General features: G+C 71.9%; 54 protein-coding genes (1 of these 54 only partly in view). 29 read left to right on the top strand and 25 right to left on the bottom strand.

Going from position 1 to position 56,223, the window contains the following annotated elements; all coding sequences use genetic code 11:
* From BLW43_RS18210 to BLW43_RS18200, 3 genes are all read right to left on the bottom strand, one after another.
* A protein-coding gene (locus BLW43_RS18210; protein ID WP_093255636.1) for a metal-dependent hydrolase family protein crosses the window boundary here: on the bottom strand, positions 1–649 show its beginning. 734 nt of this gene lie to the left of the window's left edge; only the first 649 of its 1,383 coding nucleotides appear in the window; the start codon lies at positions 647–649; its stop codon lies off the left edge, out of view.
* A 116-nt stretch (positions 650–765) separates the two neighbouring features.
* Positions 766–1,107: an amidohydrolase family protein gene (locus BLW43_RS18205; RefSeq protein WP_093255634.1), complete on the bottom strand. Its 342-nt coding sequence runs from the start codon at positions 1,105–1,107 to the stop codon at positions 766–768.
* Between the two features lie 273 nt (positions 1,108–1,380).
* Positions 1,381–3,483, bottom strand: a complete 2,103-nt coding sequence (locus BLW43_RS18200; RefSeq protein WP_093255632.1) for an amidohydrolase family protein — start codon at positions 3,481–3,483, stop codon at positions 1,381–1,383.
* A 159-nt stretch (positions 3,484–3,642) separates the two neighbouring features.
* Between BLW43_RS18200 and BLW43_RS23085 the strand changes: the two genes are divergently transcribed.
* From BLW43_RS23085 to BLW43_RS18170, 6 genes are all read left to right on the top strand, one after another.
* Positions 3,643–4,653, top strand: coding sequence for a helix-turn-helix transcriptional regulator (locus tag BLW43_RS23085; RefSeq protein ID WP_175478989.1), 1,011 nt, complete (start codon positions 3,643–3,645; stop codon positions 4,651–4,653).
* 374 nt (positions 4,654–5,027) lie between these two features.
* Positions 5,028–5,882 (top strand): PhnD/SsuA/transferrin family substrate-binding protein, encoded by an 855-nt coding sequence (locus BLW43_RS18190; protein WP_093255630.1) that lies wholly within the window; start codon positions 5,028–5,030, stop codon positions 5,880–5,882.
* Positions 5,879–7,300: a sensor histidine kinase gene (locus tag BLW43_RS18185; protein WP_245731121.1), complete on the top strand. Its 1,422-nt coding sequence runs from the start codon at positions 5,879–5,881 to the stop codon at positions 7,298–7,300. Before BLW43_RS18190 ends, BLW43_RS18185 begins: the two co-directional genes overlap by 4 nt.
* Positions 7,297–8,514, top strand: coding sequence for a sigma-54-dependent transcriptional regulator (locus BLW43_RS18180; RefSeq protein ID WP_093255629.1), 1,218 nt, complete (start codon positions 7,297–7,299; stop codon positions 8,512–8,514). The genes BLW43_RS18185 and BLW43_RS18180 overlap by 4 nt, the downstream gene beginning before the upstream one ends.
* Positions 8,515–8,666: 152 nt before the next feature.
* Positions 8,667–9,188 carry an arsenate reductase (azurin) small subunit gene (locus BLW43_RS18175; protein ID WP_093255627.1) on the top strand — a complete coding sequence of 174 codons (522 nt, stop codon included), beginning with the start codon at positions 8,667–8,669 and terminating at the stop codon, positions 9,186–9,188.
* 11 nt (positions 9,189–9,199) lie between these two features.
* Positions 9,200–11,665: an arsenate reductase (azurin) large subunit gene (locus BLW43_RS18170; RefSeq protein WP_093255626.1), complete on the top strand. Its 2,466-nt coding sequence runs from the start codon at positions 9,200–9,202 to the stop codon at positions 11,663–11,665.
* Positions 11,666–11,705: 40 nt separating this feature from the next.
* Here the strand turns inward: BLW43_RS18170 and BLW43_RS18165 are convergent, their stop codons facing one another.
* From BLW43_RS18165 to BLW43_RS18150, 4 genes are all read right to left on the bottom strand, one after another.
* Positions 11,706–12,557: a transglutaminase-like domain-containing protein gene (locus tag BLW43_RS18165; protein WP_245731120.1), complete on the bottom strand. Its 852-nt coding sequence runs from the start codon at positions 12,555–12,557 to the stop codon at positions 11,706–11,708.
* Positions 12,554–13,588 (bottom strand): permease, encoded by a 1,035-nt coding sequence (locus tag BLW43_RS18160; protein ID WP_093255624.1) that lies wholly within the window; start codon positions 13,586–13,588, stop codon positions 12,554–12,556. The genes BLW43_RS18165 and BLW43_RS18160 overlap by 4 nt, the downstream gene beginning before the upstream one ends.
* Before the next feature lie 52 nt (positions 13,589–13,640).
* Positions 13,641–13,952: an ArsR/SmtB family transcription factor gene (locus BLW43_RS18155; protein WP_093255623.1), complete on the bottom strand. Its 312-nt coding sequence runs from the start codon at positions 13,950–13,952 to the stop codon at positions 13,641–13,643.
* A gap of 653 nt (positions 13,953–14,605) precedes the next feature.
* The gene (locus BLW43_RS18150) at positions 14,606–16,228 is read right to left on the bottom strand and encodes a hypothetical protein (protein WP_093255621.1); all 1,623 of its coding nucleotides are present in this window, start codon (positions 16,226–16,228) and stop codon (positions 14,606–14,608) included.
* A 745-nt stretch (positions 16,229–16,973) separates the two neighbouring features.
* Between BLW43_RS18150 and BLW43_RS18145 the strand changes: the two genes are divergently transcribed.
* Together BLW43_RS18145 and BLW43_RS18140 are read left to right on the top strand one after the other, a co-directional pair.
* Positions 16,974–19,133 carry a TonB-dependent receptor gene (locus BLW43_RS18145; protein ID WP_217632229.1) on the top strand — a complete coding sequence of 720 codons (2,160 nt, stop codon included), beginning with the start codon at positions 16,974–16,976 and terminating at the stop codon, positions 19,131–19,133.
* 4 nt (positions 19,134–19,137) lie between these two features.
* Positions 19,138–20,253: a PepSY-associated TM helix domain-containing protein gene (locus BLW43_RS18140; RefSeq protein ID WP_093255618.1), complete on the top strand. Its 1,116-nt coding sequence runs from the start codon at positions 19,138–19,140 to the stop codon at positions 20,251–20,253.
* A gap of 197 nt (positions 20,254–20,450) precedes the next feature.
* On the opposite strand, the gene BLW43_RS18135 is transcribed toward BLW43_RS18140, so the two are convergent.
* The 3 genes from BLW43_RS18135 to BLW43_RS18125 are packed head-to-tail and all read right to left on the bottom strand — an operon-like array spanning position 20,451 to position 23,668.
* Entirely contained in the window at positions 20,451–21,296 is an 846-nt protein-coding gene (locus BLW43_RS18135; protein ID WP_217632228.1) for a heme/hemin ABC transporter substrate-binding protein, read from the bottom strand.
* A complete protein-coding gene (locus tag BLW43_RS18130) occupies positions 21,293–21,604 on the bottom strand; it encodes a DUF2218 domain-containing protein (protein ID WP_093255616.1) in 312 nt (103 codons plus the stop codon). Before BLW43_RS18130 ends, BLW43_RS18135 begins: the two co-directional genes overlap by 4 nt.
* Positions 21,605–21,607: 3 nt before the next feature.
* Complete coding sequence (locus BLW43_RS18125) at positions 21,608–23,668, bottom strand: TonB-dependent siderophore receptor (RefSeq protein WP_175478988.1); 2,061 nt, start codon at positions 23,666–23,668, stop codon at positions 21,608–21,610.
* A gap of 214 nt (positions 23,669–23,882) precedes the next feature.
* Here BLW43_RS18125 and BLW43_RS18120 point away from each other — a divergent pair, with 214 nt between their 5' ends.
* Complete coding sequence (locus BLW43_RS18120; RefSeq protein ID WP_139284136.1) at positions 23,883–24,776, top strand: helix-turn-helix transcriptional regulator; 894 nt, start codon at positions 23,883–23,885, stop codon at positions 24,774–24,776.
* 18 nt (positions 24,777–24,794) lie between these two features.
* Here the strand turns inward: BLW43_RS18120 and BLW43_RS18115 are convergent, their stop codons facing one another.
* Both BLW43_RS18115 and BLW43_RS18110 read right to left on the bottom strand, forming a co-directional pair.
* Positions 24,795–26,411 carry a PepSY-associated TM helix domain-containing protein gene (locus tag BLW43_RS18115; RefSeq protein WP_093255612.1) on the bottom strand — a complete coding sequence of 539 codons (1,617 nt, stop codon included), beginning with the start codon at positions 26,409–26,411 and terminating at the stop codon, positions 24,795–24,797.
* 15 nt (positions 26,412–26,426) lie between these two features.
* A complete protein-coding gene (locus BLW43_RS18110; RefSeq protein ID WP_093255610.1) occupies positions 26,427–26,735 on the bottom strand; it encodes a hypothetical protein in 309 nt (102 codons plus the stop codon).
* A 158-nt stretch (positions 26,736–26,893) separates the two neighbouring features.
* Here BLW43_RS18110 and BLW43_RS18105 point away from each other — a divergent pair, with 158 nt between their 5' ends.
* The 13 genes from BLW43_RS18105 (at position 26,894) to BLW43_RS18045 (ending at position 39,551) form a co-directional block, all read left to right on the top strand.
* Positions 26,894–29,026 (top strand): TonB-dependent receptor, encoded by a 2,133-nt coding sequence (locus BLW43_RS18105; RefSeq protein WP_093255609.1) that lies wholly within the window; start codon positions 26,894–26,896, stop codon positions 29,024–29,026.
* Between the two features lie 3 nt (positions 29,027–29,029).
* Positions 29,030–29,392, top strand: coding sequence for a hypothetical protein (locus tag BLW43_RS18100; protein WP_093255608.1), 363 nt, complete (start codon positions 29,030–29,032; stop codon positions 29,390–29,392).
* A 136-nt stretch (positions 29,393–29,528) separates the two neighbouring features.
* Entirely contained in the window at positions 29,529–30,455 is a 927-nt protein-coding gene (locus tag BLW43_RS18095; RefSeq protein ID WP_093255606.1) for a sigma factor-like helix-turn-helix DNA-binding protein, read from the top strand.
* A gap of 26 nt (positions 30,456–30,481) precedes the next feature.
* On the top strand, positions 30,482–31,750 hold the full coding sequence (locus BLW43_RS18090; protein ID WP_093255605.1) for an imelysin family protein: 1,269 nt from the start codon (positions 30,482–30,484) through the stop codon (positions 31,748–31,750).
* Between the two features lie 4 nt (positions 31,751–31,754).
* Positions 31,755–33,284 (top strand): di-heme oxidoreductase family protein, encoded by a 1,530-nt coding sequence (locus tag BLW43_RS18085; RefSeq protein WP_093255604.1) that lies wholly within the window; start codon positions 31,755–31,757, stop codon positions 33,282–33,284.
* Entirely contained in the window at positions 33,285–34,316 is a 1,032-nt protein-coding gene (locus tag BLW43_RS18080; protein WP_093255603.1) for an imelysin family protein, read from the top strand.
* Between the two features lie 2 nt (positions 34,317–34,318).
* Positions 34,319–35,404 carry a DUF1513 domain-containing protein gene (locus BLW43_RS18075; protein ID WP_093255602.1) on the top strand — a complete coding sequence of 362 codons (1,086 nt, stop codon included), beginning with the start codon at positions 34,319–34,321 and terminating at the stop codon, positions 35,402–35,404.
* A gap of 25 nt (positions 35,405–35,429) precedes the next feature.
* Positions 35,430–35,846: a hypothetical protein gene (locus tag BLW43_RS18070; protein WP_093255601.1), complete on the top strand. Its 417-nt coding sequence runs from the start codon at positions 35,430–35,432 to the stop codon at positions 35,844–35,846.
* Between the two features lie 11 nt (positions 35,847–35,857).
* Positions 35,858–36,811: a MotA/TolQ/ExbB proton channel family protein gene (locus tag BLW43_RS18065; RefSeq protein ID WP_093255599.1), complete on the top strand. Its 954-nt coding sequence runs from the start codon at positions 35,858–35,860 to the stop codon at positions 36,809–36,811.
* A 37-nt stretch (positions 36,812–36,848) separates the two neighbouring features.
* Entirely contained in the window at positions 36,849–37,232 is a 384-nt protein-coding gene (locus tag BLW43_RS18060; protein ID WP_217632227.1) for an ExbD/TolR family protein, read from the top strand.
* Position 37,233: 1 nt separating this feature from the next.
* Complete coding sequence (locus BLW43_RS18055) at positions 37,234–37,635, top strand: ExbD/TolR family protein (RefSeq protein WP_093255597.1); 402 nt, start codon at positions 37,234–37,236, stop codon at positions 37,633–37,635.
* On the top strand, positions 37,632–38,957 hold the full coding sequence (locus BLW43_RS23710) for an energy transducer TonB family protein (protein ID WP_093255595.1): 1,326 nt from the start codon (positions 37,632–37,634) through the stop codon (positions 38,955–38,957). Before BLW43_RS18055 ends, BLW43_RS23710 begins: the two co-directional genes overlap by 4 nt.
* A 75-nt stretch (positions 38,958–39,032) precedes the next feature.
* Positions 39,033–39,551: a CC0125/CC1285 family lipoprotein gene (locus tag BLW43_RS18045; RefSeq protein WP_093255594.1), complete on the top strand. Its 519-nt coding sequence runs from the start codon at positions 39,033–39,035 to the stop codon at positions 39,549–39,551.
* Between the two features lie 163 nt (positions 39,552–39,714).
* Here the strand turns inward: BLW43_RS18045 and BLW43_RS18040 are convergent, their stop codons facing one another.
* The 6 genes from BLW43_RS18040 to BLW43_RS18015 all read right to left on the bottom strand — a co-directional run bounded on the left by BLW43_RS18040 (position 39,715) and on the right by BLW43_RS18015 (position 44,468).
* Complete coding sequence (locus tag BLW43_RS18040; protein ID WP_425441194.1) at positions 39,715–40,509, bottom strand: heme ABC transporter ATP-binding protein; 795 nt, start codon at positions 40,507–40,509, stop codon at positions 39,715–39,717.
* Positions 40,506–41,579 (bottom strand): FecCD family ABC transporter permease, encoded by a 1,074-nt coding sequence (locus BLW43_RS18035; RefSeq protein WP_093255592.1) that lies wholly within the window; start codon positions 41,577–41,579, stop codon positions 40,506–40,508. The genes BLW43_RS18040 and BLW43_RS18035 overlap by 4 nt, the downstream gene beginning before the upstream one ends.
* Entirely contained in the window at positions 41,569–42,411 is an 843-nt protein-coding gene (locus tag BLW43_RS18030) for a heme/hemin ABC transporter substrate-binding protein (RefSeq protein ID WP_093255654.1), read from the bottom strand. The genes BLW43_RS18035 and BLW43_RS18030 overlap by 11 nt, the downstream gene beginning before the upstream one ends.
* A gap of 35 nt (positions 42,412–42,446) precedes the next feature.
* Positions 42,447–43,517 (bottom strand): hemin-degrading factor, encoded by a 1,071-nt coding sequence (locus BLW43_RS18025; RefSeq protein WP_093255591.1) that lies wholly within the window; start codon positions 43,515–43,517, stop codon positions 42,447–42,449.
* 391 nt (positions 43,518–43,908) lie between these two features.
* A complete protein-coding gene (locus tag BLW43_RS18020; RefSeq protein ID WP_093255590.1) occupies positions 43,909–44,280 on the bottom strand; it encodes a type II toxin-antitoxin system VapC family toxin in 372 nt (123 codons plus the stop codon).
* Positions 44,277–44,468 (bottom strand): type II toxin-antitoxin system VapB family antitoxin, encoded by a 192-nt coding sequence (locus tag BLW43_RS18015; protein ID WP_093255653.1) that lies wholly within the window; start codon positions 44,466–44,468, stop codon positions 44,277–44,279. The genes BLW43_RS18020 and BLW43_RS18015 overlap by 4 nt, the downstream gene beginning before the upstream one ends.
* A 184-nt stretch (positions 44,469–44,652) precedes the next feature.
* Between BLW43_RS18015 and BLW43_RS18010 the strand changes: the two genes are divergently transcribed.
* Genes BLW43_RS18010 through BLW43_RS24760 form a run of 4 tightly spaced genes read left to right on the top strand, consistent with a single transcriptional unit; the run spans position 44,653 to position 46,590 of the window.
* The gene (locus BLW43_RS18010) at positions 44,653–44,958 is read left to right on the top strand and encodes a CobW C-terminal domain-containing protein (RefSeq protein WP_281243568.1); all 306 of its coding nucleotides are present in this window, start codon (positions 44,653–44,655) and stop codon (positions 44,956–44,958) included.
* Between the two features lie 17 nt (positions 44,959–44,975).
* Positions 44,976–45,614, top strand: a complete 639-nt coding sequence (locus BLW43_RS18005) for a DUF1007 family protein (RefSeq protein WP_093255587.1) — start codon at positions 44,976–44,978, stop codon at positions 45,612–45,614.
* Positions 45,605–46,465, top strand: a complete 861-nt coding sequence (locus BLW43_RS18000; RefSeq protein WP_093255585.1) for a nickel/cobalt transporter — start codon at positions 45,605–45,607, stop codon at positions 46,463–46,465. Before BLW43_RS18005 ends, BLW43_RS18000 begins: the two co-directional genes overlap by 10 nt.
* Positions 46,466–46,473: 8 nt before the next feature.
* Positions 46,474–46,590 carry a DUF6525 family protein gene (locus BLW43_RS24760; RefSeq protein ID WP_425441193.1) on the top strand — a complete coding sequence of 39 codons (117 nt, stop codon included), beginning with the start codon at positions 46,474–46,476 and terminating at the stop codon, positions 46,588–46,590.
* 565 nt (positions 46,591–47,155) lie between these two features.
* Here BLW43_RS24760 and BLW43_RS17995 read toward each other — a convergent pair.
* From BLW43_RS17995 to aztA, 3 genes are read right to left on the bottom strand one after another with little or no spacing between them, the layout of a single operon-like run.
* Complete coding sequence (locus tag BLW43_RS17995) at positions 47,156–48,103, bottom strand: metal ABC transporter solute-binding protein, Zn/Mn family (RefSeq protein ID WP_093255583.1); 948 nt, start codon at positions 48,101–48,103, stop codon at positions 47,156–47,158.
* A 13-nt stretch (positions 48,104–48,116) separates the two neighbouring features.
* Positions 48,117–48,983, bottom strand: coding sequence for a metal ABC transporter permease (locus tag BLW43_RS17990; RefSeq protein ID WP_093255582.1), 867 nt, complete (start codon positions 48,981–48,983; stop codon positions 48,117–48,119).
* Positions 48,983–49,726, bottom strand: a complete 744-nt coding sequence (gene aztA / locus BLW43_RS17985; RefSeq protein WP_245731119.1) for a zinc ABC transporter ATP-binding protein AztA — start codon at positions 49,724–49,726, stop codon at positions 48,983–48,985. Before aztA ends, BLW43_RS17990 begins: the two co-directional genes overlap by 1 nt.
* Before the next feature lie 281 nt (positions 49,727–50,007).
* Between aztA and BLW43_RS17975 the strand changes: the two genes are divergently transcribed.
* The 3 genes from BLW43_RS17975 to BLW43_RS17965 are packed head-to-tail and all read left to right on the top strand — an operon-like array spanning position 50,008 to position 52,834.
* A complete protein-coding gene (locus BLW43_RS17975; protein ID WP_093255579.1) occupies positions 50,008–50,787 on the top strand; it encodes an ABC transporter ATP-binding protein in 780 nt (259 codons plus the stop codon).
* A gap of 12 nt (positions 50,788–50,799) precedes the next feature.
* Positions 50,800–51,756 carry an ABC transporter substrate-binding protein gene (locus BLW43_RS17970; protein WP_093255577.1) on the top strand — a complete coding sequence of 319 codons (957 nt, stop codon included), beginning with the start codon at positions 50,800–50,802 and terminating at the stop codon, positions 51,754–51,756.
* Positions 51,746–52,834: a FecCD family ABC transporter permease gene (locus BLW43_RS17965; RefSeq protein ID WP_093255576.1), complete on the top strand. Its 1,089-nt coding sequence runs from the start codon at positions 51,746–51,748 to the stop codon at positions 52,832–52,834. The genes BLW43_RS17970 and BLW43_RS17965 overlap by 11 nt, the downstream gene beginning before the upstream one ends.
* A 303-nt stretch (positions 52,835–53,137) precedes the next feature.
* Here the strand turns inward: BLW43_RS17965 and BLW43_RS17960 are convergent, their stop codons facing one another.
* The 4 genes from BLW43_RS17960 to BLW43_RS17950 all read right to left on the bottom strand — a co-directional run bounded on the left by BLW43_RS17960 (position 53,138) and on the right by BLW43_RS17950 (position 56,182).
* A complete protein-coding gene (locus BLW43_RS17960) occupies positions 53,138–54,688 on the bottom strand; it encodes a copper resistance CopC/CopD family protein (protein WP_093255574.1) in 1,551 nt (516 codons plus the stop codon).
* Positions 54,689–54,742: 54 nt separating this feature from the next.
* Complete coding sequence (locus BLW43_RS17955; RefSeq protein WP_093255573.1) at positions 54,743–55,258, bottom strand: YcnI family copper-binding membrane protein; 516 nt, start codon at positions 55,256–55,258, stop codon at positions 54,743–54,745.
* An 82-nt stretch (positions 55,259–55,340) separates the two neighbouring features.
* Entirely contained in the window at positions 55,341–55,697 is a 357-nt protein-coding gene (locus tag BLW43_RS23075) for a hypothetical protein (protein ID WP_139284134.1), read from the bottom strand.
* Between the two features lie 131 nt (positions 55,698–55,828).
* Positions 55,829–56,182 (bottom strand): hypothetical protein, encoded by a 354-nt coding sequence (locus BLW43_RS17950; RefSeq protein WP_093255571.1) that lies wholly within the window; start codon positions 56,180–56,182, stop codon positions 55,829–55,831.
* Positions 56,183–56,223: the final 41 nt, after the last annotated feature.

The following is a 56,223-nucleotide window of genomic DNA, read 5'->3' as shown; positions in this document are numbered from 1 at the left end:
AGAGCATTTCCGGCACGCCGTCGGCATGATAAACGAATCCCAGACGCTGCAATTCGCTCTCCGTGGGGCCGCCGAAGGCGCGCACAGGGACGTTGCGATTGCGGAAATCGCCATGTCCCGCCGTCATGGTGATCGCCGCGTTGGCGGACTGGATGCGCGGGCCCGGGAAACGACCTTCGTCGATGGCCTGGATCACACCCTGAATACCGCCGCCGATGTCCCGGATGCTGGTGTAGCCGCGCATCAGCGTGGCCTCGGCATCCAGCAGGGTCAGGGCGCCAAGGTAATCGGCATGCGCCCCCAAAAGTTCAAACGGGCCGACATTCCAGACCAGATGGGTATGCATGTCCGTCAGGCCCGGCATCAGCACCCGGCCGCCGCCGTCGATCCGCACCGCGTCGGCGGGCGCGTCGAGATTGGGCGCGATAGCCTTGATCCTGTTGCCTTCGATCAGGACCGAGGTCGCCTCGATGAGCGCGTCCGACTTGCCATCGAAGACCCGGACATTGGTGATCAGGGTCTGGGTGCTGGCCTGCGCCTGGGCCCGGGCCGGGAGAAGCGCCGCTCCGCCGCCGACCGCGAGAGCGCCGACCGAGCCCGCCGCACCCGCCAGAAAGCCGCGCTTGGTGAGTGGTTCGCTGGTGAACATGTGTCTTCCTCTCGCTTGTCGTTCATGATGGCTGGCCAGACGCGCGGCGTGCCGGCCGGCCGCATTGCTCCTGGTCGGCGGCCTTCCAGTCCGATGGCAGCCGAGACTGCCGCTTGTCACAGCGTGTTCTTGTAGATCACGCCGTCCTTCATGATGATCTTCGGGTTGTCGCGATCCGTGACCGCGGTTGAGTCCACCAGCAGATTGCCTGCGACCAGCAGCAGATCGGCGAGAGCGCCATCCTCGACGCGGCCCAGAACGCCCGGATAGAGGTTGCTCGGCTCCGTAAGTTGCAGCAGTGCGGTGAAGTTGCCGGTCGACATCTTCAGGAACTTGTCGGCAGTGAACCAGCCCGGCAGGGGCTCCATCTGTTCGACCTGCTCACTGCCGCCGATGCCGGGACTGTTGAACATGTCGGTGCCGTGCCCGACCTTCGGGTCCGGCAGGGTCTGATCCACTCGTAGACCTCCCCGGTGCCCTGGCAGACGATGGCCTGTTTGGCGTTCCGCGCGTCGGTCAGGCCGAGTTCGTTGCTGCGAGTGAAGGGCTGGATGCTGAGCCAGATCCCTTCCGCAGCCATGCGCTCCAGCGTAGCCTTGTCGAGAAGTTGCCCGTGCTCGACGACCTTGATGTCGCCGTCGATCGCCTGGTTGACGGCACGCGGCGAGCCATCCTTGGCGACAAGTCTCAGTCCGGTGCACGCTTCGCTTCTCATTCTGGCTGAAACCGGTTCAGTTTGCGGCGGTTTCGTCCCTGTCGACCACCGATGCAAGGATGTCGCCGAGCGTGGAGGCGACGCAGGCCGACGAATGCGGAGCGGCGGCTATGGCGCGAGACCAAATCCCGTTGACAGTTGCGCCCTGCAAGTCACGGTTGACCGCGAGCGCCCGCAGGAACCCGGCGTAGGGGTCGGTGCCGTCCAGTCGCGGCCGATACTCGAGCCGTCCTTCCCGCACGCCGGCGAGGTAGATGGTCTCGCCTTCCTTGATCGTTTCCACCACCTTGATCGTGTCGAGCGTATCGGAGTCGATCGCCGTCGGGTCCTCCGACAGGATCACGAGGTCGGCCAGCTTGCCGGGCTCGAGCGATCCCTTCCGGTCCTCCTCGAAGTGCTGGTAGGCCGGCCAGATCGTCAGCGCCTTCAGCGCCGTTGTCACGTCGACGCGCTGGTCCGGCCCGATGATGTCGCCCGACCGCGAGCGGCGCGTCACCGTGGCGTCGAGGATCCGCATCGCGTCGGGGAAGGCGACGGGGGCGTCGTGGTGGCTCGAGAACATCATCCCGCGCTGGCGCACCCAGCCGGTCGGCGAGATGTTGTCGGCGGCCACGGGCCCCACCGTGCGGTCGCGATGCCAGTCGCCCCAGTAGAAGGTGTGCATGGGAAAGAGCGACGGGAACACGTCGAGCCGGTTGTAGGCGTCCACCTGGTCTTCGCGCAGGAACTGGCCGTGGATCAGCACCGGACGGCGATCCGCCCGCCCGTACTTCGCGGTCGCGGTATCGACCGCCGCGATCAGATAGTCCGACGCGCCCTCGCCGTTGGCGTGGACGAGGATCTGGACGCCGTTAGCGAAGGCCCAGTCCACCGCGTCGAAGACCTGATCGGGCGTCGCGGAGGCGTAGCCCCTGTAGTCGGCGCGGTATCCCGACGGGGGATTGTAGTACGGACGGTCGCGCAGCGCGGTGAAGCCCTGCGGAGAGCCGTCGATGGTCAGCTTCGCGCCGCCCACGCGGAACCGGTCGGTGTAGTCCCGGGAGGCGTTATCGCGGATGAAGTCGCGGTCCACGAGGACGTCCGGATAGGTGACGACGTCGATGTCGAGCCCCTCCTCGGTCGCCACCGCCTGCATCAGCGCGGCGACCGCCGGGGTCGAGCGCCCCTCCTGCGCCGTGGTGTAGCCGAAGGACGCCACCAGTTCTGCGCCCGCCCGGAAGATGGCACGGCCCGCGTCGGCATCGAGATTGCGCAGCATGGCCATCGCCATGATTGCGCTCGCATTCTCTTCCATCACGCCGTTGGGCTCGGTGCCGCCTTCGCGCCGACGGATGACGCCGCCAGCAGGGTCGGGCGTATCGGCGGTCATGCCCGCGACCTCCAGCGCCTTCGAATTGGCGACACCGAGGTGACCCGACTGGTGGAGGATGTAGATCGGGATCTCGGTCGAGATGGCGTCGAGGTCGACCCGCGTCGGGTGCCGCTGTTCGGCGAGCTGGGCGTCGTCGTAGCCGAAGCCCATCAGGAGACCGGCGCGCGACACGCGCTCGGGATTGGCCGCGAGATAGGCGCGCATGACTTCCTGCAGGGCCGGGATGTCGTTCACCGTACCGTCCGGCGCGGGCAGGAGATTGGCCGACAGCGCCTGGATGCCGATCATGAACACATGTCCGTGCGCGTCGACGAACCCGGGGATCATGGTGCGCCCCGCGAGGTCGACCAACTCGGTATCCGGGCCGCGATGCGCCATGACCTCGTCAAGCGCTCCCACCGCGATGATGGTCCCGTCGGCCTCGGCGAGCGCCTCGGCGCGCATGCCGCCATCGACCATCGTGAGGATCGGGCCGCCGGACCAGATCCTGTCGGCGGTCACGTCATCGCCCGGCGCCGGGAGCGCGCCGTGCCGCTCGCGGAAGTAATCCCACGCATCGACCTCGCGCCCGTCCGGAAGAACGCAGACGCCGCGCTCTCCCGCGGCCTCCTGAACGGTGCGGTAGGTTCCGCCCTCGTCGATGCAGAACTGGGCCGCCGGGTTGGGCAATTGCTGCTGGGCCATGAGCGGCGCCGCATGGGTCGCAAGGACGGCGGCGATCGCGACGGCGTGCAAGCGATGGATCATGGACCTCTCCTGCCGGGTTCGACAGGACGGCCTGTCGGCACGGATGCTCGCACATCGTTCAGGGGAACATGTATCCCGATGCGCCACGACTTTTCAAATCCGTCGCGTCGTGCAACAACCGCCTTGAGATTGCGAGGCCTGCCGCCTCAGGTGTCAGTCGTGTCGAAGAGCATCCCCTGCACGCGTGGCTTCGTCCTTCTGGCGCTCGTGCCGCCCTTCGTTGCCGCGGGCGGCAATCCGCGCGACGCCTTCGCCGCGACCGACCTGCCTGCGTTGGAAGACCTGAAACCCGGTCACATCATTCCGGCCTCCGCCTACTACGCCCTGCTCGAGGAAATGACCCGCCAGTTGCGCGACCCGGAGTTCCCGGCACGCGCGGGCATGGCCATCGCGCGCAGCGGTCTGCCCGTGCTTCTCGATGCGCGAAACAATTCCGGCACCATCGCCGAGTTCCTGGTCCGCCTGCAGATCGTCTTCAGGAAGACCGTGACGAACGCGATCTACGAGCTCTCATCAGATGGTGTCCGGGCGGTCTTGAGGCTCAGGAGAACCGGAGCCGCCGATATGTCGACTGAGAAAGTGGATGCCCTGAACGCGGCGGCGTTCGTGACGATCTTCCGCGACGAGATCGAAGGGGGGCACCTCGCGGGCCTCACCGCGAGCATCCCGGACCCGTCCTGCATGCCCCGCGAGATTCTCGACCGATCCGCACTCATGCGCAGCCGCCATGTCGCAATGGAAATCTCCTTTCCCGCGGAGTGGCTCGTGAAGCCAATTCGTCACCGTTGGCGGGGACAGGGTCACGACGTCGATCGCATCTTCGGCGAGAAGGGCAACCTGTCGGCGATCGGCTTTCTCGAGGAGCGGATCCGGTCGCGACTGTCACATGGTCCCGTCCTCCTGCCCGTCCTCGCCGCCGATCTCGGCACCTCCGTCCGCCAGCTTCAGCGCGCTCTTCAGGCGAGCGGCACGAACTTCCGGCAGATCCTCATGCGGCAGCGCCTCGAGATGTCGAGGACCCTTCTGGAGTCGTCAGATGACCCCATCCGGAAGATCGCGCTCGACTGCGGCTTCGCGTCGCCGCAGGCTCTCGCGCGCGCATTCTCGAATGCCTTTGGACGAACACCTTCGACGTTCAGGGCCGATGCACCCCGCGACCGGGATGAGTAGCGTTCGGACCTGACGGCATGATGACCGGTCGCCGCCGCTCGAGGTGCGTGGCGCGAAGGGCGACAGGCAGCCGTTCGCGAGGCGCCCCTGACCTGCAAGCGCATACAGTCGTCTGTCGTCATCGACAGCTTCCGTGGCGCGGTCCGACCAAGCGCCGTTCCGGATCGTTGGGCCACTTTGGCCCGATTGGCTCGCCCTCTTGATCCTTCGCCCCCGGGCTCGGGCAAGTGGGTTTCTTAGAGACGCTCGTGACACGGAGGGGTCGTTCCGAGCCGCCGCATCCTGACGGGCCGACAGCAAGCCATCACGTCCGCGAGGCGCGCACATTGCCTCACCGCGGCGGCTTGCGTAGCGTTCGGCATGGAGGCGGGCTGATGCCGACGGTCGCGACACGAAGGGGCGTCCTTTTCGGCGGCGGCGTCGCCGCGCTGGCGGCGCGCGGCCGCGCCGGGGCGCCGATGCGCCTGGGCCTGACGCCGGTCTTTCTGGACAACGACGCCGAGGTGATCGGAGCGCTGCGCGAGGCGCTGTCGGACGGCGTCGGCGGCGCGATCGAGCTCGTGCAGCGGCGGACCTACCAGGAGGTGACGGGACTGCTGCTGCAGGGCGGCGTGGATGCGGCGTGGCTGTGCGGCTATCCGTTCCTGCAGCACGAAGCGGCGCTGACCCTGCTGGGCGCGCCGGTCTGGCGCGGGCGACCGCTCTATCGCTCCTACCTCATCGCGGCGGCGGACGACGCGGCGCAGGCGCTGGCGGACCTCGCTGGCGGCGCGCACGCCTTCTCGGACCCCGACAGCAACTCCGGCTGGCTGGTGACGGCCTCGGACCTCGCGCGGTTGGGGAAGCGGCCCGAGACGTTCTTCGACCGTACGCTGTTCGCCTGGGGCCACCGCAACGTCGTGCGCGCCGTGGCCAGCGGGCTTACGCGCTCGGGCAGCGTCGACGGTTATGTGTGGGAGGCGCTGGCGGCGTCGGAGCCGGCGCTGATCGCGCGAACCCGGGTGGTGTCGCGCTCGGAGCTGCTGGGATTTCCGCCCTTCGTCGCGCGGCGCGACCGCGGCAGCGAGGCCGACGTCGCGGCGTTCCGCGCCGCGCTGATGGGCCTGCACGACAGCGCCGCGGGGCGTGAGGCGCTGGTTCTGCTGCACCTCGACCGCGTCGCGCCGGGTCGCCGGGCGGATTTCAACGGCATCGCGTCGCGGATGGCCGACGTGGCGGGGTTGCGGTGAGGCGGCTGCGGCGCCTGCCGATCGGCGCGCGCGCCGCGCTGGCCGCGGCGGCGATGACGGCGGCGGTCGGGCTTCTGGCCTCGTGGCTGGTGCTGACCGCGCTGGCGGAGACGCAGCGCGACCGGCTGGCGGAGGTGGTGCGCATGCACGTGGACGGGCTGTCGCTGGCGTTGGGGCCGGCCGCGCAGCGCCGCGACATCTGGGAGATCTACGACACGCTGGACCGCGCGGCGGCGACGGGCGACGGGAGGCTGGCGCTGACCGTGGTGGCCGATGACCGGGGCCTCGTGCTCGCGGCGTCCGACCCGCGCCGCGCGCCCACCGACAGCGCGCTGGCGGCGCTGATGGACGAGGCGCAGCCCATCGATGCGCTGGGAGACCCGGGGCTGTCGGCGCGGCTGCGGGTGCTCGCGCCGCTGGCGCACCAGGGCCGGCGTGTCGGCGACATCTTGACCGAGCTCGATGTCGCCGACCTCGTGACCGAGCGCCGTCGCGTCACGCTGGCGCTGCTGATCGGCAACACGATCGCGACGGCCTCGCTCACGCTCGCCAGCTATCTGGTCGTGCGGCGGGCGCTGCGGCCGCTGGAGACGCTGGCGCGGCGCATGGGCGACGCTGACGGCGCGCCGACGGCGATCCCGCTCGACGAGGCGCCGCGCAGCGGCGGCGAGATCGCACGGCTGTTCCGGACCTACAACGGCATGGTCGCGGCCATCGCGGACAAGGCCGACGCCGGGCGGCGGCTGGCCGAGCGGGAGCGCTTCGTCAGCCTGGGGCGCCTCGCCAGTTCCCTCGCGCACGAGATCAACAATCCGCTCGGCGGGCTTCTGGCGGCGGCCGACACGCTGCGCAGCTACGCCGACCGGCCGGAGGTGGTGCGGAGTTCGGCCGGGCTGATCGAGCGCGGCCTGTCGCGGCTGCGCGACGTGGCGCAGGCGGCGCTGGACCAGCACCGCATCGCCGACGACGCGGCCCCGATGACGCCCGAGGACGTCGACGACATGCGTTTGCTGATCGGCGCCGAGACGGGCCGGCTCGGCCAGCGGCTCGACTGGCGGGTGGCGGCGGAACCGGCCGCGCTGGCGCAATGGCCGGCGACGCGGCTGCGCCAGATCGCGCTGAACCTGCTGCTGAACGCCTCGGCCGCCGCCGGACGCGGCGGGCGCCTCGGTCTGGCGCTGACGGTGGGCGACGGCGGACTGCGGCTGGAGGTGCGCGACGACGGCCCCGGCCTCGGCGCGGCGGCGCTGGCGCGGCTGACCAGCGCCGAAGCGCCGCCGCCCGGCGGCGGCCTTGGCCTTCGGCTGGTGCGCGAGCTCGCGATCGAACTCGGCGGCTCGATCGAGCACGCGCGCGACGGGGCGGAGACGGTGGTCGCCGTGACGCTGCCGGGCAGGCCGGGGACGCGGGAGGCATGATCCCCCTCGCCGGGCGCCGCATCGTGCTGATCGAGGACGACGAGATCATGGGCGCGTCGCTCGCCCAGCGGCTGGCGCTGGAGGGCGCAGACGTCGTCTGGCGGCGACAGGCGCTGCGCGGGCTGCACGCGGTGCGCACGCCCGCGGCTCCGGTGGACGCGGTGGTGTGCGACATCCGGCTGCGCGACGGCTCCGGCGAGGAAATCTTCGCCGAACTGGGGCGCGCAATGACGCCGCCGCCGTTCCTGTTCATCACCGGGCAATCGGGCGTCGAGCAGGCGGTTCGCCTGCTGCGCGCCGGAGCGGCGGACTACCTCGCCAAGCCGTTCGAGATGGCGGTGTTTCTCGAACGGCTGGCGCGGCTGATGCCGCAGCGCGCGGTCCCGGCGGCCGAGCCGGTGCTGGGCCCGTCCCGTGCGGCGCAGGCGGTGGAGGCGCAGGCGGCGCAGGCCGCGGCCGACGACGCGCCGGTGCTGCTGCGCGGTCCGCGCGGCGCCGGCAAGCTGGCGCTGGCGCGGCGCATCCATATCCTGTCGGATCGTCGCGCCGCGCCCTTCGTCGCCGCCGAGGCGGCCGATCGCGACGCCAGCCCCGACTTTCCTGCGCTGGGCGCGAGGACCGGCGAGGGCGTCTTGTTCGTCGCCGCCGCCGGCAGGCTCTCGGCGGCGGCGCAGGACGCGCTGATCGCGCTGCTGCGCGAGGGGCCGTCCTGGCGGCTGATCGCCGCCTGCGGGCCGCGGCTAACGGAGCGGGTAGCGGCCGGCGGCTTTCGCAGCGACCTCTATTACCTGATGGCGGCGCGCGAGATCGTCGTGCCGCCGCTGGGCGACCGGTCGGAGGACGCGCTGTGGCTCGCCCGGCGGCTGTTCGACGGCCTCAACGCCCGCCGCGCCGCGCCGCTCGCCGGGCTCTCCGGCCTGGCCGAGGACGCCGTGCGCGCCCATGACTGGCCGGGCGGCGGACGCGAGTTGCGCGCCCGAATGGCGCGGGCGGTCGAGATGGCGGCGGGCGACCGGCTCTATCCCGCTGACCTCTTCCCCGAGCGGACCGCCACCGACGACTTCCTGTCGCTCGGCGAGGCGCGCGAGGCGGCCGAGCGGGTGCAGATCGCGGCCGCGCTGGCGCGCACCGGCGGGCAGGTCGCCGAAGCCGCAAGGCTTCTGCGCGTCTCGCGCACGACGTTGTGGGAGAAGATGCAGAAGCTGGGCCTCTGAGGCCCGACTTGCGTTCGGAAATCCGAACGTCGCAAAAAAGTCTCCGATCCGAAACGGTTCCCGCGCCGCACCAAAGGCGTCTCCCCGGTCGCGGAGCGTTCGCCGCCCGATAGACTTGCTGAAACACCAAGCAAGCCCTGGGAGGAGCCAGCATGAAATGCCATCGTCTCGTCGACGCCGGTCGGCGACAGTTCCTGCGCGGCGGAGGGGTCGCCGCCGTCGGCGCCGCAGCCGCCGCGACCGTCGGCGCGCAGGCTGAGGCGGCCACGCCGCTCGCCCGCGTCGCCTATCCCGCGACGCGGCTCGCCAACATCGCCGATCTGGCGGTGAACGAGCCCATGGACATCGCCTATCCAGACGCGGGCAGCCCCGGCGTCCTGATCAAGCTGGGAACCGCCGTGCCCGGCGGCGTCGGCCCCGATGGCGACGTCGTGGCCTACTCCGTTCTCTGCCCGCACAAGGGCTGGCAGCTCCAGTACAACGCCGCCGACCGGACGCTGAACTGCCCCGGCCACTGGTCGCGCTTCGACTGCGAGGCGGGCGGCCTGCAGGTGTTCGGCCACGCCACCCAGAACCTGCCGCAGTTCACGCTGCGAGTAGACGAGACGGGCGACATCCACGCCGACGGCGCCGACGAGCTGATCTACGGCCGCCTGTCCAACGTGCTCGGCTGAGGGAGGATCACATGGCCTACAAGCGACACATCGACCGGCTGCCGATAATCCCGGCGAACGCCAGGGTCCACAATGTCACCTGCCATTACTGCATCGTTGGCTGCGGGTACAAGGCCTATACTTGGCCGATGAACGCCCAGGGCGGGACCGCCCCCGGCGAGAACTGGGCCGGCGTCGATCTTTCCCGCACGCAGGGGCAGGAGACGGACGCGTGGTACGCGCCCTCGATGTACAACGTCGTCAAGCAGGACGGTCGCGACGTGCATCTGGTGATCAAGCCGGACCGGGACTGCGTCGTGAACAGCGGCCTCGGCTCGGTGCGCGGCGCGCGCATGGCAGAGAACCGTCGCTCTGACGTGACCGGCACGCAGCAGCAGCGGCTGACCGACCCGCTGGTGTGGCGCTACGGGACGTGGCAGCCGACGAGCTGGGACGACGCGCTCGACCTCGTCGCGCGGGTGACGGCGCGGGTGATCGAGCAGGACGACGAGGACGACCTGTTCGTCTCGATGTTCGACCATGGCGGCAGCGCGGGCGGTTACGAGAACACCTGGGGCACCGGCAAGCTCTACTTCGGCTCGATGAAGGTGAAGCACTGCCGCATCCACAACCGGCCCGCCTACAACTCCGAAGTGCATTCCTCGCGCGACATGGGCGTGGACGAGCTGAACTACGCCTATGAGGACTACGGGCTGACCGACACCATCATGCTGGTCGGCGCCAACTCGCTGGAGACGCAGACCAACCTGTTCCTGAACCACATGGTTCCGGGGATGCGCGGCGGCGCGAAGGTGATCGTGGTTGACCCCCGCCGCACCGTCACCGTCAACGCCTGCGAAGAGGCGGCGGGCGCGGACAACGTGCTGCACCTCGCGATCAACTCAGGGACCGACCTTGCGCTCTTCAACGCGCTGCTGACCGAGATCGCCGACAAGGGCTGGATCGACCGCGACTTCATCGCCGCCTCGACCATTCAGGGTGGCGTCGCGGTCGCGCAGGACGAGGCGCATCCGGCCGCGCTGGGCGGCTACGACGCGGCGCTCGCGGCGGTGCGGCTGTCGCTGGACGAAGCGTCCGCCATCTGCGGCGTGCCGGCAGCCGACATCGCGAAGGCGGCGGCCTGGATCGCGGAACCCAAGGACGGCGCGCGCCGCAAGTGCGTGACGGCCTACGAGAAGGGGATCATCTGGGGCAACGACAACTACCGCACCGTCGGCGCACTGGTGAATCTCGGGCTCGCGACGGGCAACATCGGCCGCGAGGGCGGCGGCGTCTGCCGCTTGGGCGGTCATCAGGAGGGTTACTACCGGCCCGGCGACGGCCATGTCGGCCGGCCCGCGCCCTACATCGACCAGCTCATCATCGCCGGCCGCGGCAAGGTCCACCACAACTGGGCGACCGACCACTACAAGACCACGCTCAACGCCTCCGCCTTCAAGCGCGAGTACAACCGCCGCACCAACATGGTGAAGGAGGCAATGGACGCCCGCCCCGGCGCCACTCGGGAGGAGATGGTCGACGCCATCGTCGGCGCCCTCAACGCCGGCGGGCTGTTCTCGGTGCACGTGGACATCATCCACACCCAGAACGCGCAGGCCGCGCACGTCATCCTGCCGGCGGTTGAGGCCGGCGAGATGAACCTGACCTCGATGAACGGCGAGCGGCGCCTGCGGCTGACCGAGAAGTACATGGACGGCCCAGGCCAGGCGATGCCCGACTGCCTGATCGCCGCGCGGCTGGCCAACCACCTCGAGCGCGTGCTGCGCGAGGCGGGCCGCACGGCTTACGCCGACCAGTTCAAGGGCTACGACTGGGCGACCGAGGAAGACGCCTTCATGGACGGCTATCACCAGGGCAACCCGGCGGTGACCTATGACCGCCTGCGCGCCATGAGGACAAACGGCGTGCAGGAGCCCGTCGTCGGCTTCGAGAACGGCGCGCTGGTCGGCACCAAGCGGCTCTACACCGACGGCCGCTTCACCCGCCACGGCCGCGAGGACGGCAAGGCCCTGTTCGCGCTGTCCGCGTGGCGCGGGCTGCAGGCGCCTGGCAAGGCGCAGCAGAAGGCGAGCTACGCCTACCTCATCAACAACGGCCGCTCGAACCTGAACTGGCAGAACTGGTTTCTCGACCAGAAGAACGACTTCGCCATCGACCGCTTCCCGTTCCCCTATCTCCAGATCAACCCGCAGGACATGGCTGAACTGGGGCTGAAGGCCGGCGATCTGGTCGAGATCTACAACGACGTGGGCGCCACGCAGGCGATGGTCTGGCCCGAGCCCACGGCGCGACCGAAGGAGACCTTCATGCTGTTCGGCGCGCCCTCGGGCACGCAGGGCAACGTGATCAACGCCGGGACCAATGAACTGGTGCTGCCGAACTACAAGCAGACCTGGGCCGACATCCGCAAGATCGCCGATGCGCCCCGGTCAGTCGCACACCTGTCGTTCAAGAGCCAGGAATACGACCTCGGTTGACGTCGCAGGCCCCCGCCCGGCCAGTTCCGGGCGGGGGCGCTCAGAGCGCCCGGATCTCCTGCTGGTCGGGGGTCGCGACCGCGCCGTCGGGCAGGAGCCACGCAGGCTCGCCGAGCAGCTTCAGCGTGAGCTCGCGGTCGCCGAGCGCGAAGCGCCAGCCCATCGAATGGCTGACGGCGACGCGCCGCCCGCCCCTCGGGTTCAGCGCCGGGCCCACCGGATCCAGCCCCGCCTTGATGTGGTGCGCGACGTCCCAGTCGAGCGTCCGACCGTCATGGCGGGTGGCCACCCAGCAGTGGCCGTCCACGCAGCGGTCCACCTTCTCGGCCGGGAAGAACCAGCCGTAGAGATAGGCCGCCTCGTAGCCCGCCGCGCGCAGCGACGCGACCAGATAGGTGTTGATGTCCACGCAGGAGCCCGCGGCGACGCCGCAGCCGAGGAACGGCACCACCTCGCAGCCGTCGTTGAAGCGCGTCTCGGGGTGATCGTAGGCGAAGCGGGCGCGGGTCTCCGCCACCAGCGCCGCGATCCCCGCATCACCACCGCCCGCGGCCTTGGCGATGGCGCGTGAGGCGGCGACGAGGTCCTCGGCCGCCGTGGTCCAGCGGTTTCGGCGCGGTGTCCACGCCGCTTCTGGGTAGCGAGGCGCGTCGGGGGTCGGGGCGTAGCGCCAGGTGAACACGAGCGGCCCGTCGCCGTCGGTAGCGATCAGGGCCGCCTGCTGTCCGGTCTCAAGCTCGCCCAGCGTCTCGATGATCCGCCCGCCCTCGACGCCAAAACCCGCGACCGAGCCGAGCGACGAGGCGATCCCGAGCGGCGCCAGCGCCATCGCGCCCGGCGCGGGCGGCGCCGCCGTGACGGCCCGCACCGCCCGGATCGGCGCCGGGCTCACTGGACGGCCTGGAAGATCAGCCCTGCGGCGAGCGAGCCGGTGAAGGCGAAGCCGAGATAGAGCGCGAACACTTCGCGTTTGGCCAGCGCCCAGACCGCAATCGCCGCCGGGATCGACGACACGCCGCCGGCCACGAGGAAGGCGAGGCCCGCCCCCGGCGCCATGCCCTGCTCGATCAGCCCCGAGACCAGAGGCAGCGCCGCATAGCCGTTCAGATAGGCCGGCACGCCCACCAGCGTCGCCAGCGCGATCGGCGCCAGCCCGTCGCCGCCCAGCAGCCCGGCGATCATCTCGGCCGGGACATGGGCGAGCATCAGGCTCTCCAGCAGGAAGGCGAGCGTCAGCCACTTGCCGAGGAAGATGACGGACTTCAGCGCCTCGCGCCCGAACTTCTCGCGCCGCGCGGCCTCACGCCAGAAGGCCCAGACCGGCGGCTTGGGGTTGCGAACCTTCGCGCCACCGCAGCCGCCGTTGCCGACGCCCGGCCGCAGCGGATCAGCGAGCCAGCCGCCGCGCCCCAGCGCCAGCACGCCGAAGCCGCCGAACAGCCCCAGCCCGACCGCCGCCAGCGTCTTGGCCACCGCGAACTCCATCCCCAGCGCGCCCGCCGTCAGCGCGAACATCGACGGATCCATCACCGGCGAGGCCAGCCAGAACGCCATCACCGGCGCCAGCGGCACCCCCATGGCCAGCAGCGCCGCGATCAGCGGGATCACCCCGCAGGAGCAGAACGGCGACAGCGCCCCCATCAGCGCAGCCGTCATGACCATCGCCGCCCCGCGCCCCTCGAAGGCGCGCGCGATCAGGTTGTCGGCGCCGGAGGCGGCGACATAGGCCGCGATGCCGACCGACAGCATCAGCCAGGGCGCCACGCCCAGCAGCGCTGCAACCGCAAAGCGCGCCGCCGCCGCCGCCTGCGGCGGGTCGAGCAACGCCAGCGCCGCAAGAATGGCGAGAATCGCCGCGACCACGCGGTCGAGGCCGGCGGCGGCGAGGCCGAGGCGGCGCGCGCCCAGGACGAGATCGGTCATGGTTGTCCCTTTGGATATCCTGCGCCGCCGGGCGGCGAGATTGGAAGGCGGGTCATGCGGCGTCGTCCGCGGTGCGGTCCACGCCCGCGCAGCATTCGTTGTCGACAAAAGCCAGCACCGAGCGCAGCGCCGCGAAATCGGCCCGGTTCACCGTCTCGCGTCCCCGCCGTTCCTGCCCCACAAGCCCCGCGCCCACCAGCGCGCGGAGATGATGCGCCAGCGTCGAGGGAGCCAGCCCCAGATGCCGCCCGATCTCGCCCACCGTCAGCCCCTCCGGCCCGGCCCGGACCAGAAGGCGAAAGACCCTGAGCCGGGCCTCGTGGCCCAGCGCGGCGAGCGCGTCGGCGACATCCTGCTCCTGCATGAGGGGACTATATAACCAGTGTCATAGTTATGTCCAGTGTAGTTCTCGTGGGTGTGCTGGCGACCGCCGCCCCAAACCGTGCGCCGACGGCAAGGTTGACGCAGCCGTTGAGGATGGGAGCGACCGAAAGGTCCGACCTATCAGATTAAAACTGCGTCCGCTCTCCGCCGCATCCCGGCGCGGACGGCGGCTGGCTACCTACATTTTTTCCTGCGGAACCGGCTGCATCGCCATGAGGACCGTCGCCCCCGTGGCGCTCTCAAAGGGCCTTCGTCCCCAGAGCAAGCCACTCGCGCCGCTACGCCCTCTTCGACGATGGCCTCGGCGCTTCCTCCCGTTATCGGCCGGTCGCGGGGCACCCTGCTGAGCGCGGTAGCCGGCCGCTCGCGCAGGTAGCGGCCGGGGGCAACCTCGGTCGGCCTCCTGACCGGCGAGGCTGCGGGTTAACGAAAGCCGCCGGTCGCCAATCAGTCGGCTGGGCTAGACAACCAGCCATTCGCGCGTACGTCGGAGATCTCCCGAAAAGCCACCTGTCGTGGGGTGGAGGGGCGGTGTTTCGCAATCCGGGCGCGGATTGGCCTAGGCCGACCTCTCGGCGCTGTTCGTCATACCCAACGCGCTGATCCTGAGGCGTGCGCCGACGGAGGAACGGATCAGCCGGCGCGGCCCGACAGAGCGTTCAAGCGGCGGTGGAAGGCGTCCATGCGTTCCATGTGTCGGGATCCGATGATCCAGCCGCCAGCCTCCGACCGGATCGTCTTCGCCTCCGCCCAGTTCTGCGCGAATGCCTCGGTCAGCAGAGGATCGACGTCCTGAAAGGCGCCCTGCCGCACCGCCCCGAAGACCAGCTTGAACGGCGTCATGCGGGAGGCGAGGACCTTCAGCAGCGTCGCAGTCACGGCGAACCGGGCGGCGTTGCCGGAGTCGGGGATGTAGGCCGGCAGGGACTCGGAATCCTTTCGGGAGGCGTCGGCCGAGACGATGTTCAGCTCCCGCAGCAGCGCCAGTTCGGCAGGCCCCAGATCCAGCGGCTCCAGATCCTTCCGATGCGCGATCCGGCCGCGCAGCGCCATCGCCAGGAAGAACACGGTCGCATAGCGCTTGAGGTCATTGCCGACGGGGGCGGCGATATTCTTCGCCTCCGCCTCCAGCTTCGATTGCAGGCGGAGATGCAGGTTGGGCTCCTCCCCCGGCCTGAGAGTGCGGGCGAGGGACTGGCTCAGGGTCGCGTTCTTCTTTGTCCAGTTCTCCTGCGACACCGACGACATGGCCAGCGTCAACATTGACTGCAGGTTGGTGCGAACGACCGTCAGCCAGCCGGCGACTTGGACCCCGCTGACGTTGAGCGGCTGCTGCCTACTGCATTGCAGGGCATTGGTCAGGGCGTGCCACAGGATGTGTTCCACCACGCCGGAGCTGGTGTTCGGGGCGATGTAGCCTGAGCCGGCGCGCGACTCGCTGTTCCGCATCTTCAGGTCCTCGCCGACCATCTGGCAGGCATTGACCGGGCACCGGGACAGGGCGCTGCAGAAACACTTCACTACCGCCGCGCGGAACGTCGCCCGTTCTTGCTGATTGTAATCGCCATCCGCCATCAGCCGGTTGACGGTATCCAGCGCCGGACTGACGCCGGAGAGAGTGAGGGCCGTGGTGAAGCGCTCGTGCAGCTTGGCGCAGTACTGCTCGACGAACTGGGTCATGGCGCGTTCCCGGTCGTGCACGACCTTGTGCGCCATCAGCCTGTCGGAGGCGGGGGCGAAGGTCAGGATGACCTCCTCGTCCCACTTCATCTCAACTTCGTACTGGGTCATCAGATGCTTTCCCAGCAGTTCTTCTTCCAGGCGCTTGCGCTCCGCCTCTTGGCGCGCGGCGATGGCGGCGGCGATGTAGCGCACGCGCTCTTGCATCATCGACTTCGCGGTGTCGACCTTCCCGGCGGAGGCCACCTGGCGGTAGGTCTCCTCCATGGTCGCCTGGCTGACCTCTCCCGCGAGGCGCAGTGTGCCCTGGATCGCGTCCATCAGGACCGCGAGGCGCGCCCACTTCTTCACCGCGTTGTCGGTCATCAAATTGGCGACGAACGCCCCCCCCATGGCCGTGTTGACGCCTGCCGCCATGGGCGCCGGAACGTCCATCGCCCGCTCGTACAGCCAGCGCCGCTGGGCCTGGGAGGCGATCTCGGTCAGCCGCTCTTCCGCCCCGCCCAGGTTTGGGTATCTGCGGCGCACCTGCTGCAGCAGGTGGAAATAGGCGGTGTCGAGAACGTTGTCGGTCACGGCGGTCCACTTCTGCGGTATGGAATGGCCCAGCCGGTCCGGCCGGACCGGCCAGTCCGGCCGGTCTGTTCCGATACGGCAGATTGCTTCACGAATTCCGAATCTCCGCCAGGAGCATGGCGTGGGAGCGGAACATCTCGCGATGCGCTTGATCAAGGGCAACATCAGCAAGAGCGGCGTCGGCGCAGCTGCCGCCGCTCGTTGCCTGGTGTCCGACCCGGCTACCGCCGCGGAGGCTCCTCCCGTTATCGGCCGGTCGCGGGGCACCCTGCTGAGCGCGGTAGCCGGCCGCTCGCGCAGGTGGCGACCAGGGGCAACCTCGGTCGGCCTCCTGACCGGGGAGGCAGAGGGTTAACGTTATCGGTCGGTCGCGGGGAGACCCGCGGAGCGTGGTAACCGGCCATTCGCGCGAGGGCGGAAGAATTACCAGTCTTTCGCTGGTCACTGGTCGCTGGGCGTGGCGCGACCGCGCCTCCGATCTCGACCACCCGGTCACGGCAATCGGAACTGAGTGGAACTTGGAGGCTTGATAGATGCTGCGCCGCCCGACCGATCCTTGCTGCGACCGGCATCGGCTGATCGGCCTTACCGATCGCGGTCTCCCTGACAAGCCTTGCTCCGGGCGCGCTTGACGAGGCTGAAGGCGTCGTGTCACTTCAAGATCGCAAGCATGCCAGCCGAGCCTCGTCTTCTCGAGGCGGCCTCAGCCAGCAGATCCAGACAGTCTACTTGGCATGAGGCGCGCATGGCCCAACATGAATGCATGGCGAGACTTCTCGCCAGTTCCGGCTTTGTCATATGTTTAGCCGCCGGCGTCGCTGCGCAGCCGATCGTGCTCGATCAGATAGTGGTCGAGGGTTCCCAGGTGGAACTCGCCGAACCCTTCGCAGGCGGTCAGGTCGCCACGGGCGGGAGGGCGGGACTGCTCGGCAATCTCGACTATCGCGATGCGCCCTTTAGCGGGACCGCGTACACCGCCGAGTTCATCGAGGATCAGCAGGCTGCGAGCGTCGGCGACGTCCTGCTCAACGATCCAACCGTCCGTGTCGCGAACGGCTTCGGCAACTTCCAGGAAGTCTACGTCATCCGCGGCTTCCCGGTCTTCTCGGACGACATCACCCTGAACGGCCTGTATGGCATCCTGCCCCGCCAGACCGTCGCGGCGCCGCTGGTCGAGCGGGTCGAGGTCCTGCGCGGCGCCAATGCATTCCTCAATGGCGCGGCCCCTGGCAACAGCGGTGTAGGCGGCACCGTGAATCTCGTGCCGAAGCGCGCGCCGTCGGGCGGGATCAACAGCCTGACCACGGGTTTCGAGAGCGACGGGCAGTTCATCGGCACGATCGACGTCGGGCGCCGTTTCGGCGGGAACGAGGCGTGGGGCGTGCGGGTCGGAGCGACCGGTCGCGTCGGCGACACCGCCGTCGATGACGAGGAGCGAAGCCTCGCGGCCGCCTCTCTCGGCGTGGACTACGACGGTGAGGATTTCCGCTTCAGCGCCGACCTCGGGTATCAGGACAACAGCCTGGAGCGTCCACGGCCGCAGGTGACCCCCACAGGCGCCGTGCCGGAGACTCCCGACGCCGATGCAAACTACGCGCAGCCGTGGACGTCATCGGACGAGCGTCAGCTCTTCTTCGCCGCGCGCGGTGAGTTCGACCTGAACGATTCAATCACCACATGGCTGGCTGGCGGCTTCCGGCTCGGCGAGGAGGAGAACGTTCTGTCGAACCCCCGTGCGACGGCCGAGGGCGTTCTGACCTCCTCGCGCTTCGACAACGCGCGCGAAGACACGGTGCTGTCGGGCGACGCCGGCGTCCGGGCGGACTTCGAGACCGGCCCGATCAGTCATCGCGCCGTCCTGTCTGGCTCCGTGACGCGCCTTGAATTCAAGAATGCGTTCGCGCTCGCGGATTTCGCCGGTTTCCCGGCCGGCACGCTCCACGATCCCGTCGCCTTCCCGCCGCCGCCGACAGACGCGTTCATCGGCGGCGATCTCTCGAATCCGCTGACGACGGAGAAGACGACGACGGCGAGCATCGCCTTCGCGGACACGCTGTCGTTCTTCGACGACAAGGTGCTGCTTACGCTCGGCGGGCGGTATCAGACGATCAAGACTGAGGCGTTCGACGCCAATACCGGCGCCGAGACGTCCGAAATCGACGGCTCGGCGTTCACCCCGGCGATCGGTCTGGTGGTGAAGCCGTTCGAGAACGTCTCGCTGTTTGCGAACTACGTCGAGGCGCTGCAACAGGGTCGCGTCGCGCCGTCGTCCAGCGGCGGCGCACCGATCATGAACGCCGGCGAGGTGCTCGATCCCTTCGTGAGCGAGCAGTTCGAGATCGGCGCGAAGTATGTCGGCGACCGCTTCGGCGCGACGCTGAGCCTGTTCTCCATCACCCAGCAGCAGGCGTTGGTCGAAAACGGGATCTTCTCGGCCGACGGCGAGCAACGCAACCGGGGCGTGGAGCTGACGCTCTTCGGCGAGCCCTTCGCCGGCCTGCGCGTCCTCGGCGGCGCCACTTTTGTCGAGGCCGAACTCAGGCGCACGACAGGCGGCGCGAACGACGGCAAGGACGCCGTGGGCGTGCCAAATTTTCAGGGCAATCTCGGCGTCGAATGGGATGTGCCCATCGTCGAGGGCCTGACGCTCGGCGGCCGGGCGATCTACACCGGCGAGCAGTTCGTCAACGCCGCGAACACATTTGAGGCCGACAGCTGGGTCCGCGTCGATCTGGGCGCGAGCTACGCGACGGTGATCGCCGATCGCGCGGTCACTTTTCGCGCAAGGGTCGAGAACGTCGCCGACGAGGCCTACTGGGCTTCGGTCGGCGGCTTCCCGGGCGCGAACTACCTCGTTCAGGGGGCGCCGCGCACCCTCATCGTCAGCGCGAACGTGAGGTTCTGAGCCCGTGCGGCCCGTCGCGCTGCGTCGATGGCTGTGGGTCCACAGGTGGAGCAGTCTGGTCTGCACCGCATTCCTGCTGATGCTGTGCCTGACCGGGCTGCCCCTTATTTTTCACGACGAGATCGACGCGGCGCTCAACCCCGACGCCTGGCGCCCCGCCAATCCGGACGGAGCCCTGCTCGATCTCGACATGATCCTGCGGATCGCGCTCGAGAGGCGGCCCGGCGACGTCCCGGTGTTCATGAGCTTCGATGTCGATCGTCCGGTGGTGAACGTCACCACCGGCGCATCGCCCGCCGACGCGGGCGCGCTGCACTTCGCGTCCTTCGACCGCACGAGCGGCGCGCTCGTGCCGCCGGCCGACGTCGGCGAAGGAGTCATGCATTTCCTGCTGCAGCTTCACACCGACATGTTCCTCGGCCTGCCGGGCATGCTGTTTCTCGCTACGATGGGATTTCTGTTCGCCGTCGCGATCGTCTCCGGCATCCCGATCTACGGGCCTTTCATCGGAACGCGCGATTTCGGCGCGATCCGCTCGGCGAATTCGGCGCGCACGGCCTGGCTGGACCGACACAACTTTCTCGGCGCCGTCGCGGTGGCCTGGACGCTGGTGGTCGGGCTGACAGGCGTCGTCAACGCGCTGGAGCGACCCGTCATCGGCTACTGGCGCGAGACGGCGCTGGCCGACCTTGTCGAGGGCGCCGGCGGCGGCGCGCCCGGCGCCGGAGCGTCGCTCGACGCCGCGGTCACGGCGGCGGTCGCCGCGGCTCCCGACATGGCGCTCCAGTTCGTCGCCTTTCCCGGCAGCGCCTATTCGACCGAGGCGCATTACGCGATCTTCCTGCACGGACGCACGCCGCTGACCGAGCACGTCATCGCCCCGGTCCTGATCCACGCCGCGAGCGGTCGCGTCGAAGGCCTCAGGGACATGCCCTGGTACATGAAGGCGCTCGCGCTCTCCCGGCCGCTGCACTTCGGCGACTACGGCGGTCTGCCGCTCAAGATCGTCTGGGCGCTTCTGAACCTCGCGACGATCGTCATCCTCGGCAGCGGTCTCTACATCTGGGTCGCGAAGCGCGGCCGACGCGTGGACCGCGAGCCGCGGGCGAAGGCCACATGAAGGGGCGACGCACGAGCCGCCGGACTGTCTACAGGGGCCCAATCCAGGTTTTCCTCGTGAGCCTCGCCGGGCTCGTGGCGGCGCTGCTGTTCGACGGCGGCGTGGACGTCGTGGCGGCGCTGATGGTCGGCGCGCCGCTGCTGGCGGCGGTGGCGATGCGCAGAACCCCCTGACAGGGCGGATCGGCGGCGTCGCGCTCAGCGCGGAGCGAGCAGCTCGGCCAGTTGCGCGACGGCGTCGGCGCTGCGCGGCCCGAGCCGCAGCAGGAGCCCGGCCTCCATCGTCGCCACGCGACCCTCGCGGCCGGCGGGCGTCGCGCCGAAGCCCGGCTCGGCGAGGAGCGCACGCGCGCCGCCGACAGCCTTAAGCCGCTCCGGCAGCATCAGCACAACGTCCGGCCGGGCGCCGACGAGCGCCTCGGGCGACATCGGCCGAAACCCCTCGAAGCCGTCCGCGGCGTTCACGGCGCCGGCTTCGCGGATCATCGCGTCGGCGACCGTGCCGGCGCCGGCGACGACCGGGGCGCCGCCCTGCATGCCGAGCACGAACAGCGCCCGCGCGCCGCCGGGGCGGGCCGCGACGGCGGCGCGGGCCTGCGCGAGGCGGCGGCGATAGTCGGCGATCAGCGGACCGGCGGCGGCCTGCGTCCCGATCGCCGTCGCGACCGCGTCGATGCGCGCCGGCACGCCGTCGGGGTCGTCGGCGTCCGGTATGCGCGCCACGCCGACGCCGGCGGCGCCCAGCTGCGCGAGGATCTCGTGCGGGCCCGCGCTCTCGGCAGCGAGCACCATGTCGGGCGACAGCGAGAGCAGACCCTCGGCCGACAGGCGGCGGAAGTACCCGACGTCCGGCAGCGCGTCGGCCTCGGGCGGGTGGGTGGAGAGCGCGTCCACGCCGACGACGCGCGCGCCGGCCCCAAGGGCGAAGACGATCTCGGTAACGCCCGGCCCGGCGATCACCAGCCGCTCCTGCGCCGCGGCGACAGCCGCGACCGCGACCATGGCGCCTGCGGCTGCGGCGCGGGCGAGCATGCGGCCGCTCATGCGAGGCCCCCGGACTCGCGCCAGTCCAGCGCCTCTGGCTGTTCGCGGAAGGCGAAGCGCAGGAGGTGGTCCTCAACCACCGCTTTGGCGCGGGTCATGCTCGCTGCATCCTCCGCGTCGATGGCGATGTCGAGGCGGCCCGCGCTTGCGGTGAAGCGCGCGACCGCGCCGGGAAACCGCGCCTCGCCTGAGGCATCGTCCCAGCTCGCCTCGATCTTGTGGCGGAAATGCTTGCACAGCTTTGCGATGTAGGCGGCGGCGGCGTCGGTCGCGAAGGCGGCCTCTGCGCGGAGCGGAGCAGCGTCCATGGCTCAGAACCGCGCCGAAAGTCGCAGGGTCGCCGTCAGCGGCTCGCCGAAGTATGTGCCGCGCGCCGTGGTGTTGACCCGCTCGACATAGGTGCGGTCGAAGAGGTTGGTCACGTTTAGCTGAAGCGCAACCGCGTCGGTGATGGCGTAGGACGCCATCGCGTCGACCACTGCGTAACCCGGTGCCTCGATCGTCACGGTGCCGTCGCGGTTGTCGAAGCCAGAGACCGCGCGGACGCCCGCCCCGAGGCTCAGGCCCGCGACCGTCCCGGCCTCGAAGCTGTATCGACCGAACAGGCTGAAGGAGTTCGCCGGAGTCGGATCGTTCTCGAGGTCGGTGTCGACGTAGGCGTAGCCGGCGATCACGTCGAAATCTTCGAGCGGGCTGCCGCTCACGAGGAACTCGACCCCCTGCGTGTCGGCTTCGCCATTCGCGACGAAGGCCCCGACATTGATCGGATCGGGCGTGGCGCGGTTCTCGTCGCGGATGAAGTACCAGGCGCCCTGCGCTGTCAGCGCGCCGCCGAAATGCTCCGACTTGAGTCCGATCTCGACCTGACGGCCGACGCGCGGCCGCAGGACGGCGCCGCTCGCGTCGGTCTCGGTCTGCGGCTGAAAGATCTCGGCGAAGGAGCCGTAGGCGGTGACAGTGTCGAGCACGTCATAGGTCGCGCCGAAGTAGGGCGCGACCTGGGTCTCTGAAACGTCCTGGCGCGTTCCGCGCCCCGTGTCGCGGGAGACGCTGTCGTAGATCGAGTAGCGGGCCCCCGCGTTGATCTTGAAACGCGGCGTCACCGAGATCCTGCCCTGGGCATAGACACCGAACTCGTCGGTCTCCGTCTCGGTGTTGAGGCGAAAGCCCGGCCCGACGCCGGGGAACGTGAAGTCCGGAACCGGATAGGCCGAGGGATCGAATGTCGCGATGTTGGCGACGCCCGGCGAGAAGTCGAAGTTCTGCTGGAACCCCTGTTCGATGCGGCGATAGTCCGCTCCGACGACGACTTCGAGCGGCATGCCCGCGACACTGTGCGGCGAGGTCAGGTTGGCGTCGCCGTACCATGCGGTCTGCTCGAAGTCGCGCGCGAACCAGAACACCGGGAAATCGCCGGTCGCGCGATCGACCGGACCTGAGCCGAGCAGGTTGCGCAGGTCGGCGTCCTGGTCGAACACGCGCCCCGTGAGCTTCAGCACGCCACCATGGTCGAAGGCGTATTCCGCCTCGGCGAAGGCCTCCCGGGTCGGGATGTCGGCCGAGTTGTCAGTGGAGCCGATGAAGGTGCTGCGCGGGACTTCGAGCAGGCCGCCGTCGGTGAAGGTCGGCAGGCCGCTGAAGCGCAGCGTCTCCGAACGCTCGACGATGCCACCGGTCGCGACGGTGAGCCGGTCAGAGAGGTCGGCCTCCAGCGTGGCGAAGGCGCCGACGCCGTCCTTCTCGGTGACGTCGACGTTGCTCTCGAGATGCTGCCCGAAGGCGGCGACGCGCCCACGCACCGCGCCGTTCCCGCTCAGCGCGCCGGAGGCCTCGGCCTCGGCGCGATAGCCGCCGAGCGTGTCGCCGATCACCGCGCCCCCGAACAGCGGCGCCGCGGTTGGGCGCTTACGCACCAGGTTGATCGTGCCAACGGGCTCGCCTGACCCCTGGAACACGCCCGACGGGCCGGACATCACCTCCAGCCGGTCGAAGAACAAGAGGTCCGGCGCCGTGCCGTAGATGCTCGGGAACGGTCGCGGGGCGCCATCGACGTAGTACTGGAACACCTCCTGTCCGCGCGCGTAGAGCGAGCCCACGAAGCCGTCTCCGGTGGCCTCGGACAGGCCGGGCAGCAGCCGCGAGGCCTGCTCGATGCTTGTGGCGCCGATCGCGTCCAGCGCCCCGCGGGTGAGCACTGACACAGTCTGCGGCACATCGCGCAGCCGCTGCGGCTGCTCGCCGCCGACGGTCGCCTCGTTGGTCGTGAACGAGCCTGTCGATTCGGTCACGACGCCTGCGTCGCCCTCGACGGTGATCGCGTCGAGCATGACGGCCTCCTGCGCGGCGGAGACGGCGGGCGCTATCAGCAGCATAAGGGGCGCGGTCAGGCTTGGGCGTGAGAGGACTCGGGGCATGGCAGCATCCAAAATGATTCTTGATTGTTTCACTCAGTTTTCCAAAGGTGATGATCGGGCGATAGGCCCCGGACCACTGCGAAGGGAGCGAAGACCTTTGCGATCAGCGCGACATCGCCCGCCCCCTCGCCCCGCCGCGGCTGCGCCGTTCACGTCTTGCGAAACGGCGGGGTTGGCGGCCGCGCGCGACGACCTCAGCTTAGAGCGCACGGCCGCGGGGTTGACGGTGCACGCCAGCGCATGGCGCGGGGCGCGGACGGCCGAGGCCCGGTTTCTCGCGCCGCCCGGCGCCCGGCTCGCGGTACTGCTGTCGGGACGGCTGGAGATGGCGCTCGACGGCGCCGAGTTCGCCGTGGAGGCGCGCGAGGGTCCGGTCGCAGTGTTCTGGTCGGCGCCCGACGCGGTCGACGTCGTGCGCGTCGATCGGGGCGGAGCCGGCGCGGTGAAAGTGCAGCTCGGCGTGCCGCAGGGCTGGCTCGCAGCTGAGGCTCTGTCGCCAGCGATGTCGGCGGCGCTGGAGGGCTGGGCGGCGCCCACCGTATGTCCCGCCGCGCCTGCGCTGGCGGTCGCCGCGGCCAATCACCTGCGCGCGGCGCCCGCCAATGGTCTGGGCGCCTTCCTGGCGCGCGAGCGCTTCGCGATCGAGGCTCTGGCGTCGCTCGGCGAGCGGCTTGGAGAGGCGTGGCCGCCGGGTGGTCCGCCACCGCGGCTGGAGGTGGCCCGCGCCCATATCGAGCGCACGGCCGTCTCCCGCCCGTCGCTCCGCGAGATCGCCCGTGCGGTCGGCATGTCGCCCAGCGTGCTTCAGCGGCGCTTCCGCAACGCCTATGGCGGCTCGGTCATCGCCTTCCAGCGCGCCGTCGCGCTCGACGTCGCGCGGCGCGCCTTGGAGGAGCGGGCCGTCACCGTCGCCGAGGCCGCGGCACTCGCCGGGTACGACCATGCCGCGAACTTCGCTACCGCCTTCGCCCGCCGCCATGGCGCGCCGCCGTCGGCCCTGCGCGGACGGGCGCGGGAGACCGGCCGCGTGCGCTTCGATGGCCGCGACGGCGGCCCTGGCGGCTGAGGGCTCCTTCGTCCATCCTCAGTCGGGCGGGGCGCTCGCACCCTTCGCCCTGTTTCGCGCCGCTTGAACCGCCCCGCTCCGCCGCGCCGCGGCGAAGGCGGCCTCGCCGGCGGCGCGCAGGGCGGGGGCGAGGAGCCACAGCCCAAGGAGAGCGACTGCGAGATCGATCCCGGCGACGGCGGGATCGCGCGTCCACAGCGCATCCGGCCAGCCCGCGCCGCCCGCAGCGACGCGGATGAGCGGCAGGACCAACAGCGCAGCGCCGGCGGCCGCGCGCAGGTCCCGGCCGAGCGCGGCGGCGTCTCCCCGCCGAGCGAGGCAGGTCCAGCCGACCGCAAGGGCGCACCCGGTGAGAAACCCGGCGGGCGTGGCCGTCCATGGCGTCCCGACGCCGACCGTTGCGAAGAACGCGACAGCGGCGCAGGCCATCGCGAAGGGCAGGCCCCAGACGACGCAGACCATCGCGCGTCGACAGACAGCCCAGAACTGGTCGCCCTCGCGCCGGCGCAGCCACAGGTCGACCCCGCTCACGACGGCGTAGGTCATCGCGGCCCCGAGGCCGGCCCAGACGGCGCGCGAGAGCAGCCCTGCGAAGGTCCCGAAATGCAGCGGCGCCGCGAGCGAGACCAGCGCCGAGCCGAGCGACGGGGCCGCGCCGACGAGAACGTGCTCGCGCACGAAGCCGCCCGTCGCGCCGTCGTAGACCAGCGTCGCGCCGGTCAGCGCGCCCGAGGCGGGGGCGTGGATCACGCGCACCTCGGCCCCGCGCGCGCCGTAGTCCTCGACCGTCACGGCCAGCGGCTCGGCGTCGGCGCGGCGCGCTGCGTCGGCCACGATCGCGTCGAGGTCGGCGAGCGGCCCCGGCGCCGCGTCGGCCGCGCGAGGCGCGCCGAGCACCGCCTCGAGCGCCTGCCGCTGGTCGCCGCCGAAGGCGACCATCGCCACGATCGGCAGCCCAAGCGACAACGCGAAGCTGAGAAACGCCCCAGTGAAGGCGAGAAGCGCGGCGAAGGGCAGGCCCCAGACCCCCGCCAGCACATGCGCATCGCGCGCCGAGGCGACGCGCCCGCCCGGCCGCCGCGCCAGAAAGGCGTCGCGCACAAGGTGCCGGTGGATCAGCGCCCCCGAGATCGCGGCGACCAGCATGGTCAGGCCGAGCACGCCCGTGGCGTAGAGCCCCCAAGGCGCGGGCAGGTGCAGCTGCACGTGCAGATCGACGATGAACCGCTCGAGCGCCATGTGCGGGTCGGCCCGTCGCAGGTCGTCGGTGGGCGCGTCGAGGCGCCGGACCACGGCGCCGTCCCGATCCAGCAGGAACTCCGCCGTCATGGGCTCGGCGTCGGCCGGTCCCCGCCCGGTGAAGGCGACGCGGCGGTGGCCGCTGGAATGGCCGGCGATGAGCACCTCCCCGCGCAGCGCTGGCGGCACGCGCGCGGCGAGCGCCGCCACGTCGGCATGGATCGGACGGTCGATCAGCGCCTGCGGCGGCGCCGCGTCGCGCGACCAGCGCAGGATCTCGTCATCGAACACGATCACCGCGCCGGTGAGCATGACGACGTAGAGCAGGATCGACAGGACCGTGCCCGACCAGCCATGCAGGGCGATCAGACGCTTGGTGACCGAAGGCGACAGCATCGGCGCAGGCTCCGTTCAGAGAAGGGCGGACATGACGATCGCGAGTTCCAGCGCGAGGATCGCGCCCATCGCCGCCGCCGCGCGGCCGGGCCGGGCGGTCATGACTGGGTAGAGCACCGCCGCCGCCCAGATCAGCGGGAACGCGACCACTGGCAGCACGAGGTGATCGACGCCCCCGCGCCCCGGCGGCAGCACCAGCGGGGCCGCCGCCATGGACAGCACCGCGAGCAGCAGCGCGACCGGCCCGGCCAGCAGCGCCCGCGCCACCGCCGCCCGGCGTTCGAACCACCCGCCGTCCGTGGATGTCGCGCCGTCCCGCGTCATGTCCCGCCCGCTCCCCGATCTGGCTACGGGCGTCAGACGCCCAGCCCCTTTTCCTTACTAAAACGATCGTGTTTTATCCAGTCAGCAAGACGGCCCCGCGATCCGGCGGGTCAGCGAGCCAGCCACACACCCGCTGAAGTCCGGAAAGCCTCGCCGTCATGCGCCTTCGACCCTCATGCCTCGCCCTGTCCGCGACCGCCGTTGCGCTGTCGGCTCCGCTCGCCCGCGCCCAGGACAACGGCGCGCTCGTCCTCGCCCCAATCGTGGTGACCGGCGAGCTCCAGCGCCGGACCCTGTTCGACACGCCGACCTCTGTGGCGATCGCCACAGGCGAGGATCTTGAGCGGCGCGGCGAGCGCGACGTCTACGGTCTGATCGAGCGCACGCCGAACGTTACGGCGAGCAACGGACGGCAGGGTTTCGCGATCCGCGGGATCGACCAGCGCGGCGTCGGCGGCGGCGGCGCCGGCCAGACCATCTCCGTCCAGGTGGATGGCGTCGCCCTGCCGGGGAACCAGTCGACCTTCTTCGGCCCCTACTCGACCTGGGACCTCGAACAGGTCGAGGTGCTGCGCGGCCCGCAGTCCACCCAGCAGGGCCGCAACGCGCTGGCCGGCGCCATCGTGATACGCTCCAAGGACCCGACTTTCGAGCAGGAGTTCAAGGCGCGCGGCGAACTGGGCTCGCGCGCGACCCGCCGCGCCTCGGTCGCGGCCAATGTGCCCCTGATCGACGAGACGCTCGCGCTGCGGGTCTCCGGCGACGCCTTCCGGACCGACGGCTGGGTCGAGAACCCCACTCTCGGCATCGACGACTACGACGCGCAGGAGATGCGCACGCTGCGCGCGAAGCTGCGCTTCGACCCGACCGAGGACGTCAGCGCCGTGCTCTCCTACAGCCGCTCCGACAACAGCGGCGGCGAGGACTCGATCTCCGCCGCCGAGTTCCCCGGCCAGCGCCTAAACTTCTCCAATCGGCGCGCCGAGGAGGGTTCGACGATCGACATCTTCGGGCTGCGCGCGACGTGGGACGTGACCGACCGGCTGACGTTGGAAGCCGAGACCTCCTACCTGCAGGACGACTATGTCCGCTCCGAGGATTTCGACGGCGGGCCGCAGGACCTTGGCTTCACCTCGCGCGACGGCGACCTCAGCGCGTTCGAGCAGGACCTGCGCCTGCGGTTCGATTTCGAGGCGCTGTCCGGCGTGGTGGGCGCCTTCTACACGTCCACCGACAGCGAAATCCCGCCGATCGCGACCTTCGACGCCTCGGTGGTCGGCCCCATCCCGCCAGGCCTCGTGACCGTGGAGCGGCGCAACACCTTCGGCGCCGAGGTCGAGAACTTTGCGCTGTTCGGCGAGGTCGACGTGCCGCTCGACGCGCTCGCGCCGGGACTGACGCTGACCGCAGGCGCACGCTACGATGTCGAGGAGGTGACGGTGATCTCGCGCGAGAACGTGCGCACCACGCCCCCGGTCGCGTTCCTGCCGCCCGAGTTCCAGGCGCTGATCCCTCCGGACAGCGACTTCCGCACCACGGAGGACTTCACGGCGTTCCTGCCCAAGCTGGGCCTGACTTACGACTGGACCGAGGACCTCGCGACCTCGTTCACCGTGCAGCGCGGCTATCGCTCGGGCGGCGCCGCGCTCAACAACTTCACCGGCGTCGTGAGCGTGTTCGACCCGGAATACACTTGGAACTACGAACTGGCCGTGCGGGCTGCGCTGATGGGCGGGCGTGTGCGCGTCGCCGCGAACGCCTTCTACACCGACTGGGAGGACCAGCAGGTCGAGGTTTCGGGGCCGAGCGGCAACATCCTCGATGTGGACACGGTCAACGCCGGAACCTCACGGCTCTTCGGCGGCGAACTGAGCATGGACGCGGACGTGAGCGACGGTCTCACCGTGTTCGGTTCGCTCGGCTACATCGAGACCGAGTTCACCGACTTCCGCAGCGGCGGCGTGGACTTCACCGGCAACGAATTCCCGAACGCGCCCCGCTTCACCGGCGCGGCGGGCGCCGCCTATGATTTCCGCAACGGCTTCAGGCTCGCGGCCGACGTCTCCTACACGGCCGAGGAGTTCAGCACCACCGCGAACCGCCCCGGCGAGACGACCGACAGCCGCTTTCTCGTCAACGCCCAGTTGAGCTACGGCGAGGGGCCAGTGACGGGTACGCTCTACGTGCGCAATCTGCTGGACGAGGACTACGCCACCTCGCGCTTCGACAGCGGGGTGGTCCGCGCGGGCGAGCCGCTTACCGTCGGCGCCTTCGTCGACGTGCGGTTCTGAGACGTGGCCGCGGTCGTCGGCGTCCTGATCAGCGCGGCGGGCCTCGCCCATCTGGCTGCGACCGACGCCAAGCGCCGCCGCGCCTTCGGCCTGTCGCCGCATCGCGCCGCGCGCCACGGGCACGCGGCGCGGATCATGCTGTTCGGCCCTGGCGGCGCGCTCGCCCTCGCCGGCGACTGGGCGGGATTCGCAATCTGGCTCGGCGCGCTGTCCTGCGGCGGCTGGGCGCTCGTGGCCGTCGATCCGCCGACATGGCGACGGATCGCGCGCCGCGCCGCAGGCCTCGGCGCGCGGCGGTCCGGGCCGGCCGAGGCTGAGCCGCCGTCGCGCGGCGTTCGCCCGACGGTCGCCGCGCGGCGCGACTGACGGGCCCGGCCGCCTCCCGAGTGGCGTCGGCCTCGGCGCGAGATCGCGTTGCGCGCCATCGCGCGTTGTGCCGAGCCAGCGAGGACCTAATCCGCCGCAAGCCGGACCGGAGAAGCGATGGGAGCGCGCGCGGCGCATGAGCGGGGACGTGAACGACCTTCTGGCCGTCTTCACTGCGAAACGGTGCCGCTCCGTCAAGACCCTCGCGCGCCGCACCGGCTGCGCGGCCGAGGTGCAGGACCTGACGCGGGCGGCGTGGCTGCGCTTCGCGGCGAACGCCGCGGCGGCACGGCGTAATCCAGTCGCCTATCTCCGGCGGATTGTCGCCAAACTCGGCGCCGATCGTTCGCGGGCGCGGCGGCGGCGGACAGATTTCGCGCGCGACGCCGGCGCGGCGCTGTCGGCGACGGCGCCCGATCCCGAGGCCGCGGCGATCCATCGCGACGACCTACGGCGGCTCGCACAGGCCGTCGCTGCGATGCCGCCGCGCCGGCGCGACATGCTGCTCGCGGCCCGGCTGCGCGGCGCACCCTACCGCGCGATCGCCGCGCGCCACGGCGTCTCGAACCGCGCGGTCGAGGCGGAGATACGCGCCGTGCTCCGGGCCACGGGGCCGATACACCAGAGTTCCCACACCCCGTCCCCGGGACGCGGGAAGGCGCCCATACGGCTTTCGGGCGCGGTCGTGCATCGGCCGCACCGGCTCGACTACGACGGGCACACCGGGGTCTACGCCTACATCGCGCTGACCGACCGCGACGCGGGGCCGCTCTATCCGGCCTCGACCGTATGGTGCGACGCGCGCACCGCCGAGCCGCTGGGCGCGGAGTTCCCGATCGGCGACGGCGCCGGGCGCACGGTCACCCACTGGCTGCAGGTGCTGCACTACGGCGCGGCGCTGGGCCCGGTCTGGCGGGCGACGACGGCCGTGGTCGGCGTCGCGGCGCTTACGGTGACCAGCCTGCTCGTCTGGCTGCGCCAACGGCGGGTGCGTCGCCGGGCAGCGCCAGAACTGCGAGTCTATCGCGCCGGTGCGGTTGTCGAGCGTTTCAGTAAGGAATAAGCTGCCCGTAAACAGGAGGAGCCCGCATGATCCGAATCCCTCTCCGCGCCGTCGCCCTCGGCGCCATCCTGACCGGCGGCGCGCCCGCCGTCGCCGCCGAGCCCGCCTCGGTGGTGCAGACCTACGCCGACATCGCCGAGGCCGCATATTCCGACAGTCACGCCTCGGCGCGCGCGCTGCAGGCGGCGGTTGACGCGCTTGTGGCCGATCCCTCCCCGCAGGCGCTGGAGGCGGCGAAGGCCGCATGGCTGGCGGCGCGCGTGCCCTACCAGCAGACCGAGGCGTTCCGCTTCGGCAACGCGATCGTGGACGACTGGGAGGGCAAGGTGAACGCCTGGCCGCTCGACGAGGGGCTGATCGACTACGTGGACGGCGCCTATGGCGGGCCGTCCGACGCCAACCCCTACGCGGCCGTAAACGTCATCGCCAACCCGACCTTCACGCTGTCGGGCGAGAACGTGGACGCCACGATGATCGACGCCGCGCTGCTGACGGAGGTGCTGCACGAGGCCGACGGCGTGGAGGCGAACGTCGCGACCGGCTATCACGCCATCGAGTTCCTGCTCTGGGGGCAGGACCTGAACGGCCACGGACCGGGCGCCGGCGCGCGCCCCTGGACCGACTACGCGCAGGGCGACGCCTGCACCGGCGGGAACTGCGACCGTCGCGGCCAGTATCTGACGGCCGCGACCGATCTGCTGGTCTCCGACCTCGCGTGGATGGCCGACCAGTGGGACGAGGACGGCGAAGCCCGCGTGACGCTGGCGGAGGACCCGGCGGCGGGCGTGATCGCGATCTTCACCGGCATGGGGAGCTTGAGCTACGGCGAGCAGGCCGGCGAGCGGATGCGGCTGGGGCTGATGCTGAACGACCCCGAGGAGGAGCACGACTGCTTCGCCGACAACACCCACAACAGCCACTTCTACGACGGCTTGGGCATCCGCAACGTCTATCTCGGCCGCTACGTGCGCATCGACGGGACGGTCGTGGAGGGCCCCTCGCCGGCCGAGCTCGTGGCGGTGAAGGATGCCCGCGTGGACGCCGACCTGCGCGCCGCGCTTGACCGGACGGTGCTGAAGCTCGGCGAGATCAAGACCGCCGCCGAGGCGGGCTTCCGCTACGACATGATGCTGGAGCGCGGCAACGCGGCCGGCGAGGCGCTGGTCATGGGGGGCGTCGACGCGCTGATCGCCCAGACCCGCGAAATCGAGCGCGCCGTGGCCGCGCTGGACCTGACGCCGATCGCGTTCGAGGGCTCCGACAGCCTCGACGACCCCTCGGCGGTGTTCCAGTGAGCCCATGCGTCTCGCGCTGATCTTCGCCCTCGCCGCGGCGCACGTCGCCGCGGCCGGATTGCCGGGCGGGGCGGGGATCGGCGACGACCCCCACCTCGAGGTGATCCCGCGCACGGCCGAGGAGGCCGCGCGCGTCGCGGCGGTCACCGCGCCGCCGGCCGATTTCTCCAAGCCCGAGCCGTTCGAGGAGAACTCAGGCGGCGCGACGACCACGCGCCGCTCGACCGACGCCGACGCCTTCAGCTGGCCGGCGGAGAACCTGAGCTTCGCGCAGGAGCTCGATTTCCGCATCGGTAACGGGCTCTTCCGGCGCGCCTGGGTGACGGGGCCGGCCTCGACCATCGCCTCCGACGGGCTCGGGCCGCTCTACAACGAGCGCGGCTGCCAGAACTGTCATGTCAAGGACGGCCGCGGCCATCCGCCCGCGGGCCCCGACGACGACGCGGCCACGATGCTGCTGCGCGTCTCGGTCCCGGCCGACAGCCACCCGCTGCAGGACGAGATCGCAAACTGGCTCGCGACCGCGCCCGACCCGGTCTATGGCGGCCAGATCCAGGATCGCGCTGTCGCAGGCCACCACGCCGAGGGCCGCGTGGCGGTGGACTGGGAGGAGATCGCGGTTCCGCTTTCGGGCGGGGAGACTGCGACCCTGCGCAAGCCGAAATGGCGGGTGGACGACCCCGCCTACGGTCCGCTCGCGCCCGACGCGATGCTCTCGGCCCGGATCGCGACGCCGATGATCGGGCTGGGGCTGCTGGAGGCGATCCCCGCCGCCGACATCCTCGCGCTGGCCGACGCCGAGGACGCGGACGGCGACGGGATCAGCGGGCGCGCCTCGGTCGTCTGGTCCCACGAATTCGACCGACCGATGCTGGGCCGCTTCGGCTGGAAGGCCGGCCAGCCCACGGTGCGCGAGCAGTCGGCCGACGCGTTCTCGGGCGACATGGGGCTGTCCTCGCCGCTGAGGCCCGCGGTCTATGGCGACTGCACCGGCGCGCAGGGTGCCTGCCGGGCCGCGCCCCACGGGGCGCAGCCCGAGCAGGACGGCTACGAGATCGACGAAGCCGCGCTCGACCTCGTGGCGTTCTACAGCCGCAATCTGGCCGTGCCTGCGCGGCGCGATGCAGAAAATCCGCAGGTCCTGCGCGGCAAGGCCATGTTTCACGCCGCAGGCTGCGCGTCCTGTCATGCGCCCAAGCACGTCACGCACCGGCTGGCGGACCGGCCGGAGCAGAGCTTTCAGCTGATCTGGCCCTACACCGACCTCCTGCTGCACGACATGGGCGACGGCCTCGCCGACCACCGCCCGGACGGCGTGGCGACGGGGCGGGAGTGGCGGACGCCGCCGCTCTGGGGGATCGGGCTGACGCGCGAAGTCTCCGGCGTCGAGGCGTATCTGCACGACGGCCGGGCGCGCACGCTGCTCGAGGCCGTGCTCTGGCACGGGGGCGAGGCGCAGGGCGCGCGCGACGCTGTCGCCGCGATGGACCCCGGCGACCGCGCCGCCCTGATCCGCTTCCTGGAGTCGCTGTAGATGCGCCTGATCCTCGCCGCCGCCGGTCTCGCGCTGGCCTGCGCCGCACCCGCCGCGGCCGAGCCCGACTATGCCGCGCGGGTGGAGGCGACGCTGTCGGCCCATGTCCTGCCGGGCTTTGCCGCGCTGACGGCGGCGACGGCGGCGCTGTCCGACGCCGCGGCCGCGCGCTGCGCAGGAGACGGCGGCGACGCCGAGGTGCGGGCGGCCTTTCACGGCGCCTTCGACGCGTGGATGGGCGTCAGTCACCTGCGCTTCGGCCCGCTGGAGGCCGACAGCCGCGGCGCCGCCATCGCCTTCTGGCCGGACGCGCGCGGCGCGACGCCCCGCGCGCTAAAGCGCCTGATCGCAGAGGCCGACCCGATTGTCGACGACCCGGCGGGCTACGGCGAGGTCTCGGTGGCGGCGCGGGGCCTGATGGCGCTCGACTGGCTGCTCTACGACGCCGACGCGCCGGCGCTGGAGCCCGGCGGCTACCCCTGCCGGCTGGCCACCGCGATCGCGGCCGATCTCGCCACTGTAGCGGCGGCCGCCGAGGTCGACTGGCGCGGAGACTACGCGGCGCGGATGCGCGCGGCCGACGGCCCGCTCTACCGCTCGGCGCAGGAGGCGGCGGGGGAGCTGGCCAAGGCCTTCGCCGCCGGGCTGCAGGCGACGGCCGAGCTGCGCGTCGGCCGGCCGCTCGGGGGCGAGCGCGGCCCGCGGCCCCGGCTGGCCGAGGCGTGGCGGTCCGACCGGCCGATGCGCAACGTCGCGCTCTCGCTGGCGGCGATCGAGGAGATGGCCGCGACCCTGTTCCTGCCGCTGCTCGACGCCGACGCGGCGGAGCAGGCGGACCGGCGCTTCGCCGCCGCCCGCGCCGCGGCCGAGGCGGTGCCGACCCCGCTCGCCGCGGCGCTCGATACCGAGGAGGGTCGCACGGCCCTGCGCCGCCTCGGCCAGCAGCTGGCGCTGCTGCGCGCCTTCCATGACCTGACGCTGGCCCCGGCCATGGGCGCGGGGCTCGGTTTCAACGCGATGGACGGGGACTGACCTTGGGACCGGGACTCGGTCTGACCCGCCGCGCTCTTCTCGCCGGGGCCGCCGCCATCGCGGCGAAGCCCGGCTGGGCCGACGCCGGCGGCCCGGCGTGGCTTTCCGCCGCGCTGCGCGGGCGCGACGACTGGCGGCTGATCGGGCTGCGTCCGGACGGCGGCGTCGCGTTCGACCTCGCCCTGCCCGGGCGCGGCCACGCAGCGGCGGCCCATCCTGCGGCGCCGCTCGCCGTGGCCTTCGCCCGCCGGCCCGGCGCCTTCGCGCTGGTGATCGACTGCGCCGAAGGCGTCGAGCGCGCCCGCCTGACCGCGCCGCCAGAGCGCGCCTTCAGCGGCCACGGCGCGTTCTCCGCCGACGGCGCGCTGCTCTTCTCGGGCGAGAACGCCCATGACCTCGGCCGCGGTCGGATCGGGGTCTGGGACGCGACCGACTGGCGGCGGATCGGCGAATTCGACAGCGGCGGGATCGGCCCGCACGAGATTCTGCGCGCGCCGGACGGGGCGTCGCTGATCGTGGCCAACGGCGGAATCCTGACCCATCCCGACAGCGGCCGGCAGAAGCTCAACCTGCCCACCATGCGCCCCAACCTCGCGCGGCTGCGCATGGGCGACGGCGCGCTGATCGAGACCGTGGAGCCCGAACCCGCGCTGCGGCTCAACTCCCTGCGCCACCTCGCCGTCGCGCCTGACGGGACCGTGGCGGTCGCCGCCCAGTGGCAGGGCGACCTGCGCGCCGCCCCTCCTCTGGCGGCGCTGTGGCGGCCCGGCGCAGAGGGGCTCGACTGGCTGGGCGCGCCCGAGGCGCCGCTCCTGCGGATGCGCGGCTACGCCGGCTCCGTCGCGATCGCGCGCGACGGAACGCGACTGGTCGCGACCGGCCCGCGCGGCGGCCTCGCGCTGGTGTTCGACATCGCCCGCGGCTTCAAGCGCGCGGTCGAGGCGGCGGATGTCTGCGGCGCGGCCCCCGCCGGAGACGGCTTCGCGCTGACCGACGGCGCCGGCCGTGTGCTGACGCTCGGCGACGGCTCCGCCAAGCCGCTCGGGCGCATCGACGGCGCGCTCGACAACCACCTCGTCGCGCTGTGAGTGATAGTGAAGGGAAACCCCGACGATGACGCTTGCCCGCCGCGCCGCCGCCATGGCGCTCGCCACCACAGTTTGCGCGGGACCCGCGTTCGCGCAGGACGCCGCGCCGCCCGTGGAGATCGAGCTGAACAAGCTGGAGGCGCGGGAGGGCGGCTGCCAGGCCTATCTCGTCGCGCGCAATCTCGGCGGCCTCGCGCATGAGAGCCTGCGCCTCGACGTCGTGCTCTTCGACCGCGACGGGGTGATCGCGCGGCGTCTGGCGGTGGAGGCGGGGCCGCTGCCCGCCGAGAAAACGATGGTCAAGGCCTTCGTCGCAGAAGGCGTCGCCTGCGAGGCCATCGGCTCGGCGCTCCTGAACGACGTGCTGAGTTGTGGCGGCGACGGCCCCTGCCTCGACGCCGTGCAGGTCGTCGCGCGGCCGCCGCTCACGTTCACGAAGTAGGAGGGGCGGCGATGGAGCCCGAGGAGACCTTGACGCCCACGCCGGACGAGGCGGCGCGCCTCGCGCCGAATGCGTCGGGCGCCGCCGCCGGCGACGCGGCCGCTTCGGGGGTGGGAGCCGCGCCCGCCGCCACCCCTGCGGAGGCGCCCGGCGCGGGCGGGGGCGATCCGGCCGCGGACGCCGCTCTCGGGGCTTCGCCGCTCGCGACGGACCCGGCTGCGGCGGAAATCGCCGGGCCCTTCGGCATCCCCTCGCTCGATCAGGCCTGGGCGCTGGCCGAGGCCGGCGGGCCGGTGATCGCGGTGCTCGCCGCGATGTCGGTGACGGGGCTTGCGATCCTGCTGGCCAAGCTCGCGCAGTTCGCCGCCGCCGGGCTGGGACGGCGTCGGGCGGCGGCCGAGGCGCTCGCGATCGCGGCCCATGGCGACCCGGCGCGGGCGCTGGCGCAGGCGGAGGCCGCCGGCGGGCCGGCCTGCGGCGCGCTGGCCGCGGCGCTGGCGGCGCGGCTCGCAGGCCGGCCCGAGGCAGCCGCGCGGGAGGCCGCCTGGGCCGTCGGCGCGCGCGCGACCGAGGGCCTGCGCGGCTGGATGCGGCCGCTCGAGACCATCGCTGGGCTCGCGCCGTTGCTCGGCCTCTTCGGCACCGTGCTCGGCATGATCGCGGCGTTCGCGCAGATGGAGGCCGCCGGCGCGCGGGTGGACCCGGCCGTGCTGTCGGGCGGCATCTGGGAGGCGCTGCTGACCACGGCCGCCGGCCTCGCAGTGGCGATCCCGGCGGTGGCGGCGGTCAACTGGCTGGAGCGGCGGGTGGAGCGCGAGGAGCACCTGATCGACCTCACGCTGGCGGCCTTCTTCTCCGGAGCCGCCCAGTCCGTCCACGCCGCGCTGGCCGATCCGATCCCGTTGAGGGGGGAGCGCGGCGCATCCGCTCCAGCCCATGCCGCGCCAGCCCTGCGCGGCGTCTGAGGGCTGGGCGGCCCCGCCGCGCCGACCCCGTCGGCGGGTGTCCGTCAGCCTCACGCCGCTGATCGACGTCGTGTTCATCCTGCTGGTGTTCTTCATGCTGGCTTCGTCCTTTCTCGACTGGCGCACGCTGCGCCTTGACGCCGCCGAGGCCGGCGCGGGCGCCGCCGTGGAGGGCTCGGTGCTGGTCGGCGTCTCCGCCTCCGGTCTCGCCTTCGCCGGCAGGCCGATCGAGGCGGTGGCGCTGCGCGAGCGGATCGCGGCGCTTATGGCGGAGAACCCCGCGCGCCGCGTCGCGCTGCGGCCCGCGCCGGGCACGCCGCTGCAGGCGACGGTGGACGCGCTCGACCTGCTCGCCGCCGCCGGCGCGCGCGACGTCGCGCTGTCGGTTCCGGGCGCGGCCCCCCTGGCGGCGGGAGGCTGAGATGCGGCGCCGCAAGCCGAGGCGGCGGACGGGTGGCGTCGACGACGGCGTTCTGCCGCTGATCAACGTGGTGTTCCTGCTGCTGATCTTCTTCATGGTCGCCGGCCGGCTGGCGGCGGGCGATCCGTTCGAGATCGCGCCGACCCGCGCGGCGATGGAGGGCCCTGCCCCCGGCGAGGCGCCGCTGCTGCTGGTGGCCGCGGACGGCCGGCTGGCGCTCGACGGGGCCGAGATCTCGTGGGACGCGCTGCCCGCGGCGCTCTCTGGGGCGCGCCGGCTGCGGGTGAAGGCCGACGGCGCGGCCGACAGTGTCGCCCTGGCGCGGCTGCTGGCGAGCCTGCGGGCGGCGGGCGTGAGCGAGGCGCGGCTGATGGTCGAGCCGAAACCGGGACCAGGCCCGTGACTGGCCACGCGTCGGGCCCTACGACCGAACTCCGCGCCAGCCACATCGGCCTCGGGGCCGTCGCCGCACTCGCGCTGCACGCGGGCGCGCTGTGGCTGGCGTTCAGCGCCGCCCCGACCTCGGGCGCCATGGCGCCCGGCGTCGCGGGGCTCGACGTCGCGCTCGGCGCCGACGGTGGCGCGCCCGGAATTGCGGCGCCGGTCTCGGCCGAGGACGCCGAGAGCGTCGCGCCGGACAACGTCGCGACCGATACGGCGACGCCTGCTGCGGCCACGGCCCCTCCGATCGAGACCGCCGTCGCCGACGCTCCGCCCGATGCGGCGCCGGACGCCGCTCCAGACCTCGGATCGGAAGCGGAGCCGGTCGAGGTCAGGGCGGCGGCGGACGCCGCCTTGAGCGCGTCGACAGCCGAGGCGCCGCCCCTCGTTGCTGAGACGGTCGTGGACGCTGCGCCAGAGGCGGCCCCAAGCGTCGCACCTGCCGACGCCGCCCCGAGCGCCGCCCCGAGCGCCGCCCCGAGCGTCGCGCCCACGCCGGCTGCGCCGACGGTCGCGCCGCCCGCCGCCGACGCGTTGACGGCCGATGCCGCCGCCCCGATCGCGCCGCCGGCCGAACCGGCGACCGTCGCCGCCGACCCGCCCGCGACCGACGCGCCGCCGGACGCCGTGGCGACGGTCGGGCCCGAGGCCGCAGTCGCAGCCGATGTCGCCGCGCCAGAGCCGGTGACCGCTGAAGCGCTCGCGCCCAACGCGCCCGCTCCAGAGATCGCCTCGACCGCGCCTCCGTCCTCGCCGCGACCTGTCGCGCGACCCGCTGAGCGCGTCGCCTCGCGGCTCGAAACGCCGAGGACCGCACCCCGTGGGGCCGCCGCGCCACCGGCCCCATCGCGCGCTGCGCCGGCCGCCGCGCCCCTTCCGCAGGCGACGACCGCTCGCGCCGCGCCTGCCGGCGCCGCCGGCGCCGCCGGGACGGCTGCGACCCCACGCGCTGGCGAAGGCGCGGCGGAGCAGGCGACCACGGGCGGCGACCCCGGCGCCCGGCGCGACTACGCCGCGCGCATCGCCGCGATCCTCGCGCGCGAGAAGCGCTATCCGGCCGCCGCGCGTGCGCGGCGCCAGCAGGGCGAGGGGAGCCTCTCCTTCACCCTCGACGCCGAGGGCCGTGTCGTAGCGGCGTCGCTGCGACGCGGCACGGGGCATGACCTTCTCGACAACGAAATCCTCGATCTCGTCCAGCGCGCTGCGCCCTTCCCGCCGATGCCGCCCGAGGCCGGCCGCAGCGCCATGGATTTCGTCGTGCCGATCGACTTCACCCTGCGGTGACACCCATCCAGAGGAGGCGTTCGCGGGGCTCTTGCGTTCTATTCTCCAAGCGACGCCGGCAAGGTGGAGAGGTGCATGACAGCCCGAGCGCGAAATCTGATCCTGATCGCACTTCTCGGCGCCCTCGTCGCGGGCTGCGCGCAGCCGACGGCGTACCAACCGGCAGACGGTATCCGCGAGGGCTACGCTGAGCGGCGCGTCGCCGCGGACCGCTGGCGGGTCTCCTTCGCGGGCAACAGCCTCACCCCGCGCACCACAGTGGAGGACTACCTGCTCCACCGCGCCGCCGAGATCGCCCGCGATGAGGGCGCGGCGCGCTTCCAGGTCGTCACGGTGGAAACCGAGCCGGTGACGCGGTTCCGAGGCTCGAGTGTCTTCGTCGGCAGCGACTTCAGCTCAGGCTCGGCGTTTCACGGCTCGCGCTCCTTGGGCGCAGCCGCCATCCCCGCAGACGCGCGCCCGGTCACGCGCTATGACGCCTTCATGGAGGTGCGCCTCCTGCCCGACGCCACGGCAGATGGACCCGACATCTACGACGCGACCGCTATCCTCGCCGCCATAGGCCCCCGCATCCGGCGGCCCGATGCGGGATAGCGCGCCGAACGCGGGCAGCCGCGCCCTCTCTGCGGCGCCCGCCCCCGCCGCTCGGTGAACACGTTGCTCATAGGGGGGCTTCGCCGCCGATCGCAGCGATAGCGGCTGTGGCGCCGAGGACTTGGTCGTGGCGATCCGCTGTCGCCTTTGCGACCACGACTGCTCAGGACAGCGCCCCGGCCGGCGCATGGGGCAGGACGAAGAGGCCCTTGGCCGGCGCCATGTTCACGCGCAGCTCGCAAGCGTAAGCGGCGGACAACACCGCGTCGGTCAGCGCCGCCTCGGGCGGGCCGGCGGCGACGATCCGGCCCTCGACCATCACGGCGACGGCGTCGGCGAAGAGCGCGGTAAGGTTCAGGTCGTGCATCACGGCGATGACGCCGCCGCCCGACCGCGCGAAGCCGCGCGCGAGCCGCATCACCGCGATCTGGTGGCGGATGTCGAGGCTGGCCACCGGCTCGTCGAGCAGCAGCCAGCGCGCCGCGCCGTCGGCCGGGGGGCGCGCCACCTGCGCCAGCGCGCGGGCGAGCTGCGCGCGCTGCTGCTCGCCGCCCGACAGCTCCTGGTAGAAGCGGCCGCCGAAGCCCGCCAGACCGACCTGCGCCAGCGCCGCGACCGCCGCCGCCGGGTCGGCGGCGCCGAGGCGGACGACCTCGAGCACCGTGAACGGGAAGGCCAGCGCGCTCGCCTGCGGCAGCACCGCGCGGCGCTGCGCGAGGAGCGTGGGGTCGAGCTGCGCGAGCGGGCGCCCATCGAGCGTGACGCAGCCCGCGGCGATCGCCCGCCCTGAAAGCTCCCCCGTGAGCGCCCGCATCAGCGTCGTCTTGCCGGAGCCGTTCGGCCCGACGATGGCGGTCAGCGCACCGGGGCGCGCCGAGAAATCCGCGCCGTCCAGCGCCATGCGGCCGCCGAGCCGCACCCGCAGCCCCTCGGCGCGAAAGCCCGCGCCCCCGCTCACAGGTCCAGCGTCGCGCGGTTGCGCAGCAGGATCCACAGGAAGAACGGCCCGCCGACCGCCGCGGTGACGATGCCGATGGGCAGTTCCGCCGGCGCGACCAGCGTGCGGCTGACCATGTCGGCCCCGACCAGCAGCGCCGCGCCGAACAGCGCCGAGGCCGGCAGCAGCCAGCGGTGGTCCGGCCCGATGGTCAGCCGCAGCAGATGCGGCGCGACGATGCCGATGAAGCCGATCCCGCCCGACGCCGCCACGGCCGCGCCGGCGGCGGCGGCCACGGTGAGCACCGCCGCCGACTTCACGCGCTGCACCCGCACGCCGAGATGCATCGCCGCCCCCTCGCCGAGCGCCAGCCCGTTCAGCCCCCGCGCCAGCAGCGGGGCTGCGGCCAGCGCGGCGAGGATCAGGGGCGCGGCGGCGGCGAGCTTGGTCCAGCTGGCGCCCGCCAGCGAGCCGAGCCCCCAGAAGGTCAGGTCGCGCAGCTGCGCGTCGTCGGCCATGTAGATCAGCACGCCCGACAGCGCGCCCGCCAGCGCGCCTAGCGCGATGCCCGCCAGCAGCATGACGGCGACCGAGGTGCGCCCCTGCCGGGTGGCGACGCGGTAGAGGATCAGCGTCGAAACCCAACCGCCGGCGAAGGCCGCCAGCGGCGTAGCGTAATGGCCGAGCGCGCCGCCGATCGCGGGCGGCAGCAGGCCGGCGAGCACGATGGCGGCGATGGCGCCGAGGCCCGCGCCCGCCCCGACGCCGACGAGGCCGGGGTCGGCCAGTGGATTGCGGAACAGGCCCTGCATCACCGCGCCCGAGACCGCGAGCGCGGCCCCGACCAGCACGCCCATCGCCAGCCGCGGCAGGCGGATGTCGAGCAGCACCACCCGGCTTGTCGCATCGAGCGGCGCGCCGCCGGCCCAAGCGCGGGCGAGGTCGAGAAACGAGGCGTCGGCCGCGCCGACCTCGAGGCTGATCGCCGCGAGCGCCGCCAGCAGCGCCGCGAGGCCGAGCGTGACGGCGCGGGCGCGGGTGGTGCGGTCGCCCGCGAGCGGCGGCGCGCCGGCGGTCAGCTCAGCCGGCATCGGCCAGCGCCGAAGCCAGCACTGATATCGCCTGCGGCGTGCGCGGGCCGAAGCCAAGCAGCAGCAGCCCGTCGAGCCGCACCAGCCGCCCCGCGCGCGCCGCAGGCGTCAGCGCGAGCGCCGCGTGGCCGACCACGTCGCGCCGCGCCGCTTCATGGCCCTCGCCCCGGTCCATCATCAGGATCACGTCCGGCGCCGCCGCGATCACCGCCTCGTCGGTCAGCGGCTTGTAGCCCTCGAACGCGTCCACGGCGTTGACGGCGCCGGCCAGCGCGATGATTCCATCCGCGCCCGTGCCGCGCCCCGACGCCAGAACCCGCCCGCCCTGCATCGACAGGATGAACAGTACCCGCGCAGGCGACTGACCGTCCGGCGCCGCCGCCTGCGCCATGGCCCGCGCCAGCGCCGCGTCCACCTCCGCCGCCAGCGCCGCGCCGCGCTCGGGCGCGCCCAGCGCGTCGGCCACGGCGCGGATCTTCGCGGCGACGGCGGCGCGGTCGTGGCCCTCGGGGATGGTCGCGAAGGGCACGGCCGCCTCGCGCAGCAACGCCACCGCCTCGGGCGGCCCCGCACCCTCGGCCGCGACGATCAGGTCGGGGCGCAGCGACAGCACGCCCTCGGACGAGAGCGCCCGCATGTAGCCGACATCGGGCAGCGCCTCCGCCTCCGGCGGGTGGGTCGACGTCGCATCGCGACCCACGAGGCGGTCCTGCTCGCCCAGCGCGAACACGATCTCCGTCACGGCGCCGCCGATCGAGACGATGCGGCGTGCGGGTTCGGTGGCAAAGGCGCGCCGGAGGCCGGGGGCGAGGGCCAGAGCTGCCGCCCCCATGGCCAGCGCCGCTCGCCGCGACGGCTGCGCGGCGCTCACGCCACGGTCTCCGGCAGCACCGACAGGGTGTTGGCGAGCGCGTCGAAGTCCGGCACGTGATCCACCTCGGGCTTGCGGTAGCCGAACACCTGCAGGATCAGATCGCCGTCCGCCGCGAAGGCCTCGACAGACAGGGCCGGCCCGCGGCGCGTCGGCTTCTCGACCAGCCAGACCTCGGCCACCCGATCCTCGCGCAGGTGCAGGTTGAAGCCGGGGTCCATGACGTTGAGCCATGGCCCCATCGGTTCGAGCGAGCGGATCGGGCCCGCGTGGATCTGGATGCAGCCGCGGTTGCCGACGAACACCATCGCCGGAAAGCCGCGCGCCGCGAGGCCCTCCAGCGTCGCCCGCACCGCGCCGGGCGCCAGACGCCGCGCGAACGGCTCGCCGGCCATGCGATAGGCGCCGAGTCGGTTCATCTTGAGTTTCGAGACCATGCGCAGGAACTGGTGGCTGTCCGACATCCGAGCCCATTCGCGGCGCAGCGTGTCCGCCTTGGCCGCGTCACCCTGCGCGGCCTCAGTGGGCGCGCGCGGCGCGAAGGCGGGCGCGGGCGCGTCGGGTCGGCCGAGCGCGAGCCGCAGCGCCTCCCAGCCGGCGAGGTCCGAGCCCTCGCGCAGAAAAACCTTGTGGACCGCGTCGCCGGCCGCGTCGAAAGCCTGCACGCTGCGCATGACGCCGCCCGGCGTCTCGCGCTCGACAGAGTAGGCGTGCGCCCAGTGGCGCGGGAAGATGCGCAGGTCGACGCCCGGCGACAGCACCATGGCGGCGTGCTCGCCGGGGGTCCAGTCGTCGTAGCGGCCGACCGTCTCGATCACGCAGTGCGCGTTGCGCGTGAGCGCCATCACCTCAGCCAGCCCGCCGATCATCGGGATCAGCGCGTCGGGCCTCGGGTCGAGCGGCAGGGCGCGCATCCCGTCACCGGCCCCGACATGGGCCGCAACCAGCGCCGCCTCCGGCGCGTCCAGACGCTCGGCGAGGTCGCGGTCGCGCGCCTTGGGGTCGTCGCGCCGCGCTGCGCGCAGCGCCGCCGGATCGGGCGCCGAGCCCGCTGCGTGGTCCGTCATGCCGCTCTCCATGCCGCTTGCGCCGTTCAAAGCGTGGCGCGTGCCGGATGTTATCCTGACGATACCACTCGGAAATAGATCGTGGCGAGATTTTTTCATCAACTGAGCGCGTTCCAACACGCTCCCGCGCGTTCAGCCCACGGGGGTCGCCAGCTTCGCAGCGACAGGTCTCGCTGCCGTGGCGCCCTCAACTCGCAGTCGAACCGAAACGAGGGCGACTCACGCCGCTGCGCCCGGGCCGAAAATGGCCATAGCGCTCTCACAGCGGTCGTGGCGTCCGGCCCGGCCGTCGCCCTGGAGCTTCCTCCCGGTTCCGGCCGGTCGCGGGGCGGAGGGCCGGGAGCGGTATGCCGCCGTTCAATTCGCGTCGCATGGTGCTGATCGGGGCCCTTCAGCTCTCGGGGTTGAAAGAGAGGGCCATCTCCCCCGCGACGGCGGCGAGGCGCCTGTCCCTGGTCCAGAGGCGACAATCAGGGACCAGGAGGCAGGCTGCGAGAAGGCCGACGTCGACAAGACCTACGCCACGGCTGAAAAGCATTCGCTGCTCGATCAGGTGGCGCAGTTCCTCGACGGTGGCGGTCGGGGCCTGCGGCAGCCCTTCGAGGAGGGACAGCACCGTCTCGCGGTCTCTGAGCGAGCCGAGCGCAATCTCGGCGATGACCCAGGGATGGGCGAGAACCCGCCCTTCATCGAGAAGCGCGGCGAGCGCCGGATCGCCTGCGCGCAGGTGATCGACCCAGACCGACGTGTCGGTCAGGATCATGCCGGACGACGTCGCGGGGCTTCCTGCAGGTCTGGCTCCATGCCGCCGAGCCGCGCGAGCCGTCGCGCCGCCTCCCGCTCGATCAGCGCCTTCAGCGCTTCTCGCAGCAATGCACCGCGTTCCTTGACGCCGGACAGATCCTGAGCCCGGGCGAGCAGCGTGTCGTCAAGCGTGACCGTGGTTCGCATCATCCCTCCTGACATCAGAAAATGCACCTAATGATGCACAGAACTGCACCATCCGACAACCTCCATGGTGATGAGGTGGCGCAGATGGTCGCCGTCTCGCGGCATGAAGCCTTCGGGAGTGGGCAATCTCGCAGAATCTCATTGATTACGGCACCGTGACAGCAGTGATGATCGTGGATTCTGCATCACGCTTGAGGCTCTGGTTCCGACGATGGCGTTGACCACGGCTCTGGAGCTTCCAATCGCCAACCAGAGCTCCGAGCTGCTGCGGCTGAACGACGTCGGATGTTCGGCCGCGAAGCAGGAGCCGTCGGTCATGATCCCCGGAGCGCAGCATGTCTTTCATGACCCCGGCGTGCTGAACGCATGGCCGAACGACGACCGCCGCACCCATCTCGTGTTCATCACCCAGGGCGTCGGTCACGCGCTGGTGAACGCATATCTGCGGGCACGGTGCGATATCGCGGACGTCAGGCACGCGCTATCATGAAGATAGGACTTCTCTGAATGAAGCTGACGAGAATCGCTCTGGCCGCCATTCTATGTCTGGCGCCCGTCGCAGGCGCGGCGCACCCTCATGTCTTCATCGAAGTGGGGGCGACCTTCGTTTTCGATGACGAGAACCGGCTCGCCGCGGTGCGTATCGAGCATCGCTACGACGCGCTGGTTTCACTTTTTGTCCTGAATGAGTTCGGGATCGACCCGTTCTCGCCCTTGTCCGACGACAGCGTCGCCCGGTTGGTCGAGGATCAGGCGGCGATGCTCAAGGCCGATAACGGGTTCGCGGCGCTGGCGGTTGAAAGGCGGGACACACCGCTCCATGGCCCAGACGCGGTCACCGTGTCGCTGCGGGAAGACCGTCTTCAGGTGGCCTTTGCTCTGAGACTTGCGGCGCCCGTCGCGCTCGAGGATCAGGAGGCGACGCTCGCGGTGTTCGATCCGGTCTACTTCATCGCTTTCGAGATGGACGGTGCGGTGATGACCGAGGGCGGAACCGGATGCGCGGCGGAAGCGGTCGAGTGGGCGCCGACGGACGTTCTGGCGGCGCTTGAGAGCAGCCTCTTCAGCCTCGCCGCCGACGAGGTTCCAGACGATCCGACGGTCGGGCGTCTGTTCGCCGCGAAGGCGAGGGCGACATGTCGGTGAGGGTGCGCGCGGGCCATGGCCTCGGCGCAGCCCTGCTGGCCCTCGCCGCTCTCTGGGGCATCGGCGCGCTGGGCTGGGCGACGGCGATGGCGGTCGAGGCGCAGCGCGAGCTGCAGAACGCGCTGGCCGTCGCGGCCCGGGGACTGGCGCGGGGCGACGCGGCGGCGGTCTGGTCGCTGGTCGGCCTGTCAGCGCTCTACGGCGTCGCGCACGCAGCCGGACCGGGGCACGGCAAGGCCCTGCTCGGCGCCGCCGCCGTCGCCGGGGTCGAACGTCCACTCGGGCTGGCAGGGCTGGCGGTCTCTGCGGCGCTGGTGCAGGGGCTGGCGGCGGTCGCCATCGTCTATGGCGGGCTTGCGCTGCTGTCGCTGTCGCCGATGGCGGCCATGGGGGCCGACGGACGGATCTTCGCCCCGATCGGCTACGCTGCCGCCGGGGCGTTCGGTCTGCTGTTCGCATGGCGCGGCGCGCAGGCCCTTTCGCGCGGCAAAGCCGCCTGCTGCGGCCATGGCGCGCACGGCGACGGGCATGACCATGGGCGCGTCCACCCGCATCGCTGGCGCGAGCGCGTGGCATTGGTGGTCGCTGTCGGCGCGCGCCCCTGCGCCGGCGCGATGATCGTGCTGGCGATCGCGTGGATGGCGGACGCGCCCTGGGCCGGGGTCGCCGCGACCGGCCCCATGGCGCTCGGCGTCGCGGTGGTGACGGCGGCCGTCGCGTTGGGCGGCGTCGCCCTGCGTGGGGCGTCGCTCGTCGCCGCGGGCGGCGCGCAGACGGCGCGGATCGCCGGCGGTCTTCAGATCGCCGCCGGTGGCATGCTGTTCGCGTTCGCCGCGGTCGGCCTCGCCTGAGCGGCGCGATGTGGCGCAACTTCGCCACGACCCTGCACCAGCAACGCATCCGAAACCTTATGCGCGCTTGTGACCGCGCGCCGGAACCGTTGCGGCGATGGATGGCGGATGCCGCACTGCCGTAGTCGGTCGAGGCGGCGTTGTGGGTCTATCGGCGGGAGCGGCGCCGATCGCAGCGATCAGTCTGCTGGATGCGTGGGTGCATGCGCTGGCTGCGCGCGACGCGGCGCAGGTCTTGGGGCTGGCGCATCCCGGAGCGGCCCCGCACAAGACTTGAGACCAGACGACTTACAGCAAGCCACTATCGTCGCCGTGGCCGTCATGTGGATGAGACAGGCGATCATCGAACAGATAGCAGATATGGTCGCCGTCCGGCGCCATTTTACTGCCCGCAGCCCGTTCCGTGGTCATGGTGTCGTGGCCGAAGGCGTCTGTGGATCGTCGCTGGGTCTAGATGCCGATCGGCGTCGTAAGCCATTGATACATTCGTGGCGAAGGGGGTCGCACTACGGCGCTTGTTCAAAGTTAGCGCCGCTGCGCGCGTTGCTGGCCGACGTTGCGCACAGGTTCAAACGTGATAGCGGCGCCGCATCGAAGCTTCTCGACAGAACGGTCTTGATCCGGCGCCTTACGCACAAAGGCCCGTCCAAGTGTCGGCAGCGGAGACGCAGCGCCTCGCCGAGCTCCGCGTCAGCCCGACAGGGCCTCCGTGAGCATCCTCAGATTGTGCCGCATCATGTCGAGGTAGGTGGGCGCCGGCCCGTCCGGCCCGGACAGCGCGTCGGAGTAGAGCGCGCCGCCGATACGGGCGTCGGTCTCGCGCTCGATCTGCTGGAGGAGCCGCGGATCGGCGATGGTCTCGACGAAGATCGCGGGGATCGCGCGCTCGCGGATCTGTGTGATCAGGGCGGCCACGTCCTGCGCGGAGGCCTCGGCCTCGGTGCTGACCCCCTGCGGCGCGAGAAACTCCAGTCCGGTGTCGCGGGCGAAGTAGCCGAAGGCGTCATGCGAGGTCACGACGACCCGGCGCTCGGGGGGCAGGGCGGCGACAGCGGCGGCGATCTCCGCTTCGAGCGCGGCGAGTTCCTTGAGATAGGCGTCGCGCGACGCCGCATAGGCGTCGGCGCTGGCGGGGTCAGCGGCGATCAGCGCGTCGGCGATGTTCGCCACATAGACGCGGGCGGCCGGGACGCTCTGCCAGGCGTGCGGATCGACATCGCCGTGATCATGACCATGATCATGATCATGATCATGGTCGTGGGCATGGCCCTCGCCATGCGCCTCGTCGTGATCGTCTGCGGTTTCGAGAACGTCGATCCCTTCGCTGGCGACAGTGACTGGTCCAGTGAACGCCGAGGCCTCGATCAGACGCTCGATCCAGCCCTCGAAGCCGAGGCCGTTGACGATGACGAGGTCCGCCGCCGCGACGGCGCGGGCGGCCGCCGGGGTCGGCTGATAGACATGGGCGTCGCCGTCGGGGCCGACCAGCGTGGTCAGCGCGATGCGGTCCCCGCCGACCTGGGCGACCATATCGCCGAGGATGCTGAAGCTGGCCACCACCTTCAGGCGTTCCGCGGCGAGGGCCGAAAGGGGCAGGAGCGCGAGGGCGCTCGACAGGAGCAGGCGACGGGTGAGCATGGGGTTTCTCCGTTCAGGCTTCGAGATGGGTGCGGCGCGCCAGCCGGGGCAGCACGCCCCCGACGGGACCGCAGAAGAGCGACAGGACGACCGCCCCGCCGGCGACCAGGATGATCGACGGGCCCGAGGGCGAGCCGAGGTGGAACGACAGGAGCAGCCCGGCCGCGCCGGACCCCGCCGCGATGACGGCGGCGACGGCGATCAGTCCGCCGACGCCCTGCGCCCAGAAGCGCGCGGCGACCGCCGGGAGGATCATGATCCCGACGGCCATCAATGTGCCGAGCGCGTGGAACCCGCCGACGAGATTGAGCACGGCGAGCGCGAGGAACAGGAAGTGGACCGCGGCGCTCGGGCCGCCGACGGACCGCAGGAAGCCCGGATCGACGCATTCCAGCACCAGCGGCCGGAAGAACGCCGCCAGCGCGAACAGGGTGATGGTGGCGATGGCGCAGAGCAGGGTGAGCGCGGCGTCGTCAAGCGCGAGCACCGTTCCGAACAGCACGTGCATGAGGTCCACCGCGCCGCCGCGCATCGACACGATGAGCACCCCGAGCGCGAGCGAGATCAGGTAGAAGGCCGCCAGCGTCGCGTCCTCGCGCAGCGCCGTCGCGCGCGAGGCGACGCCGGAGAGCAGCGCGACGGCCAGCCCCGCGGCGAGGCCCCCGATCGTCATGGCCGTCAGCGACAGGCCGGCCGCGAGGTAGCCGAGCGCGGCGCCGGGCAGGATCGCGTGCGCCATGGCGTCGCCGGTCAGGCTCATGCGCCGCAGCATCAGGAAAACGCCGACCGGCGTGGCGCCCAGCGATATCGCAAGGCAGCCGACCAGCGCGCGGCGCATGAAGCCGAACTCGACGAAGGGCGCGACCAGCAGGTCCCACATCAGGCGGGGCCCCTCTCGCAGACGGGCGCGAAGGGATCCGGCGCCTCAACCATCGCCCGGGCGCGCAGCAGGTTCGCCGCCGACAGCGCCTCGGCCGTCGGGCCGTGGGCGATCAGCTCCCGCGCCAGAAGCAGCGTCTGTGGGAAATGCGCGCGCACCATCTCCAGATCGTGCAGCACGGCGATCACCGTGCGGCCCTCGCCGCGCCAGCGGGCGACCAGCGCCATCAGGTCGGCGGTCGTGCGCGCGTCGATGGCGACGAAGGGCTCGTCCAGCAGGATCAATTCCGCATCCTGCAGCAGCAGCCGTGCGAACAGCGTGCGTTGCATCTGGCCGCCAGAGAGGGCGCCGATGGGGCGGTCGGCGAACCCGGCCATGCCGACCGCCTCCAGCGCCGCCGTCAGACGCGCGCGGTCGCCGCGGCCCAGCCCGCCGAACATGCCGATGCGCGACCACAGCCCCATCGCGGCGAACGCCCCGACCGAGAGCGGAAAGCTGCGGTCCACATCGGCGGCCTGCGGGAGCCAGGCCACGCGCGGGCGCGCCGCTTCAAACAGCACGGCGCCCGCGAGCGGAGCCAGCGCGCCAGCCACCGCCTTCAACAACGTCGACTTGCCTGCCCCGTTCGGACCCACGATGGCCGTCATCGACCCCGCGGCGATGCTTGCGCACAGGTGATGAACCGCCGGATGCCGGTCGTAGCCGAGCGTCAGATCCTGAAACTGCAACGCGGCGCGCGTCACGCGACGGCCCAGCGAAAGCAAAGCCAGAGCAAGGCCGACAGGACGGCGGCGACGGCGAGCCGCGGCCAGACCGAGGCGAGCAGCAGGCTCTCCGCTTTGGTGGACGCGATCCCGCGACCGCTGGCGGATCGTCTGGTCGCCTCCCCTGACTGCGTCCTTGTTGTCGCCACCGGCATCCGTCGCCTCCCTCGGATCGTGTCTTGTAGTGTTATATGATAACATTGTAGAACTGCAACCATGACGCTTGACCTCGCACCGCCGCTCCGTCTCCGGGTCCCGACATGATCGCGCTTGCGCTCGACGCGGTCGGCGTGCGCGCCCGCGACGGCACGCGGCTGATCAACGGCGTGAGCCTCGCAGCGACCCCCGGAGAAACCCTCGGCCTCGTCGGGCCGAACGGCGCTGGCAAGTCGTCGCTTCTGCGCCTGTTCTACGGCGTGCATCGACCCACGGCCGGGCGCGTTCTGATCGACGGCAGGGACGCGCGAACGCTGTCCGCCACGCACCGGGCGCGGCTGGTGGCGGCCGTGCCGCAGGAAACCCCGGCGCCGTTCAACCTGACGGTCCGCGAGGTCGTGGAGGCCGGCCGGACGCCGCATGCGCGCGGCCTTCTGGGCGGCGACGCCGGCGGACGCGCCGCGGTGGACGCGGCGCTGATCCGCATGAGCCTGACCGCCGTCGCCGGCCGCGCCTTCGCGGCGCTCTCGGGCGGCGAGCGCAAGCGCGCGCTGATTGCGCGGGCGCTGTCGCAGGAGGCGCGTGCGCTGGTGCTGGACGAGCCGGTCAACCATCTCGACATCCGCCAGCAGCTGGCGCTGATGGCGCTGATCCGCGATCTCGCCGTCACCACCATCGTCGCGCTGCACGATCTGGAGCTGGCGGCGCGCTACTGCGACCGGATCGCGGTGCTGGCCCACGGCCGCCTCGTCGCCTGCGGACCGCCCGAGACGGTGCTGACGCAGGCCCGCATCGCCGAGGTCTTCGGCGTCGGCGCCGAGATCCGCGCCGCCCCGCCCTGCGGCCGGTTGCGCATCGCCTTCGACCCCCTCACCGCAGCCTGACGGAGACCTTCCATGCGACCCCAGTCGCGCGTTCTCTCGCGCCCCCTCGCCGCCGCGCTCTGCCTTCTGGCGGGCGCGGCCCTCTCGCATCCCGTGACGGTCGAGAGCTGCGGCCGCAGCCTGACCTTCGACGCCGTCCCCGAACGCGCGGTGGTCCATGACATCAACATGGCCGAGATCATGTTCGCGCTGGCGCTGCAGCCCCGCATCGTCGGCGTCACCGGGATCACCGGCTGGTACAAGACGACGCCGGAGTTCGACGCCGCGCGCGGCGACATCCCCGAGCTCGCCGACAAGAACCCCAGCCTCGAGAACATCCTGTCGGCCGATCCCGACTTCCTGTTCGCCGGCTGGTATTACGGCATGCAGCCGGGCGGGGAGGTCACGCCCGACACGCTCGCGCCCTTCGACATCGCCGTCTACGAGCTGAGCGAAAGCTGCATCCACCTTGACAAGACGCGCCCCGACGTCTCGATGGAGACGCTCTACGGCGACGTGCGCGCGATCGCGGCGATCTTCGGCGTTCCCGACCGCGCCGAGGCGCTGATCGCAGGCTGGGAGGCGCGCATCGCCGCAGCGCGGCGAGAAGCGGCCGAGCCGCTGCGGGTGTTTCTCTATGACAGCGGCGACGACCAGCCCTTCACCGCCGGGCGCTACGCCATGCCGACGGCGCTGATCGAGGCCGCCGGCGGGCGCAACGTGATGGACGACGTCGCCATGAGCTGGGGCCGCGTCGGCTGGGAGGCCGTGGGCGAGCGCGACCCCGAGTTCATCATCGTGCTCGACTACGGCGAGGACGGCGGCGCGGGACTGATCGCGTTCCTGCAGGCGCACCCGGTGATGTCCACCGTGACGGCGGTGCGCGAGGGGCGCTTCCTGGCCCTGAAATACAGCGAGATCACGCCCGGCCCGGCCAACATCGGCGCCGTCGAGAAGCTCGCCGCGGCGCTGGCGGCCCATGGCGGCTGACGCCGTCGCGCCGGCCGGACCGCCAGCCGCCGAAGCGCCGGCGGGCCGGGCGCCGGGCGCGCGCGCCGGTCTTGGCGCGCCGCTCGCTCTGCTGGCCGCCGCGCTCGCGGGGGCCATGCTGGCGGGGGTCGCGGCGGGGGCGACGCCGATCGACCCGTGGGACGTGTGGCGCATCCTTGCAAACCGGGCCTGGCCCGATCTCTACGCGCCGGACTGGCCGCTCGCGCGCGAACGCATCGTGTGGGAGCTGCGCGCGCCCCGCGCCGTTCTCGGCGCGCTCGCGGGCGCCGGGCTCGCCATGGCCGGAACCGCGCTGCAGGCGACGACCCGCAACGCGCTGGCGGACCCGTTCCTGCTCGGCGTCTCGGCCGGCGCCGCGCTCGGGGCGGTGGCGGTCATCACGCAGACCGGAGACGTCCTCGGCGTCCACACCCTGCCGCTGGCGGCGTTCGCGGGCGGGCTCGGGTCGCTGGCGCTGCTGGTCGGCGCGCTCGGCCGCGACGGAGCGGGCGCGCCCGAGCGGGTCGTGCTGGCGGGGGTCGCGGTCTCGTTCATTCTGATGGCGGCGACGAACCTGCTGATCTTCCTCGGCGACCAGCGCGCAGCGCATGCGGTGGTGTTCTGGATGCTCGGCGGCCTCGGCCGGGCGAGTTGGCCGGTTCTGTGGGTTCCCGGGCTCGGCGTCGCCGTTGGCGGGCTGTGGCTGATGGCGCGGGCGCGGACCCTGAACGCGCTGAGCATGGGCGACGAGACCGCCGCCGCGCTGGGCGTGCCCGTTGCGCGCACGCGCATCGAGATCCTGGTGGTCAGCGCGCTGATCACGAGCCTGCTCGTGGCGCTGACCGGCGCCATCGGGTTCATCGGCCTTGTCGTGCCGCATCTGGCGCGCGCCTTCGTCGGCGGCGACAACCGGCGCGTCCTGCCGGTCGCAGCGCTCGGCGGGGCGATCCTGATGGTGGCGGTGGACGTCGGCGCGCGCCTCGTGGTCGCGCCGCAGGAGGCGCCGGTCGGCGTGCTGACCGGCGCGATCGGCGGCGCATGGTTCCTCTGGCTGACCGCGCGCGGCGCGGCGCGGTGATCGGACCGCCCGGAGCGGCCCAGGGTCGTCGCAGGGGGCGCCGTGCAGCGGCGCGTCAAGGTGGATTGCATCGTCCAACGGCCTCAGCGCCCCGGCGCCCGCTGCGTCTCAAGGCCGGGACATCGAGCAGGCCGCTCCGCGGCTTCGGCGAGCGCGTCGCGATCGACGATTCGGAGACGAGCGAAGGGTCGGAGGCGGCCGCAGACCTTCCCATCGCGGCGTGGATGTCATTGCATTATGAACCAGCAGGACAAGCGCGTTCGAGACGTCGCCGGCGTTGACCGGGACGGCCGCGCGACGGGCTCAGGGCGCCACGAAGAAGTCGCCGCCGAGGCGCTCGCGATCGAAATCGCTGACCAGCACGTCGACGATGACGCTCCAGGCCCCGGGCAACGGCAGCACGGCCTCGGCGCGCCACACGCCGTCATCGCCTCTGACGGCCTCGACGCGCACGGCTTCAAGCGCGCCGTCCTGCGGCGCGAACCCGACGGTCACCGAAAGCGGCGTCAGCGGCGCGAAGTCGGCGTCGAGCACGGTCGCAACGACCGTGTTGAGGCCGACCCTCGCGGGCGACACCGCGAGATCGGCCATGGCGAGGCGCCCATGGAGATGGATGGCGACGGGCGCCGGCCCGGCTTCCAGCGCCCGCGGCGGCGGCGTCAGACGGAAGGCGGCCGCGCAGCAGAGAACGGCGAGCCCCAGACCGATCTCGACCAGGATGCTGCGCCGCAGCCGCATCGGCGCTGCGGCGCCCCCCGTCAGTCGCGGCGCCAGCACGAAGCGGTTCAGCGCGGCGAGGCCCAGCATGCCGGCGACCAGCGCCAGCTTCAGCGCCAGCAGCTGACCGTAGCCGGTGGAAAGCAGGTCTGCGGGCGCGCGCAGCTGCGTCCAGACCAGCGCGGCGCCGGAGAGCGCGAGCAGCGCCAGCATCGGGGCCGCGACGGCGGCGAAGCGGCGCACAACCGGCGCCGCGCCCGAGCGGTCGCGCGCCAGCGCGGCCGCCAGCGGCGTCAGCGCGCCCAGCCAGACCAGCAACGCCGCGGCGTGGGTTGCGACCAGCGCGCCGGTCAACCATCGCGGCGAAACGCTCGCGGCATGACCCGACGCTGCGAAGCCAAGCGCGCCAAGGCCAAGCGCCGCGAGGCCGAGCGTCGCGCGCGGCCTGACCAGCGCGACGGCCGCCAGCGCGGCGGCCAGCGTCCAGAGCAGCGCCGACAGGCTCGCCGGCGCCTGCGCCGCCTCGGCCCAGACGGCGGCGTCAGCCAGTCGGGAAGGCGGCGCGCCGAGCCGGTCCAGCCCCTCCGCGCCCGTCAGCGCCATCGCGGCCGGCGCAACGGCGATGGCGCCGGCCGTCGCGAGCCGCCGCACTGAGCGGGCCGGCGGGGCGACCAGCGCGGCGAAGGCGGCGGCGCCGATCCCGAGCGCCAGTCCCGCGAACAGGATGATCCGCGCAAACGCCGCGAGGCGCGCGCCCGCCGTCTCCGCGGCGGTCGCATCGGCTGTCGCGCTAGGCGCGCCGACCGAGAAGAGGTGCGTTCCGCCGACCGGGTGGCCGTCGGCCGAGGTCACGCGCCAGCTCAGCAGATGCGTGCCGCGCGCGGCGTCGGGCGGCGGAATGACCCGCACCGTGTCGCCCTGCACCGCGACGGCCGGCTCGCTGAGGCGTCCGTCCGGCGAGACCCAGCGGAACGTCAGCGCCGCGACCGGCTCGTTGAACTGCAGGCGAACCTCCGCTGGGGCCGCCGCGAGCACGGCGCCGGCGACCGGCGTCGCCGCGCGCAGTTGCGCATGCGCCAGCGCTGCCGGGGCGAGCCCCAGCAGCAGAGCGACCAGACTCAGAACCCGCAGGATCATCACACCTACCGATCTGTGCGCCGCCGCCGGCCTATCCCGGCGGCGGCGGGGCGGTCACTGGGCGCTGGCGGGCAGGATCGTGACGCCGGGCGCCGGGTAGGCGAGGTCGTCCGCGTTCTGGCCGGCGGCGGGGATCTCGATCCAGCGTTCGGCCTTGGTGGCGCACTCCTGCACGGTGGGGATATAGAGAACCTCGCCCACCGGCAGCGCGTCGGTCAGACGCCCGCGGAACACGAACTCGTCGTAGTGCTCGTCGAGCAGCTCGCCGGTCCATACGATCTCGACCACCCCCTCGGTCACGGTCGAGCCCCAGAGCGTATAGGGCTGCGCGTAGGGCCCCTTCACCGTGTCAAGCGTCCAGCCCGCCTTCGGCTGGGGCTTGACGGCGATCACGCCCTCGGGAATGCGCACACGCACCTTCAGCGTCGCCTCGCCCTCGCAGCCGTGCGGCACGCGCAGGACGGCCTTGTAGGTCGAATTCACTGGAGCCTCGGAAACCTCGAACGTCGCGTGGGCGTGCGCGACGCCGGCCAGCGCGCAGAGCGCCGCGGCGGACAGAATTGTTCTCATGATGCTCTCCATTGTCGGACGGCGCGGCGCGCGCGGCGCCTCGCGGCCTGTCCCTGACTGTTCCGGTAGGTTCGATAGCGCGTCAGGCTATGGGCGGCGGGCCCCGAGGGCGTGCGGCCGCAAGGACGCGTCCCGGCGGTAGGGCTCCGCGGCTGCGACGGGTCTGCTCGCGCGCTCGACGGGGTTGATCGCAGCGCCATACCGCTGGCGACGCGGTGATGGATTTGCCGAGTTGACAGGCGAGGCAGGGCGGGTCGGCGGCCGCGGAGCCGTCGTGCGGCTGATCGGCGGCGCCGCAGATATCGGCGAGCCCGCCGTCAGGCGCCAGGATCGGCGTCGAGGCGCGGTGCGCGCCATGCGCCCAGCCAGACAGCGGCAGCGCCGCGCCCAGCAGCGCGACGATCAACCAACCGAACAGTCGTCTGCGCATGGCGTCCATTCGCCATGGCTCCTTCGGTCTCCGCCAGACGACAATCAGTCACGTCGTCGCGGCGGCTGACGTTGGCGTCCAGGCGGGCGCACCCGTCTGGACGCCCGGATCCTCGGTGCGCCGAAAGCGCGGGTGCCAGGTCAGACCGTTTCGAGCGGCCCGTGGTCGTCGCAGTGGTCGCCGTGCGGGTGATGCAGGTGGCCATTCACGAGATAACAGATGTGGTCGCCGTGCGGCACGGCGGGGTGCCCGCAGTCGGGGCCGTGGACATGGTCGGCCGCGTGGCCGCCGCAGGCGTGGGCGGGCGTGCAGGCGTCGGGGTTGGTCGCGCTGACGGCCAGCACATGCTCGTCGACATGGTCGCCGTGGGGGTGATGCATGTGCCCGTCGTGGAGGTAGCAGACGTGGCCGTCATGCTTCACGGCGACGTGGCCGCAACTGGGTCCGTGGACGTGGTCGTGATTGGCGTGATGGGGAAGGTTGCAGGCGGTCATGGTCGGTTTCCTTCTTCGGAAGCGTGGTGAGATTCGGGTTC

The organism is Rubrimonas cliftonensis, from assembly GCF_900107585.1.
In the GTDB taxonomy this organism is placed as follows: Bacteria; Pseudomonadota; Alphaproteobacteria; order Rhodobacterales; family Rhodobacteraceae; genus Rubrimonas; species Rubrimonas cliftonensis.
Note: the sequence above shows the minus strand (reverse complement) of the source record. Positions and strands in the feature narration are given on the sequence as shown.

Coding starts and splice junctions, on each gene's coding strand:
- BLW43_RS18190 (WP_093255630.1), top strand. CDS start 5,028: ATGCCGACGGTCGCGACACGAAGGGGCGTCCTTTTCGGCGGCGGCGTC.
- BLW43_RS18155 (WP_093255623.1), bottom strand. CDS start 13,952: ATGCAGGAGCAGGATGTCGCCGACGCGCTCGCCGCGCTGGGCCACGAG.
- BLW43_RS17990 (WP_093255582.1), bottom strand. CDS start 48,983: ATGTGGGACCTGCTGGTCGCGCCCTTCGTCGAGTTCGGCTTCATGCGC.
- BLW43_RS18200 (WP_093255632.1), bottom strand. CDS start 3,483: ATGATCCATCGCTTGCACGCCGTCGCGATCGCCGCCGTCCTTGCGACC.
- BLW43_RS18035 (WP_093255592.1), bottom strand. CDS start 41,579: ATGCCGGCTGAGCTGACCGCCGGCGCGCCGCCGCTCGCGGGCGACCGC.
- BLW43_RS17995 (WP_093255583.1), bottom strand. CDS start 48,103: ATGCTCACCCGTCGCCTGCTCCTGTCGAGCGCCCTCGCGCTCCTGCCC.
- BLW43_RS18000 (WP_093255585.1), top strand. CDS start 45,605: ATGTCGGTGAGGGTGCGCGCGGGCCATGGCCTCGGCGCAGCCCTGCTG.
- BLW43_RS18110 (WP_093255610.1), bottom strand. CDS start 26,735: ATGACGCGGGACGGCGCGACATCCACGGACGGCGGGTGGTTCGAACGC.
- BLW43_RS18090 (WP_093255605.1), top strand. CDS start 30,482: ATGATCCGAATCCCTCTCCGCGCCGTCGCCCTCGGCGCCATCCTGACC.
- BLW43_RS17975 (WP_093255579.1), top strand. CDS start 50,008: ATGATCGCGCTTGCGCTCGACGCGGTCGGCGTGCGCGCCCGCGACGGC.
- BLW43_RS18085 (WP_093255604.1), top strand. CDS start 31,755: ATGCGTCTCGCGCTGATCTTCGCCCTCGCCGCGGCGCACGTCGCCGCG.
- BLW43_RS17960 (WP_093255574.1), bottom strand. CDS start 54,688: ATGATCCTGCGGGTTCTGAGTCTGGTCGCTCTGCTGCTGGGGCTCGCC.
- BLW43_RS18045 (WP_093255594.1), top strand. CDS start 39,033: ATGACAGCCCGAGCGCGAAATCTGATCCTGATCGCACTTCTCGGCGCC.
- BLW43_RS18135 (WP_217632228.1), bottom strand. CDS start 21,296: ATGAGCGGCCGCATGCTCGCCCGCGCCGCAGCCGCAGGCGCCATGGTC.
- BLW43_RS18030 (WP_093255654.1), bottom strand. CDS start 42,411: ATGGGGGCGGCAGCTCTGGCCCTCGCCCCCGGCCTCCGGCGCGCCTTT.
- BLW43_RS17955 (WP_093255573.1), bottom strand. CDS start 55,258: ATGAGAACAATTCTGTCCGCCGCGGCGCTCTGCGCGCTGGCCGGCGTC.
- BLW43_RS17970 (WP_093255577.1), top strand. CDS start 50,800: ATGCGACCCCAGTCGCGCGTTCTCTCGCGCCCCCTCGCCGCCGCGCTC.
- BLW43_RS24760 (WP_425441193.1), top strand. CDS start 46,474: ATGTGGCGCAACTTCGCCACGACCCTGCACCAGCAACGCATCCGAAAC.
- BLW43_RS18130 (WP_093255616.1), bottom strand. CDS start 21,604: ATGGACGCTGCTCCGCTCCGCGCAGAGGCCGCCTTCGCGACCGACGCC.
- BLW43_RS18015 (WP_093255653.1), bottom strand. CDS start 44,468: ATGCGAACCACGGTCACGCTTGACGACACGCTGCTCGCCCGGGCTCAG.
- BLW43_RS18145 (WP_217632229.1), top strand. CDS start 16,974: ATGGCCCAACATGAATGCATGGCGAGACTTCTCGCCAGTTCCGGCTTT.
- BLW43_RS18175 (WP_093255627.1), top strand. CDS start 8,667: ATGAAATGCCATCGTCTCGTCGACGCCGGTCGGCGACAGTTCCTGCGC.
- BLW43_RS18105 (WP_093255609.1), top strand. CDS start 26,894: ATGCGCCTTCGACCCTCATGCCTCGCCCTGTCCGCGACCGCCGTTGCG.
- BLW43_RS18070 (WP_093255601.1), top strand. CDS start 35,430: ATGACGCTTGCCCGCCGCGCCGCCGCCATGGCGCTCGCCACCACAGTT.
- BLW43_RS18080 (WP_093255603.1), top strand. CDS start 33,285: ATGCGCCTGATCCTCGCCGCCGCCGGTCTCGCGCTGGCCTGCGCCGCA.
- BLW43_RS18125 (WP_175478988.1), bottom strand. CDS start 23,668: ATGCTGCTGATAGCGCCCGCCGTCTCCGCCGCGCAGGAGGCCGTCATG.
- BLW43_RS18170 (WP_093255626.1), top strand. CDS start 9,200: ATGGCCTACAAGCGACACATCGACCGGCTGCCGATAATCCCGGCGAAC.
- BLW43_RS18055 (WP_093255597.1), top strand. CDS start 37,234: ATGCGGCGCCGCAAGCCGAGGCGGCGGACGGGTGGCGTCGACGACGGC.
- BLW43_RS17950 (WP_093255571.1), bottom strand. CDS start 56,182: ATGACCGCCTGCAACCTTCCCCATCACGCCAATCACGACCACGTCCAC.
- BLW43_RS18115 (WP_093255612.1), bottom strand. CDS start 26,411: ATGCTGTCGCCTTCGGTCACCAAGCGTCTGATCGCCCTGCATGGCTGG.
- BLW43_RS18005 (WP_093255587.1), top strand. CDS start 44,976: ATGAAGCTGACGAGAATCGCTCTGGCCGCCATTCTATGTCTGGCGCCC.
- BLW43_RS17965 (WP_093255576.1), top strand. CDS start 51,746: ATGGCGGCTGACGCCGTCGCGCCGGCCGGACCGCCAGCCGCCGAAGCG.
- BLW43_RS18180 (WP_093255629.1), top strand. CDS start 7,297: ATGATCCCCCTCGCCGGGCGCCGCATCGTGCTGATCGAGGACGACGAG.
- BLW43_RS18025 (WP_093255591.1), bottom strand. CDS start 43,517: ATGACGGACCACGCAGCGGGCTCGGCGCCCGATCCGGCGGCGCTGCGC.
- BLW43_RS18065 (WP_093255599.1), top strand. CDS start 35,858: ATGGAGCCCGAGGAGACCTTGACGCCCACGCCGGACGAGGCGGCGCGC.
- BLW43_RS23075 (WP_139284134.1), bottom strand. CDS start 55,697: ATGGACGCCATGCGCAGACGACTGTTCGGTTGGTTGATCGTCGCGCTG.
- BLW43_RS18160 (WP_093255624.1), bottom strand. CDS start 13,588: ATGACCGATCTCGTCCTGGGCGCGCGCCGCCTCGGCCTCGCCGCCGCC.
- BLW43_RS18095 (WP_093255606.1), top strand. CDS start 29,529: ATGAGCGGGGACGTGAACGACCTTCTGGCCGTCTTCACTGCGAAACGG.
- BLW43_RS18020 (WP_093255590.1), bottom strand. CDS start 44,280: ATGATCCTGACCGACACGTCGGTCTGGGTCGATCACCTGCGCGCAGGC.